At 51.8% G+C, this 42,815-nt stretch carries 38 protein-coding genes, 5 tRNA genes and 1 pseudogene; 6 read left to right on the top strand and 38 right to left on the bottom strand.

The genetic code is table 11. The annotated features are described in order from the left end of the window. Positions 1-468, top strand: a pseudogene (locus ACKC9G_RS02990) (hypothetical protein); the annotation flags it as partial. 211 nt (positions 469-679) lie between these two features. Here the strand turns inward: ACKC9G_RS02990 and tuf are convergent. The 22 genes from tuf to pomA all read right to left on the bottom strand — a co-directional run bounded on the left by tuf (position 680) and on the right by pomA (position 22,019). Next, on the bottom strand, positions 680-1,873 hold the full coding sequence (tuf, locus tag ACKC9G_RS02985; protein WP_411403450.1) for an elongation factor Tu: 1,194 nt from the start codon (positions 1,871-1,873) through the stop codon (positions 680-682). A 29-nt stretch (positions 1,874-1,902) separates the two neighbouring features. Next, positions 1,903-3,993: an elongation factor G gene (fusA, locus tag ACKC9G_RS02980; protein ID WP_411403449.1), complete on the bottom strand. Its 2,091-nt coding sequence runs from the start codon at positions 3,991-3,993 to the stop codon at positions 1,903-1,905. A gap of 15 nt (positions 3,994-4,008) precedes the next feature. After that, positions 4,009-4,479, bottom strand: coding sequence for a 30S ribosomal protein S7 (gene rpsG / locus ACKC9G_RS02975; protein WP_411403448.1), 471 nt, complete (start codon positions 4,477-4,479; stop codon positions 4,009-4,011). A 136-nt stretch (positions 4,480-4,615) separates the two neighbouring features. Next, a complete protein-coding gene (gene rpsL, locus ACKC9G_RS02970) occupies positions 4,616-4,990 on the bottom strand; it encodes a 30S ribosomal protein S12 (RefSeq protein ID WP_411403447.1) in 375 nt (124 codons plus the stop codon). 164 nt (positions 4,991-5,154) lie between these two features. Further along, the gene (gene rpoC / locus ACKC9G_RS02965; RefSeq protein ID WP_411403446.1) at positions 5,155-9,399 is read right to left on the bottom strand and encodes a DNA-directed RNA polymerase subunit beta'; all 4,245 of its coding nucleotides are present in this window, start codon (positions 9,397-9,399) and stop codon (positions 5,155-5,157) included. Between the two features lie 79 nt (positions 9,400-9,478). Beyond that, positions 9,479-13,597 carry a DNA-directed RNA polymerase subunit beta gene (gene rpoB, locus ACKC9G_RS02960; RefSeq protein ID WP_411403445.1) on the bottom strand — a complete coding sequence of 1,373 codons (4,119 nt, stop codon included), beginning with the start codon at positions 13,595-13,597 and terminating at the stop codon, positions 9,479-9,481. Between the two features lie 215 nt (positions 13,598-13,812). After that, a complete protein-coding gene (rplL, locus tag ACKC9G_RS02955; protein ID WP_411403444.1) occupies positions 13,813-14,184 on the bottom strand; it encodes a 50S ribosomal protein L7/L12 in 372 nt (123 codons plus the stop codon). Between the two features lie 86 nt (positions 14,185-14,270). Then, entirely contained in the window at positions 14,271-14,771 is a 501-nt protein-coding gene (gene rplJ / locus ACKC9G_RS02950) for a 50S ribosomal protein L10 (RefSeq protein WP_411403443.1), read from the bottom strand. A 197-nt stretch (positions 14,772-14,968) separates the two neighbouring features. Then, positions 14,969-15,664 carry a 50S ribosomal protein L1 gene (rplA, locus tag ACKC9G_RS02945; protein WP_411403442.1) on the bottom strand — a complete coding sequence of 232 codons (696 nt, stop codon included), beginning with the start codon at positions 15,662-15,664 and terminating at the stop codon, positions 14,969-14,971. Then, the gene (gene rplK / locus ACKC9G_RS02940; protein ID WP_411403441.1) at positions 15,664-16,095 is read right to left on the bottom strand and encodes a 50S ribosomal protein L11; all 432 of its coding nucleotides are present in this window, start codon (positions 16,093-16,095) and stop codon (positions 15,664-15,666) included. The genes rplA and rplK overlap by 1 nt, the downstream gene beginning before the upstream one ends. 97 nt (positions 16,096-16,192) lie before the next feature. Further along, positions 16,193-16,726: a transcription termination/antitermination protein NusG gene (nusG, locus tag ACKC9G_RS02935; RefSeq protein ID WP_411403440.1), complete on the bottom strand. Its 534-nt coding sequence runs from the start codon at positions 16,724-16,726 to the stop codon at positions 16,193-16,195. A gap of 10 nt (positions 16,727-16,736) precedes the next feature. Next, positions 16,737-17,105: a preprotein translocase subunit SecE gene (secE, locus tag ACKC9G_RS02930; RefSeq protein ID WP_411403439.1), complete on the bottom strand. Its 369-nt coding sequence runs from the start codon at positions 17,103-17,105 to the stop codon at positions 16,737-16,739. Positions 17,106-17,173: 68 nt separating this feature from the next. After that, positions 17,174-17,249 (bottom strand) — tRNA-Trp (locus ACKC9G_RS02925). A gap of 91 nt (positions 17,250-17,340) precedes the next feature. Next, positions 17,341-17,416: transfer RNA gene (locus ACKC9G_RS02920), tRNA-Thr, on the bottom strand. A 3-nt stretch (positions 17,417-17,419) separates the two neighbouring features. Then, positions 17,420-17,494: transfer RNA gene (locus ACKC9G_RS02915), tRNA-Gly, on the bottom strand. 1 nt (position 17,495) lies between these two features. Then, a tRNA-Tyr gene (locus ACKC9G_RS02910) sits at positions 17,496-17,579 on the bottom strand. Positions 17,580-17,599: 20 nt separating this feature from the next. Continuing rightward, positions 17,600-17,675, bottom strand: a tRNA-Thr gene (locus ACKC9G_RS02905). 65 nt (positions 17,676-17,740) lie between these two features. After that, positions 17,741-18,346: a hypothetical protein gene (locus ACKC9G_RS02900; RefSeq protein ID WP_411403438.1), complete on the bottom strand. Its 606-nt coding sequence runs from the start codon at positions 18,344-18,346 to the stop codon at positions 17,741-17,743. 57 nt (positions 18,347-18,403) lie between these two features. Next, on the bottom strand, positions 18,404-19,153 hold the full coding sequence (locus tag ACKC9G_RS02895; RefSeq protein WP_411403437.1) for a type III pantothenate kinase: 750 nt from the start codon (positions 19,151-19,153) through the stop codon (positions 18,404-18,406). Further along, complete coding sequence (birA, locus tag ACKC9G_RS02890; protein WP_411403436.1) at positions 19,134-20,129, bottom strand: bifunctional biotin--[acetyl-CoA-carboxylase] ligase/biotin operon repressor BirA; 996 nt, start codon at positions 20,127-20,129, stop codon at positions 19,134-19,136. The genes ACKC9G_RS02895 and birA overlap by 20 nt, the downstream gene beginning before the upstream one ends. A 142-nt stretch (positions 20,130-20,271) precedes the next feature. Beyond that, entirely contained in the window at positions 20,272-21,252 is a 981-nt protein-coding gene (locus ACKC9G_RS02885; RefSeq protein WP_411403435.1) for a flagellar motor protein MotB, read from the bottom strand. Positions 21,253-21,260: 8 nt separating this feature from the next. Beyond that, on the bottom strand, positions 21,261-22,019 hold the full coding sequence (gene pomA / locus ACKC9G_RS02880) for a flagellar motor protein PomA (RefSeq protein WP_411403434.1): 759 nt from the start codon (positions 22,017-22,019) through the stop codon (positions 21,261-21,263). A 163-nt stretch (positions 22,020-22,182) separates the two neighbouring features. Between pomA and ACKC9G_RS02875 the strand changes: the two genes are divergently transcribed. From ACKC9G_RS02875 to ACKC9G_RS02865, 3 genes are read left to right on the top strand one after another with little or no spacing between them, the layout of a single operon-like run. Next, positions 22,183-22,416 (top strand): exodeoxyribonuclease VII small subunit, encoded by a 234-nt coding sequence (locus ACKC9G_RS02875; protein ID WP_411403451.1) that lies wholly within the window; start codon positions 22,183-22,185, stop codon positions 22,414-22,416. Between the two features lies 1 nt (position 22,417). After that, the gene (gene ispA, locus ACKC9G_RS02870; RefSeq protein WP_411403433.1) at positions 22,418-23,299 is read left to right on the top strand and encodes a (2E,6E)-farnesyl diphosphate synthase; all 882 of its coding nucleotides are present in this window, start codon (positions 22,418-22,420) and stop codon (positions 23,297-23,299) included. 13 nt (positions 23,300-23,312) lie between these two features. Continuing rightward, positions 23,313-25,067, top strand: coding sequence for a 1-deoxy-D-xylulose-5-phosphate synthase (locus tag ACKC9G_RS02865; protein WP_411403432.1), 1,755 nt, complete (start codon positions 23,313-23,315; stop codon positions 25,065-25,067). A 39-nt stretch (positions 25,068-25,106) separates the two neighbouring features. Here the strand turns inward: ACKC9G_RS02865 and ribA are convergent, their stop codons facing one another. From ribA to glyA, 9 genes are all read right to left on the bottom strand, one after another. Further along, positions 25,107-25,718 carry a GTP cyclohydrolase II gene (gene ribA / locus ACKC9G_RS02860; RefSeq protein WP_411403431.1) on the bottom strand — a complete coding sequence of 204 codons (612 nt, stop codon included), beginning with the start codon at positions 25,716-25,718 and terminating at the stop codon, positions 25,107-25,109. A gap of 60 nt (positions 25,719-25,778) precedes the next feature. Beyond that, positions 25,779-26,264: a phosphatidylglycerophosphatase A gene (locus tag ACKC9G_RS02855; protein ID WP_411403430.1), complete on the bottom strand. Its 486-nt coding sequence runs from the start codon at positions 26,262-26,264 to the stop codon at positions 25,779-25,781. 31 nt (positions 26,265-26,295) lie between these two features. Further along, positions 26,296-27,264, bottom strand: a complete 969-nt coding sequence (gene thiL, locus ACKC9G_RS02850) for a thiamine-phosphate kinase (RefSeq protein ID WP_411403429.1) — start codon at positions 27,262-27,264, stop codon at positions 26,296-26,298. Between the two features lie 5 nt (positions 27,265-27,269). Continuing rightward, on the bottom strand, positions 27,270-27,734 hold the full coding sequence (nusB, locus tag ACKC9G_RS02845; protein ID WP_411403428.1) for a transcription antitermination factor NusB: 465 nt from the start codon (positions 27,732-27,734) through the stop codon (positions 27,270-27,272). Further along, positions 27,731-28,210 carry a 6,7-dimethyl-8-ribityllumazine synthase gene (gene ribE / locus ACKC9G_RS02840; RefSeq protein WP_411403427.1) on the bottom strand — a complete coding sequence of 160 codons (480 nt, stop codon included), beginning with the start codon at positions 28,208-28,210 and terminating at the stop codon, positions 27,731-27,733. Before ribE ends, nusB begins: the two co-directional genes overlap by 4 nt. A 17-nt stretch (positions 28,211-28,227) precedes the next feature. Continuing rightward, complete coding sequence (gene ribBA, locus ACKC9G_RS02835; protein WP_411403426.1) at positions 28,228-29,340, bottom strand: bifunctional 3,4-dihydroxy-2-butanone-4-phosphate synthase/GTP cyclohydrolase II; 1,113 nt, start codon at positions 29,338-29,340, stop codon at positions 28,228-28,230. Between the two features lie 8 nt (positions 29,341-29,348). After that, positions 29,349-30,500 (bottom strand): bifunctional diaminohydroxyphosphoribosylaminopyrimidine deaminase/5-amino-6-(5-phosphoribosylamino)uracil reductase RibD, encoded by a 1,152-nt coding sequence (gene ribD, locus ACKC9G_RS02830; protein WP_411403425.1) that lies wholly within the window; start codon positions 30,498-30,500, stop codon positions 29,349-29,351. Next, complete coding sequence (gene nrdR / locus ACKC9G_RS02825; protein ID WP_411403424.1) at positions 30,481-30,957, bottom strand: transcriptional regulator NrdR; 477 nt, start codon at positions 30,955-30,957, stop codon at positions 30,481-30,483. The genes ribD and nrdR overlap by 20 nt, the downstream gene beginning before the upstream one ends. A 150-nt stretch (positions 30,958-31,107) precedes the next feature. Next, on the bottom strand, positions 31,108-32,361 hold the full coding sequence (gene glyA / locus ACKC9G_RS02820; protein WP_411403423.1) for a serine hydroxymethyltransferase: 1,254 nt from the start codon (positions 32,359-32,361) through the stop codon (positions 31,108-31,110). A gap of 320 nt (positions 32,362-32,681) precedes the next feature. Here glyA and ettA point away from each other — a divergent pair, with 320 nt between their 5' ends. Together ettA and ACKC9G_RS02810 are read left to right on the top strand one after the other, a co-directional pair. Next, positions 32,682-34,340 carry an energy-dependent translational throttle protein EttA gene (ettA, locus tag ACKC9G_RS02815; protein WP_411403422.1) on the top strand — a complete coding sequence of 553 codons (1,659 nt, stop codon included), beginning with the start codon at positions 32,682-32,684 and terminating at the stop codon, positions 34,338-34,340. Between the two features lie 115 nt (positions 34,341-34,455). Further along, positions 34,456-34,824: a PilZ domain-containing protein gene (locus tag ACKC9G_RS02810; RefSeq protein ID WP_411403421.1), complete on the top strand. Its 369-nt coding sequence runs from the start codon at positions 34,456-34,458 to the stop codon at positions 34,822-34,824. A gap of 79 nt (positions 34,825-34,903) precedes the next feature. Here ACKC9G_RS02810 and radA read toward each other — a convergent pair whose 3' ends face one another. The 7 genes from radA to ACKC9G_RS02775 form a co-directional block, all read right to left on the bottom strand. Next, entirely contained in the window at positions 34,904-36,271 is a 1,368-nt protein-coding gene (radA, locus tag ACKC9G_RS02805; protein ID WP_411403420.1) for a DNA repair protein RadA, read from the bottom strand. Positions 36,272-36,364: 93 nt separating this feature from the next. Then, positions 36,365-37,144, bottom strand: a complete 780-nt coding sequence (locus ACKC9G_RS02800) for an SDR family oxidoreductase (protein WP_411403419.1) — start codon at positions 37,142-37,144, stop codon at positions 36,365-36,367. Positions 37,145-37,176: 32 nt separating this feature from the next. After that, positions 37,177-38,241, bottom strand: coding sequence for a uroporphyrinogen decarboxylase (gene hemE / locus ACKC9G_RS02795; RefSeq protein ID WP_411403418.1), 1,065 nt, complete (start codon positions 38,239-38,241; stop codon positions 37,177-37,179). Between the two features lie 159 nt (positions 38,242-38,400). Beyond that, positions 38,401-38,613: a hypothetical protein gene (locus tag ACKC9G_RS02790; RefSeq protein ID WP_411403417.1), complete on the bottom strand. Its 213-nt coding sequence runs from the start codon at positions 38,611-38,613 to the stop codon at positions 38,401-38,403. 116 nt (positions 38,614-38,729) lie between these two features. Further along, positions 38,730-41,297 (bottom strand): TRAP transporter permease, encoded by a 2,568-nt coding sequence (locus ACKC9G_RS02785; RefSeq protein ID WP_411403416.1) that lies wholly within the window; start codon positions 41,295-41,297, stop codon positions 38,730-38,732. A gap of 92 nt (positions 41,298-41,389) precedes the next feature. Then, positions 41,390-42,358 carry a TAXI family TRAP transporter solute-binding subunit gene (locus tag ACKC9G_RS02780; protein WP_411403415.1) on the bottom strand — a complete coding sequence of 323 codons (969 nt, stop codon included), beginning with the start codon at positions 42,356-42,358 and terminating at the stop codon, positions 41,390-41,392. A gap of 277 nt (positions 42,359-42,635) precedes the next feature. After that, on the bottom strand, positions 42,636-42,815 hold a 180-nt coding region (locus ACKC9G_RS02775; protein WP_411403414.1), incomplete at its 5' end, for a hypothetical protein.

Below are 42,815 nucleotides of genomic sequence, written 5' to 3'. Positions count from 1 at the left end.
GAACAATTTTTAGCAGACGCCCCACGCAGTCAAGCTACGACTACTAAGGATCCAGAGCATGCATCATTAGCAGGCTCATCCCTGGCAGCCATGATCGCGGCTATGCGTGCAGAGCAAAACGCACCAAAACGTCGCGGCAAAAAAGCAGCGGTAAGCAAAGCCGCCCCAGCGGAAGAGCTGAACCTCAATGACGGCTTTAGCAGCTCCTTAGTCAAAGCCTTGGGCTCCACATCGACTGGCAAAACTCAGGAGGAGAAAGCAGTCAAACTGGCGACAGGGCGCTCAAGCTCTTCAACCAAGGAAAAGCGCATTCGCGAGGCACTTGCCAAGCAAAAAGAAGAACGTGATGCGCAAAAGCAAGAACAGATTAAGCGAGAAAAAGCGGAGATGGACGCCATACTGGCCAATATCAACTCACGCGAAAAAGAGAGCCGTCAATTACTAAGAAAACGCCGCAATTCACGTTGAGCCGAGCATCTTATTGACATATTCAGGGCATGGAAGCCCTGACCCCCCCCTTACCGACTACTTTTATTCCCACTCTCTTCCCTCTCTTTTATTTATGCTGCCAAAAGCTACTGGCAAGTGAACTCTTCTCCTATACCAATCCAAATCATTCCTGATAAAAATTAGGCATAAAAAAAGGCTCCCAAGGGAGCCTTTTTTATACAATCAACGATTACTCGATGATTTTAGCAACAACACCAGCACCTACGGTACGGCCGCCTTCACGAATTGCGAAACGCAGACCTTCGTCCATAGCGATTGGGTTGATCAGGGTAACGCTCAGGCTGACGTTGTCGCCAGGCATAACCATTTCAACGCCTTCTGGCAGTTCGCAAGAACCGGTTACGTCAGTAGTACGGAAGTAGAACTGAGGACGGTATCCTTTGAAGAAAGGAGTGTGGCGACCACCTTCGTCTTTGCTCAGTACGTATACTTCGGACTCGAACTTGGTGTGAGGCTTGATAGTACCTGGCTTAGCCAGAACCTGACCACGCTCAACGTCATCACGCTTGGTACCACGCAGCAGTGCACCAACGTTCTCACCTGCACGACCTTCGTCAAGCAGTTTACGGAACATTTCAACACCAGTAACGGTAGTTTTGGTGGTTGGGTGGATACCAACGATCTCAACTTCTTCACCAACTTTAACGATACCGCGCTCAACACGACCGGTAACAACGGTACCACGACCGGAGATGGAGAATACGTCTTCGATAGGCATCAGGAATGCCTGGTCGATTGCACGCTCTGGCTCAGGGATGTATTCATCCAGAGTTTCAACCAGTTTACGTACAGCAGAAACGCCCATTTCTTTGTCGTCTTGGCCGTTCAGAGCCATCAGAGCAGAACCGATGATGATAGGAGTGTCATCACCTGGGAAGTCGTAAGTGCTCAGCAGATCACGAACTTCCATTTCAACCAGTTCCAGCAGCTCTTCGTCATCAACCATGTCCGCTTTGTTCAGGAACACGACGATGTAAGGAACACCAACCTGACGAGACAGCAGGATGTGCTCACGAGTCTGAGGCATTGGGCCGTCAGCTGCAGAACAAACCAGGATAGCGCCGTCCATCTGAGCAGCACCAGTGATCATGTTCTTAACGTAGTCAGCGTGTCCAGGGCAATCTACGTGAGCGTAGTGACGAACTGGAGACTGGTATTCTACGTGAGCAGTAGAGATGGTGATACCACGAGCACGCTCTTCAGGTGCAGCATCGATCTGGTCGAATGCTTTCAGTTCACCGCCCCAAGTTTCAGCACAAACACGGGTCAGAGCTGCGGTCAGAGTAGTTTTACCATGGTCAACGTGGCCGATAGTACCAACGTTAACGTGTGGTTTACTCCGTTCAAATTTTTCTTTAGCCATTCTTACACCTACTTACGTGAACGAGGTCATTAAGACAGTTTAGTGACTGCTTCAGCAATATTGTTTGGCGCTTCAGCGTAACGCGCAAATTCCATGGAATAAGTCGCGCGACCCTGAGTCGCAGAGCGCAGGTCGGTAGCGTAACCGAACATTTCGCCCAATGGTACTTCTGCACGGATGATTTTTCCAGAAGTGGTGTCATCCATACCCTGGATCAAACCACGACGACGGTTCAGGTCACCCATTACGTCGCCCATGTAATCCTCAGGGGTTACAACCTCAACCTGCATCATTGGCTCGAGCAGGCAAGGATCAGCTTTCTTCGCATACTCTTTAAGAGCCTGAGAAGCAGCAACCTTAAAGGCCATTTCGTTGGAGTCAACTTCGTGGAAAGAACCATCGAACAGACGGGCTTTCAGACCGATCAGAGGATAACCGGCAATAACGCCGTTCTTCATCTGCTCTTCGATACCCTTCTGAACTGCAGGGATGTATTCCTTAGGAATAGCACCACCTACGACCTCGTTGACGAACTCCAGACCTTCTTCATCAGAGGGTTTGAACTCGATAACAACGTGGCCATACTGACCGCGACCACCAGACTGACGAACAAACTTGTGGTTCGCAGTAATAGCGGAACGGATCTTCTCGCGGTAAGCAACCTGTGGTTTACCGATGTTAGCTTCAACCTTGAACTCGCGACGCATACGGTCAACGATGATGTCCAGGTGCAGCTCACCCATACCGGAGATGATGGTCTGGCCAGACTCTTCATCCGTTTCAACGCGGAATGAAGGATCTTCCTGAGCCAGCTTGCCAAGGGCAATACCCATTTTCTCCTGGTCGGCCTTGGATTTAGGCTCAACCGCTACGGAGATAACAGGATCCGGGAATTCCATGCGCTCAAGGATGATGACGTTATTCATGTCACACAGAGTGTCACCTGTAGTCACGTCTTTCATACCGATCAGAGCAGCGATGTCGCCCGCCAGTACTTCTTTGATTTCTTCACGCGTGTTTGCATGCATCTGAACCATACGGCCCACACGCTCACGCTTGATTTTGACCGAGTTCAGTACCTGATCACCGGAGTTGATCTTACCAGAGTAAACACGAACGAAAGTCAAAGTACCAACGAAGGGATCGGTTGCGATCTTGAATGCCAGAGCGGAGAACGGAGCATCGTCTTCAGGAGAACGAGTCGCTTTGGTTTCACCATCTTCCAGCAGGCCTTCAACCGGTGGAATATCCACAGGAGCAGGCATGTACTCAATAACGCAGTCCAGCATCGCCTGAACACCTTTGTTCTTAAACGCAGAACCACAGATGGTCAGAACGATTTCGTTCGCCAGAGTACGGGTACGCAGACCAAGCTTAATTTCTTCCTCGGTCAGCTCACCTTCTTCCAGGTACTTGTTCATCAACTCTTCGGAAGCTTCCGCTGCTGCTTCAATCATCTGCTCACGCAGCTCTTCAGCCTTGTCTTGCAGTTCAGCAGGGATATCTTCCAGGTCGTAGGTCATACCCTGGTCAGCTTCGTTCCACATGATTGCTTTCATGCGGATCAGATCGACTACGCCTTTGAAGTTATCTTCAGCGCCAATTGGGATCTGAATTGGTACAGGCAGAGTACCCAGACGAGCTTTCATCTGAGAAACAACTTTGTAGAAGTCTGCGCCAGCACGGTCCATTTTGTTAACGAAAACCATACGAGGAACTTCATACTTGTTTGCCTGACGCCATACGGTTTCAGTCTGAGGCTGAACACCAGAGGACGCACACAGAACAACTACAGCACCGTCGAGTACACGCAGTGAACGCTCAACTTCGATAGTGAAGTCAACGTGTCCTGGGGTATCGATGATGTTGATACGGTGCTCATCAAACTGCTTGTTCATACCCTGCCAGAAGCAGGTAGTAGCAGCAGAAGTGATGGTGATACCACGTTCCTGTTCCTGTTCCATCCAGTCCATGGTAGCAGCGCCATCATGAACTTCACCGATCTTGTGAGAAACACCAGTGTAGAACAGTACACGTTCTGTGGTCGTAGTTTTACCCGCGTCAACGTGGGCGCAGATACCGATATTACGGTACCGCTTGATAGGAGTCTTACGTGCCACGGCTTATTCCTCTGTTTAGAAGCGGTAGTGAGAGAATGCTTTGTTGGCTTCAGCCATACGGTGCACGTCTTCACGCTTCTTAACAGCGGCGCCTTTACCATCCGCAGCATCTAAGATTTCGTTAGCGAGACGCATAGCCATAGACTTATCGCTACGGTTACGGGCAGCATCAACCAACCAACGCATGGCCAGTGCAGTACGACGGTTAGGACGCACTTCAACCGGAACCTGATAAGTCGCACCACCTACACGGCGTGATTTAACTTCGACCAGAGGCTGAATGCTTTCCAGCGCTTTGGTGAACATTTCCAGAGAATCGTTGCCGCTACGCTCACCGATACGGTCCAGAGCGCCATAAACAATACGCTCGGCAACAGATTTTTTACCACTAATCATCAGGTGATTAATGAACTTGGCCAGTGTCAGGCTTCCGAACTTAGGATCGGGTAGCGCTTCACGTTTGGCCGCAATACGTCTTCTTGGCATGATAAGTCCTTCTTCAGGGCAACTCAGGATCTATCTGAGACCTGACCTTACTCTTATCTAATTCAAACCCTTAGCCTTAACGGCTGAGGAATATAAGGGTGCTTCGTTACAGCGATATGTCAGCAGACTAGCCCAATCAGGACTTAGGACGCTTGGTACCGTACTTGGAACGGCCCTGCTTACGGTTGTTAACACCAGAAGTATCCAGTGCACCGCGAACAGTGTGGTAACGAACACCAGGCAAGTCTTTTACACGACCGCCACGGATCAGAACAACGGAGTGCTCCTGCAGGTTGTGGCCTTCACCACCGATGTAGGAAGTCACTTCGAAACCGTTGGTCAAGCGTACACGACATACTTTACGCAGAGCCGAGTTAGGCTTCTTCGGAGTAGTAGTGTAAACGCGGGTGCAAACGCCACGACGCTGTGGGCAGCCTTGCAGAGCAGGTACATCGCTCTTGGCTACAACACGCTTACGGGGCTTACGCACCAATTGGTTAATAGTTGCCATTCAGCAAACTCCACGTTTAGCGTAAACAGTCCGGTCTAAAGGCTGACCGAACACTCAATAAAACGACAGGCAAAAGCCTGTCGTCGAGGGGGCGAAATTTTAATCACCCTTGCAAAAAAGGTCAAGACACCAGAAAACCTTCCGGTGCTTGACCTTATCTTCTATCAGGGTTCGAGCTGGTGCTGTTTCAGCGCCTCGCTCAGTGCCTGAGAGACTTCTTCTGCAGTTGGACCAGCCGCAGATTCCGCTGCGCCAGTGGCTTTAACACGCTTACGCTTCCGCTCGCTGTGATATGCCAAGCCCGTACCCGCTGGGATCAGACGACCAACAACCACGTTCTCTTTCAAGCCACGCAGATGATCGCTCTTACCAGTCACTGCAGCCTCTGTCAGTACTCGTGTGGTCTCCTGGAAGGATGCCGCAGAGATGAAGGATTCAGTTGCCAGAGATGCCTTGGTAATACCCAAGAGAATACGCTCGTAACGTGCTGGGAACTTACCAGAAGACAGCGCTTTCTCGTTCTCTTCCAATACCTGAGTGTACTCAACCTGATCGCCTTTGATCAGAGAGGTATCCCCTGCATCCATGATGTCAACTTTACGCAGCATCTGACGCACGATGACTTCGATGTGCTTGTCGTTGATCACAACACCCTGTAAGCGGTAAACGTCCTGGATTTCGTTAACGATATATTTCGCCAGCTCACCAACGCCCAACACGCGCAGAATATCATGTGGGTTAGCAGGACCGTCGGCGATAACTTCACCACGCTCCACGCGCTCACCTTCAAACACGTTTAGCTGACGCCACTTGGGAATCAACAACTCGAATGGCTCACCTTCACTCGGGGTGATAACCAAACGTTTTTTGCCCTTGGTCTCTTTCCCGAAAGTCACAACACCCGACAGCTCAGCCAGAATAGCGGGCTCTTTCGGACGACGTGCTTCGAACAGGTCAGCAACGCGTGGCAGACCACCGGTGATATCTTTGTTACCCGAAGATTCCTGAGGAATACGAGCCAGAACATCACCCGCTTTCACAGGCGCACCGTTACTGATATTCAGTAGCGCGCCCGCAGGCAGCAGGTACTGAGCAGGGGCACCAGAAGGCAGAAGCACTTCGTTACCCTGAGCATCAACCAGGCGAACCATTGGACGAATGTCCTTGCCAGCGGCTGGACGATCCTTAGGCTCAAGAACCTCGATGTTAGACAGACCTGTCAGCTCATCAGTCTGGCGCTTGACAGTAATACCGTCGTCCAGCCCTGCAAACTCGATCTGACCTTCAACTTCAGCGACAACAGGGTGAGTGTGCGGATCCCAGTTGGCAACTACAGCACCAGACTCAACACGCTGAGCATCTTTAACCTGAACCAAAGCACCGTATGGCAGCTTGTAGCGCTCACGCTCACGACCATGCTCATCAGTAACACCCAGCTCAGAGGAACGGGAAACCACTACCTGAACACCATCTTCTCGCACTACTGCTTTCATGTTATGAAGGCGAATTTCACCACCATTCTTAACCTGAATACTGTCGACTGCCGCTGCTCGGGATGCCGCACCACCGATGTGGAAAGTACGCATGGTCAACTGGGTACCTGGTTCACCGATCGACTGAGCAGCGATAACGCCCACAGACTCACCAATGTTAACCTGATGCCCACGACCCAGATCACGACCGTAACAAGCAGAACACACACCATAACGAGTGTCACAGCTGATTGGGGTGCGTACAACGATCTCGTCAATAGAAGAGAGCATTTCGTCTTTCTCAAGACGCTCAACCCAAGCTTCATCAATCAGAGTACCTTTAGGAATAAGAACTTCCTGAGTACCGTGATCAATAACATCACGTGCAACAACACGACCCAGTACGCGAGCACCCAGAGGCACAACGATATCACCACCCTCGATAACGGGGGTCATGATCAGGCCTTCTTCAGTGCCGCAGTCATGCTCAACAACTACCAGATCCTGAGCAACATCAACAAGACGACGAGTCAGGTAACCAGAGTTAGCTGTTTTAAGTGCAGTATCCGCCAGACCCTTACGAGCACCGTGAGTAGAAATAAAGTACTGGAGTACGCTTAGACCTTCACGGAAGTTGGCAGTAATCGGCGTCTCAATGATGGAACCATCAGGTTTAGCCATCAGACCACGCATACCACCAAGCTGACGCATCTGTGCTGCACTACCACGAGCACCGGAGTCGGCCATCATGTAGACAGAGTTAAAGGACTCCTGATCCACTTCCTGACCATCACGGTTAACAACCTTTTCTTTACCCAAGGTCGCCATCATCGCTTTAGCGATTTCATCGTTCGCCTTGGACCAAAGGTCGATAACCTTGTTGTACTTCTCACCAGCCGTTACCAGACCATCGCGGAACTGCTGCTCGATCTCTTTAACTTCTTCTTCAGCGCGATCAATAATCGCAGCCTTAGCATCAGGGATAACGAAATCGTTAACACCCACGGATGAACCTGAGCGAGCGGCGAAACTGAAGCCCATATACATGAGCTGGTCAGCAAAAATGACGGTCTCTTTCAGGCCTACACGACGATATGATTCGTTAAGCAGGCGTGAAATGGACTTCTTCTTCATGGCCTGGTTTACCAGATCAAAAGGAAGACCATCAGGCACGATGTCAAACAACAGAGCACGACCCACGGTGGTCTCGGCGATACGTGTCGCTTCTTCAACGTTACCGTGAATATCACGAATAACTTCGTGAATACGCACTTTGATTTTTGCCTGCAAGTGAATAGCACGCTCACCATCTTCCGCGAAGGTGTTGTACGCCTTATGTACTTCTTTCAGGTCAGCAAAAGCAGAACCTTCACCGCGGGCGTTAACACGCTCACGGGTCATGTAATACAGACCCAGTACAACGTCCTGCGATGGAACAATGATTGGCTCACCGTTCGCTGGCGACAGAATGTTGTTGGTAGACATCATCAGCGCACGCGCTTCCAGCTGAGCTTCAAGCGTCAGAGGGACGTGAACTGCCATTTGGTCACCGTCAAAGTCAGCGTTATACGCCGCACACACCAAGGGGTGCAACTGAATAGCTTTACCTTCGATCAGTACGGGCTCAAATGCCTGAATACCAAGTCGGTGGAGCGTTGGCGCACGGTTTAGGAGTACCGGATGCTCACGAATAACTTCTTCCAGGATATCCCAGACGAAGCCTTCTTCGCGCTCTACCATTTTCTTGGCAGCCTTGATGGTGGTCGCCAAACCGCGAGCTTCCAATTTCTGGAAGATAAAAGGCTTGAACAGCTCAAGGGCCATTTTTTTCGGCAGACCGCACTGGTGCAGACGCAGAGTAGGACCTACGGTGATAACGGAACGACCAGAGTAGTCGACACGCTTACCCAACAAGTTCTGACGGAAACGACCCTGCTTACCTTTGATCATATCAGCCAAAGATTTCAGAGGACGCTTATTAGAACCGGTAATCGCACGGCCACGACGACCATTATCCAGCAGTGCATCAACAGATTCCTGCAACATACGCTTTTCGTTACGTACGATGATGTCAGGAGCCGCCAGCTCAAGCAGACGCTTGAGACGGTTATTACGGTTGATAACACGACGGTACAGATCATTCAGGTCAGACGTCGCGAAACGACCACCATCCAGAGGCACCAAGGGACGCAGATCCGGCGGAAGTACTGGCAGTACAGTCAGAATCATCCACTCAGGCTTATTACCAGAGGCAACAAAAGCCTCCATAAGCTTCAGGCGCTTGGACAGTTTTTTGATCTTGGTCTCAGAGTTGGTCTGAGGAATTTCTTCGCGCAGCTGCTGGATTTCAAGCTCAAGATCCAGATCACGCAACAAACACTGAACAGCTTCAGCGCCCATTTTGGCGTCGAATTCATCACCATGCTCTTCGAGCATTTCGTAGTATTCTTCATCGCTCAGCAGCTGCCCTTTTTCAAGGTCAGTCATACCTGGATCGATTACCACGAAGGACTCAAAATACAGCACACGCTCGATATCACGCAGGGTCATATCCAGCAACAAGCCAATACGGCTTGGCAGTGATTTCAAAAACCAGATATGAGCAGTCGGCGATGCAAGCTCGATGTGCCCCATGCGCTCACGACGCACTTTGGCCAGAGCTACCTCAACGCCACACTTCTCACAAATCACACCACGATGCTTCAGGCGCTTGTACTTGCCACACAAGCACTCATAGTCCTTGATAGGACCGAAAATTTTCGCGCAGAAAAGACCATCACGCTCAGGCTTGAACGTACGATAGTTGATCGTTTCCGGCTTTTTCACCTCACCAAACGACCAAGAGCGAATCATATCCGGCGACGCTAGGCCGATGCGGATAGAATCAAACTCCTGGTGTTGGGCTTGGTTTTTTAACAGATTCAGCAAATCTTTCATTGGCCGTACCCCTGGGGAACTTCGTCGAAGAGAGCCCCATTTCGGGGCTCTCCGCTAATGCTGTCACCTAGTCAGTGTGTCACTCGGTTTCGAGCTCAATGTCGATACCCAACGAACGGATTTCCTTGACCAGAACGTTGAAGGACTCAGGCATGCCCGCCTCCATACGATGGTCGCCATCCACGATGTTTTTGTACATCTTGGTACGGCCGTTAACGTCGTCAGATTTGACAGTAAGCATTTCCTGAAGGGTATAGGCAGCACCGTATGCTTCCAGTGCCCACACCTCCATCTCACCGAAGCGCTGTCCACCGAACTGTGCCTTACCACCCAGCGGCTGCTGAGTGACGAGGCTGTAAGAACCGGTTGAACGCGCATGCATCTTGTCATCAACCAAGTGGTTCAGCTTCAGCATGTACATGTAGCCGACAGTAACCGGGCGATCAAAACGCTCGCCGGTACGACCGTCGAACAGGTTAATCTGACCACTGTCGTTCATGTCTGCCAGACGCAGCATATGCTTGATTTCAGCTTCACGAGCACCATCGAAGACTGGTGTTGCCATAGGAACACCGCCACGAAGATTCTGTGCCAGCTCAAGAACCGCCTCATCATTCAATGAGTCCAGATCTTCCTGGGTTGCAGAAACCATATTACCGATAGGAGCGTTGTACACTTCCTGCAGGAAGCCTCGCAGATCCTTCACCTTCTCAGCTTTCTCACGCTCAGCCACGATCATTTTATTGATCTTATGACCAAGACCTTTAGCAGCTGCACCAAGGTGAGTCTCAAGCACCTGTCCTACGTTCATACGTGACGGAACACCCAGCGGGTTAAGTACCACATCAACAGGGTTACCTTCGGCGTCATAAGGCATATCTTCCACCGGCATAATGATGGAGATAACACCCTTGTTACCATGACGACCAGCCATCTTGTCACCAGGCTGAACACGACGTTTGGTAGCAACGTAGACTTTGACAATTTTAAGAACTCCGGGAGCAAGATCATCACCCTGCTGAAGTTTCTTCTTCTTGTCTTCGAACTTGTCTTCCTGCTTCTGACGGAACTCTTTCAGGTACTGCTGTGCTTTTTCAAGCAGCTCAATAGCATCTTCATCCGCAACGCGAATTTTGAACCATTCGGCATGAGGAAGCGCTTTCAGGAAGTCATCAGTGATTTCCTGTCCTTTGCTCAGACCAGCACCACCATCTGCTGTTTTACCCACCAGAACCTGCGCCAGACGCTCAAAAGTCGCACCTTCAACAATTCGGAACTCTTCATTCAGATCCTTACGGATCTCGTCCAGCTGCATCTCTTCAATTTCAAGTGCACGCTGATCTTTCTGAACGCCATCGCGAGTAAATACCTGGACATCGATAACCTTACCGTAGGTACCAGTCTTAACGCGAAGTGAGGTGTCTTTAACATCAGACGCTTTCTCACCGAAAATCGCACGCAACAGCTTCTCTTCAGGGGTCAGCTGGGTCTCACCTTTCGGCGTAACCTTACCTACCAGAATGTCGCCTGGACCGACTTCAGCACCGATGTAAACAACACCAGCTTCATCCAGCTTCGCCAATGCAGACTCACCAACGTTAGGAATATCAGAGGTGATTTCCTCTGGCCCCAGTTTGGTATCACGAGCCACACAGGTAAGTTCCTGAATGTGGATTGTAGTGAAACGGTCTTCCTGAACAACGCGCTCTGAAATCAGAATCGAGTCTTCATAGTTGTACCCATTCCAGGGCATGAAGGCGATACGCATATTCTGGCCAAGCGCCAGCTCGCCCAGGTCAACGGAAGGACCATCAGCCAGAATATCCTTACGCTCAACAACATCACCCTCATTGACAATTGGGCGCTGGTTAATGCACGTATTCTGGTTGGAACGGACATACTTGGTCAGGGTGTAGATATCTACGCCCGCCTCACCAGGTACGATCTCATCTTCGTTAACACGGACAACGATACGCTGCGCATCGACACGCTCGATTACGCCACCACGACGGGCAACGATACATACACCCGAGTCACGGGCTACATAACGCTCCATACCCGTACCAACCAGCGGCTTGTCAGCGCGCAACGTAGGGACGGCCTGACGCTGCATGTTCGAGCCCATCAGAGCTCGGTTAGCGTCATCGTGCTCAAGGAATGGAATAAGTGACGCGGCAACAGATACAACCTGGCGCGGCGAAACATCCATATAATCAACGCTGTCTGGCGGGGTAACCGTGAATTCATGCATGTGACGAACCTGAACTAGTTCATCAACAAGCGCGCCTTCATCGTTAACCTTTGCGGATGCCTGAGCGATGACGTACTGACTCTCTTCAATCGCAGAAAGGTACGCAATCTCTTCAGTAACAACACCATCGACAACTTTACGATACGGGCTCTCAAGGAATCCATAACGGTTAGTACGTGCATAGGTTGCCAGTGAGTTGATCAGACCGATGTTCGGACCTTCAGGAGTTTCGATTGGACAGACACGACCATAATGCGTGGCATGAACGTCACGAACCTCAAAGCCTGCACGCTCACGTGTCAGACCACCTGGGCCAAGAGCAGAAACGCGACGCTTGTGCGTAACCTCAGACAGCGGGTTGTTCTGGTCCATAAACTGTGACAGCTGACTGGAACCAAAGAACTCCTTAATCGCCGCAGCAACTGGCTTCGCATTAATCAGATCTTGTGGCATCAGACCATCAGATTCTGCCAATGACAGACGCTCACGAACCGCTCGCTCAACACGCACCAAACCTACACGGAACTGATTTTCAGCCATCTCACCGACGGAACGGATACGACGGTTACCCAAGTGGTCGATATCGTCCACGGTGCCTTTACCGTTACGAATGTCGATCAGGGTTTTCAACACATCGATGATATCTTCTTTACTGAGGATACCAGGACCAGTCTCAATGGCCTCACCGTTCTCGTCCAGTCGATTGATACGACGGTTAAACTTCATTCGACCTACAGCCGAGAAGTCATAACGCTCAGGAGCAAAGAACAGGTTATTGAACAGCGTCTCAGCAGCTTCACGCGTGGGCGGCTCACCAGGACGCATCATGCGATAGATTTCAACCAACGCTTCCAGCTGGTTGCGCGTAGGGTCAATCGCAAGAGTATCGGAAACGAAAGGACCACAGTCGATATCGTTAGTATAGAGAGTCTCCACACGGTCGATACCTGCTGAAAGCATTTTCTCCAGCAACTCAAGAGTAACTTCGCTGTTGCACTCGGCAATCAGTTCACCGGTAGCCGGATCGAAAATATCACGAGCAGAAATCTTGCCCAGCAGATATTCGATAGGGACTTCCAGCTCACTTAGGTTTGCTTTTTCAAGCTGACGCACATGACGAGCAGTGATACGACGCCCTTGCTCAACAACAACGTTGCCTGCTGCATCTTTGATATCAAAGCTCAGCGTTTCGCCGCGCAAACGGTTGGCGACCAGCTCCATTGCAATACCATCTGCACTCAAACGGAATGCAGTAGTATCGAAGAACATTTCCAGAATTTCTTCGGAGCTAAACTCCAGCGCACGCATAAGAATAGTGGCAGGCAGCTTACGACGACGGTCGATACGAACAAACATGCAGTCTTTCGGATCGAACTCGAAGTCGAGCCATGAGCCACGGTAAGGAATAATACGTGCTGAATAGAGCAACTTACCGGATGAATGTGTTTTACCACGATCATGGTCAAAGAACACACCAGGTGAACGGTGCAACTGGGACACAATTACACGCTCGGTACCATTAACCACAAAGGTACCGTTATCAGTCATGAGAGGAATTTCTCCCATGTACACTTCTTGCTCTTTGATGTCTTTAACAGCCTTGTTTGGAGATTCTTTATCAAAAATCACCAAACGTACTTTGACACGCAAAGGCGCTGCATAGGTCAAACCACGCAGCTGACATTCTTTCACATCGAATACAGGTTCACCCAGACGATAGCTCACATATTCCAGTGAGGCATTGCCAGAATAGGACTGTATCGGAAAAACGGACTTGAAGGCCGCATGTAGGCCAATGTCCTTGCGATGAGCCAGTGACACACCGGTCTGCAGGAACTTCCGATATGAATCGATTTGGATTGCCAACAGATATGGCACATCCATAACGGGGGGCAATTTCCCGAAATCCTTACGGATACGTTTTCTTTCAGTATACGAGTAAGCCATCAGCGTTCCCCAGCTTGTGCACCTGACTCAACAGACAATAATCAGGCCGGTACCATAGAAATGACAGTGGACGACGAAGAATTGCCTGATAAATGAGCTTGGATAGCCGCTCTACATGGGCTGCATTATTTATAAGCGAGAAAAGGCCGGTGGCAAACCACCAGCCCATCCAGTAATAATATCTTCAGGCAGAAAAAAATGCCATACAAATAAAATTACTTGATCTCTACGGAAGCACCAGCTTCTTCAAGTTCTTTCTTCAGAGCTTCTGCTTCGTCTTTGTTGATGCCTTCTTTCAGAGTAGAAGGTGCACCATCAACCAGTTCTTTGGCTTCTTTCAGGCCAAGACCGGTAGCGCCACGAACAACCTTGATAACGTTAACTTTCTTCTCGCCAGCAGCGGTCAGAACAACGTCAAATTCGGTTTTTTCTTCAGCAGCTTCAGCAGCGGCAGCAGGGCCAGCAGCAACAGCAGCAGCAGCAGTTACACCGAACTTCTCTTCCATCATGGAGATCAGCTCAACAACGTCCATTACAGACATTTCAGCAACAGCGTTAAGGATATCTTCTTTAGAAATAGCAGACATTTTCAATGTTCCTAAACGTATAGCGACTTCCCCAACGGGAAGACGAATAAATCGATACTTTCAAGCAGCTAATCGGATAACTCCAATTAAGCAGCTGCGGCCTCTTTCTGGTCGCGAACAGCGGCCAGAGTGCGAGCCAACTTGCTGGTAGCGCCTTGAATAACGCTCATCAGCTTGGCTACAGCTTCGTCGTAAGTCGGCAGAGTTGCCAGCACGTCAATTTGAGAGGCTTCCATGAAGTTACCTTCATAAGCGAGACCTTTAACCTCAAATTTGTCGTTGCCTTTAGCAAACTCTTTGAACAGACGAGCGCCAGCGCCGGGGTGCTCATTAGAGAAAGCAATCAGGGTAGGACCCTTGAATACCTCAGACAGGCATTCAAAGCTGGTACCTTCCATTGCACGACGAGCCAGTGTGTTACGCACAACACGCAAATACACACCATTCTCGCGAGCTTGCTTACGCAGGCCAGTCATGTGACTTACAGTCACACCACGAGCATCAGCAACCACAGCAGAAAGCGCTCCCTTAGCCGCTTCGTTGACTTCAGCGACGATGGCCTTCTTGTCTTCAAGTCTTAAAGCCACGGGCTTTCTCCTGGATCATTCCAAACCACACTCCTCCGAAAAGGAGCTCTTCTGGTGGTCGAACCTGCAAAAGCAGGCCGGGACACCATCTGCGCAGGACATTAAGCGCACACCCTATAACAGGGCTGTACTCACCTGCGGTCTTTGACGGCCCCGGGAATTACTCCAGGGACCCCAAAGTTCGATTGCAACATGAATTATACGTTCAGGCTGCTCATATCCACTACCAGACCAGGTCCCATAGTGGTAGACAGAGTTACCTTCTTCAGGTAAGTACCTTTAGAAGTAGAAGGCTTAGCCTTCTTCAGGTCGCCAACCAGAGCTTCCAGGTTTTCTTTGATTGCATTCGCTTCAAAGCCCAGCTTGCCCAGTCCGCAATGGATGATACCGTTCTTATCAGTACGGTAACGCACCTGACCCGCTTTAGCATTGTTTACAGCAGTTGCGACATCTGGAGTCACGGTGCCAACCTTAGGGTTTGGCATCAGGCCGCGCGGGCCAAGAATCTGACCCAACTGACCAACAACACGCATTGCATCAGGACTTGCAATAACAACGTCAAAGTCCATGTTGCCAGCTTTGATGGAATCAGCCAGATCTTCAAAACCTACTACATCAGCACCGGCTGCTTTTGCAGCTTCTGCATTCGCACCCTGAGCAAATACTGCCACACGAACAGTTTTGCCAGTACCGTTAGGCAGAACGGTAGAGCCGCGAACCACCTGATCAGATTTACGAGGATCAACGCCCAGATTTACTGCAACGTCCAGTGACTCGGTAAATTTGACTTTGGAAATTTCACCCAGCAGAGCTACAGCTTCTTCAACGCTGTACAACTTACCTGGCTGAACTTTCTCAGCAATCAGCTTTGCACGCTTAGTCAACTTAGCCATTATACGCCCTCCACTTCCAGGCCCATTGAACGAGCACTGCCAGCGATGGTGCGCACCGCAGCATCCATATCGGCTGCTGTCAGGTCAGGCATCTTGGCGGTAGCGATATCTTCCAACTGAGCACGGGTCACAGTACCCACTTTCTGGGTATTAGGACGCGGAGAACCGCTCTTAAGACCAGCCGCCTTCTTCAACAGGATTGAAGCAGGAGGAGTCTTGGTGATGAAAGTAAAGCTACGATCAGCGTATACAGTGATAACAACTGGAGTTGGCAGACCTGGCTCCAGACCTTGGGTCGAAGCATTGAATGCTTTACAGAATTCCATGATGTTAACACCGTGTTGACCCAGAGCAGGACCAACGGGCGGACTTGGGTTAGCCTGACCGGCTTTAACCTGCAGCTTAATATAAGCTGTAATTTTCTTTGCCATTTTTCACTCCAATTGGGTCTAGCGCCTTCCGGCTCCCCAGTTCAGGTAAGCAAAAACCCCGAATCACTTCGAGGCTCTAGCTTCCGTCTGTTTGCCATCAAGCCTTTTCAACTTGACCAAACTCCAGCTCCACCGGGGTGGAACGTCCAAAAATCAGAACCGCAACATGCAAACGATTTTTTTCGTAGTTAACTTCTTCAACCACGCCGCTAAAGTCCGCAAAGGGACCCTCAGTAACACGAACCGCTTCGCCGGGCTCAAATACAGTTTTTGGCTTGGGCTTATCAACCACTGACTCAACGCGCTGAAGAATCGCATCAGCCTCACGATCACTGATCGGGGCCGGCTTATCAGCTGTACCGCCAATAAAGCCCATCACTCGCGGAGTTTCTTTCACTAGGTGCCATGAAGCCTCACTCATCTCCATGTTCACCAGAACGTAACCCGGGTAAAACTTGCGCTCACTTTTGCGCTTTACACCGTTACGAATCTCTACCACTTCCTCTGTTGGAACCAATATATCGCCAAACAGGTCTTCCATCTCATTGAGCTTGATACGATCTTTCAACGTCCGCATGACGTTTTTCTCGTATCCAGAATAGGCATGAACCACGTACCAACGCTTAGCCATGACTCTCTCCTTAACCGATGACCTGGGACACCAAAAGCCCCAACAGAGAATCCAGAGCCCACAACAGTAGCGACATCAACAAAACAACAGCTACTACTATCAGCGTAGTCTGGGTGGTTTCCTGCCGAGTCGGCCAAACGACTTTACGAACTTCAGTCTTGGCATCCTTCAGCAAAGAAAAGAAAGCTTTCCCTTTGGCTGTCTGCAGTGCAATAGCACCTGCAAAAATAGCCAACACCAGCAAAGCAACAACGCGATATAACAGGGACTCATCTTTGAACATCACATTGCCGACAACACCGGCCGCAACGATCGCAACAACGACAACCCACTTCAAGCCATCAAGCTTGGATTCCTGAATTTCCGCTTTGCCACTCATCCAGGCGCCTCTATCAAAAATCAGCTATTTCGGGAAAAGGCGATTACGCCAGAACCGTATCAGTAAATTGGCAGGGCAGGAGGGATTCGAACCCCCAACATTCGGTTTTGGAGACCGACGTTCTACCGTTGGAACTACTGCCCTGTCACATCACCACCAAACAGGAGCGCGTATCTTATACACCACTCTCGCGTGATGCAAGCCTATCGCTCAGTGGGAATTTACCAATACTTTATGGAGCTCATGAGCAGACTTGAACTGCCGACCTCACCCTTACCAAGGGTGTGCTCTACCAACTGAGCTACATGAGCATTTGGAGCGGGCAGTGGGAATCGAACCCACATCATCAGCTTGGAAGGCTGAGGTAATAGCCATTATACGATGCCCGCGTGGTGGTGGGGGGTGGATTCGAACCACCGAAGCTTACGCGTCAGATTTACAGTCTGATCCCTTTGGCCGCTCGGGAACCCCACCGCGCATGTGTTTTTTTGTGTTGGTGCCGGCACCAGGAGTCGAACCCGGGACCTACTGATTACAAGTCAGTTGCTCTACCTACTGAGCTATACCGGCTTTATTTGCAACACTTGCCGTAGCGGGTGCGAATATTATCCAAAGGCTTTTGGACATGCAAGCCCTTATTTACAAAGAATTTTATTAATTCGCAGTTCAGACTGTTCAGGAATTGTCAGCGAGCTAATTTGCTGGCGCCATTGCTTTGCAGTTGTTGATGGCAGCAGGATTTGCCAGCGCCTGACTGTCGTCACCAAGGGATAAGATTTTACTCTTACACCTGCAGATTTAGCCTGTTGAACCATCTCTTCTGCTAAAGCTCGAATGGTATAGCGACCAAGAGAGACATAGCCCTGATAACGACCACTTACAATGATCTGGGCAGGCAATTTTTTTGCCTTAAGCTTCGCACTGACGCTCTCTGAAGACTCTTCGCCGGGCTGATAATAGACCCAGTACTCTGTAGTAGCACTTTCACTCTGCATGGACTCAGCAGGAATTTTTTGACTACTCAGCCAGCCCAACCACTTCTCCATCTGGATCCGGGAAGCAAATTCAAGAGCATTACACAACTTCATACCATCTTGCTTGGCGGTCTCCACCTCACTGGCCAGCGACAGGCGATTACTGCTTTTTCGCTGCAACAGCTCACCACCTTTATTTGTAACACTCTCTTCCCGCTGATATCCCCATACCGCCAGACCAACATTAAGAACAAGAAAAATCGCCAACCAGCTCCAGCGCACTTCCACACCCCATTAAACACATATCAGCAGATCTGTTGAACGTTAACAATCGCTCATTGCCGCAGCAACACCATCCAGGATGACACTTTCATTAACAACAACCGTAGCGTTTCTTACTTCTGGAGAAGCCCTTATATGCCCAGCAACGACTTCTGCATCCCCCCCCCCAATGACGCACACATCCACCTTGCCGATATGACGCAAAGATTCATTAATAAAGCCCTGAACCATTATATGGTGCGCATTGAGAACACACGTCTCGGTAGAATACCCAAGACTTCCTTCACCCTGGACATCTTCACGCATATAGATTCGCTTAGTGTTCCCAACCAGGCTTTGATAGAGCATGGCCAGCCCCGGCGCGATTAATCCGCCTAAATGCTGACCCGAGGAATCCACTACATCCAACACCAGGGCACTACCTGCACTGACAACCAGTAATTTTCCGTTATGCGCACGTCTCGCGCCCAGCATTGCCATCCACCGATCCACCCCCATCCGGGCAGGATCCTGATAGGCATTAACGACACCTGCCTGTACAGCCGCACTCTTCAGCTCAACCAAGTCAAAGCCCTGAAGTGCTGATAGCTGTTTTATTGGCTCAATAAGCAGCTCATCACCCACAGAAGCGATCGCCACCTTTCGCGGCTGAACGAGTCTTAGCTCACTCAGTAGCAACTGGACATCAGCCGTCATACAGAACTGTATGGGCGACGCCTCTCCCGGCGACTGCCTTACTCGCCACTTCGTGCGCGTATTACCTATATCAATTTCAACTTGCGGATACTGCACGCACGCTTACCTCGCCCCCATAAAACACTTCAACGCCTTTAGCGGTTCGAACCTCAAGCCCTCCAGTATCAGTCAGCCCCACCATAACCCCCTCCGTAATCATGGTTCCGCTGCTCAACCGCAGCGCCTGACCCATGTGAGCGCTATAGGTAAGCCATTCATCACGAAGACCCGCAAATCCGACGTCGACGAACTGCTCCAACACACCTACAAGATCCACCATGACGGTTTGCAGCAAAGCATTGCGACCAACATCAGCAGGCAGATATGGCCTCAGGCTACACCATGGCTGTGTAATTAAATCATCTGTGGCATTTTGCATCTCGACATTGAGTCCGATACCAATCACCACATGGCATTCGCCTTCTGTTTCACCACTGACCTCAATCAGGATGCCCGAGACTTTTTTGTTATCGATCAGCACATCATTCGGCCATTTGAGTTCAACCCCCTCAACGCCCAGTCGATGAAGACCTTTCGCCAAGCCTAATCCTATCGCAAGGCTTAAGCCCTCAAGCCCCGCCAATCCACCCTGAAACGACCAGATCAATGACAGATAAATATTTTCACCGAATGGACTGTGCCAGCTTTTACCCCGACGCCCTCGCCCTGCAGCCTGATGCTCCGCTACAACGAGTTGGCCGTGAGTTTTACCCTCAGCCACCATGTTCATTGCTGTCAGATTGGTCGAATCCAGGCTGTGACTGTAATGCACCTGCATAAAGCAGGTTGCCGACTCATCCTGCAGCCGCTGCCTTAACGCTTGCGGATCAATCAACTCCAGCGGCCGCGACAACCGGTAGCCACGCCCTTTAACCGCAAAGATCTCCAGCTGCATAGCCTGCAGTTTCTTGAGCTGCTTCCATACTGCAGCACGACTGACACCCAGCATCTCACCAAGCTCATCACCGGTATGCCACTGACCGTCGGCCAGCGCCATCAACAGCGCCCGACCAGAGGTATTTAACTCTTTCACATGACTCCCCCGCTACGATTACACCTTTAACACCGGCAGCGTTAGCACCACCTTGGCGCGACAAGGCGAAATATAATACACCTAGCGTGCACATAAGTATCGGTAAGTCCATTTACTCAAAAGGGGCCACAGGCCCCTTATATTAGAAGATCTCTTGAGGTGACAATTGCTCTGTCTCCAGAGGCGAAGGCTCAGCCGGTATCAATGGCTCATCACTGGGAGCATCCTCATCCTGATGGATGACAATTTCTACACGCCGGTTAGCTGAACGGTTTAGAGCAGTATTGTTTGGCGCCAATGGTTTTGTATCCGCATAACCTGTGACACTAAAACGCTTCTGATCCAGCCGCCCATCAGTGAACAACTCCTCAGCAACAGAAAGTGCACGAGCAGTAGATAACGCCCAGTTTGATTGAAAACTCGGTGTTTTGATGGGCACATTGTCCGTATGCCCCTCAATCGAAATACGGCCACGCACCCCCAGTAGAACATCGCGAATTTTAGCCAGAACCGGAATAAAGGCGTACTTAACCTCTGCCGACCCCGAATCGAAGACGCCGTTCTCTTTGACCCGGATAATAATTTTCTTCCCCTGGGTTTCGACCTCTATCGAGCCTTGTGAGACTTCAGCATTCAAGGCAGAAGCGATACTGATTGCCGTCGCTTCAACCTGTCGATCATCAGCGTCAGAATCACTATTACTGGAAGACTCGCTCTGGGAATCCTGTTGCTGTTGCGACTGTTCCTGACCTTGTTCCGTAGGTTGCTCTTGCGGCTCCTGAACGACACGACCGGGAGTACATTGCACATCGAGAGTGCTTTGCGTTTGCTCAGTAGTGAACTGCCGAACTTCGTTTAACGGAGTCGGTTCAGGGCGCCCAGGACTGAACTCCTGCGCGATAATAGATGTGCCTTTAGGAATATCCTTGGCTTTGATCTGATTTTGCACACCGAAGGCATCACGCATCGAGCCGGCAATCTGCTTGTACTTCAGCACATCCATTTCGGAAAAGGACAGCAGAAGCACGAAGAAGCACATCATCAACGACATCAGGTCAGCGAAAGTTGCCAACCACGCTGGCAGCCCCGGTTTACACTTTACCTCTTCTTCTTCGTCGCTCATCGACCGCCCTATGCTTCAGCCGAACCGCGCTTGGATTCCGGCAGGTAATTTTTCAGTACCTGCTCAATGACACGCGGGTTTTGTCCCGCCTGAATTGCTAGCAGGCCATCAATGACGATAGCGCCTGTTTGTGCCTCTTCTTCGTTTCGGTTCTTCAGTTTATCCGCAATAGGGATACAGATGACGGAAGCCAGAAGCGCACCGTAAAGCGTCGTCAACAGGGCGACTGCCATTGCCGGACCGATGGCTTTAGGATCACTCATATTCGCTAGCATCTGCACCAAACCGATGAGCGTTCCAATCATTCCCATCGCAGGTGAAACATCCCCGAGAGCTTCAAAAATTTTGATACTGTCCTCGTGACGTGTCTTAGCAAGGCGCATTTCTTTATTAAGCAGGGTTTTCACGACTTCGGGATCGTGACCATCCACCAGTAGCTGCATACCTCGCTGCATAAAGGGACTCGATACTTCTTTATCTTCCAATGACAGCAAGCCACCCTTTCGAGCAGCATCGGCAACCTCAACGATTTCCTGAATAAGCTGATTGGGATCCACGGACTTGAACATGAATGCTTTGGCTGCGGTTTTTCCTGCACCAAGAAACTGCCCCAGCGTGAACTTGATCAGTGCTACCAGCAAGGCTCCACCAAAGACAATCAATATGGAGGGAACGTCAATAAACACCCCGAGACTGCCGCCCATCACCATTGCGGCGACGATGAGACCCATTGCGCCTACTAGCCCGACCAGCGTTGCTATATCCACTTGATACCCTCTAGTCCTTTCTAACCCTTGAAGCTTTCAGGAATGCCAGATCTTGACTCTGCGGCAGTAGCAGCGTGCCTGTTATTATAGAGTAGATTGTCGTTACAATGGCACGAGACATAGATTGCCTGCGAATCCTTCTGTTGCCAAGGGAGACCCGACATTGGCCCGAAAGAAGAAAATCGAATTTGAACCGGCTCTTCAGGAGCTGGAATCCCTCGTACAGCGTCTTGAACAAGGCGACCTGAGCCTGGAAGCCTCTTTGACCTCCTTTGAACAGGGCGTCACGCTCATCAAAGAGTGTCAGGCGACGCTTAACGAGGCGGAGCAGCGTGTCCAGCAGGTACTTGAACAACACCAGCAGCCGGTGAAAACCCCGTTCCACGAAGAGGAATAACGTGGCTACTCTCCCACCACTCTTTAGTCACTGGCAAGGCCGTGCCGACCAATGCCTGAGACAGCATGTAACAAGCACAGCGGGCGCCGAATCCCTTAAAGAGGCCATTGAGTACAGCCTTTTTAATGGCGGCAAGCGCGTTCGACCTGCCCTGGCCTACGCAACAGCCCACGCACTTGGCTTGCCAGAAGAACATATCGACCGCTATGCGGCAGCACTTGAGTGCATCCATGCCTATTCATTGGTACACGATGACTTACCGGCGATGGATGACGACGACCTGCGCCGTGGCAAGCCTACCTGCCATATTGCTTTTGACGAGGCCACCGCCATTCTTGCAGGCGATGCACTCAACACTCTGGCATTTGGTCTGATTGCTGATGACCACAGTCTTTCCGCCGATGTTCGGATAAAGCTTATCAGTCATTTAAGCCTGGCTGCGGGTATGAACGGCATGGTGGCAGGACAAGTGATGGACATGGCGGCAACGGGGAAGAAAATTTCTCTTGAAGCATTGGAGCGACTGCATAGGCATAAAACCGGTGCGTTACTCAAAGCTGCTGTGATCGGAAGCGCCATTGCTGCAGAAGCGTCCAAGGAACAATTGAAGGCCTTAACGGTTTATGCCGAAGCCATTGGGCTCGCCTTTCAGGTTCAGGATGACATCCTCGATATCGAAAGCTCCACCGAAGTACTCGGCAAACAGCAAGGCGCCGATCTCGCGCAGGATAAGTCAACCTACCCTGCGCTACTGGGCCTGTCCGAAGCCAAAAACTATGCCCGCCAGCTTACTGATGAGGCGTTGGAGGCTTTAACACTCTTCGGTGCAGAATCGGAGCCTCTTGCTGCACTCGCCCGCTATATTACTGCCCGCGTTAATTAAGGCATCCAACTCAATGACTGTTACTGACTCTGCTCTGCGACCACTCACCCCATTACTGGATTCGATCGAAGGCCCAGCAGAAATCAAAGCGCTGAAGACCAATCAACGGATTCAACTGGCTGCCGAGCTTCGTCACTACCTGCTCTGGAGTGTTCAACAAAGCGGTGGGCATTTTGGTGCAGGGCTTGGCGTTATTGAGCTGACTATCGCACTGCACAGCATTCTTAATCTGCCTGAAGACAGGCTGGTCTGGGATGTGGGCCATCAGGCCTATCCTCATAAAGTACTGACAGGTCGGCGCGACGCGCTGACCTCCATTCGTACTTCTCAGGGGCTGACTCCCTTTCCGACCCGTGAAGAAAGCCTTTTTGATGCCTTTGGCGTTGGTCACTCCAGTACGTCTATCAGCGCCGCACTCGGGATGGCCATCGCCAGCCAGCGACAGGGGAAAGCGCATCAGCACGTCGCCGTGATTGGTGATGGCGCATTGACAGCAGGAATGGCTTTCGAGGCTTTGAACCATGCGGCGCAGACCGGGGCGTCCATGACGGTCATTCTCAATGATAACGACATGTCGATCTCGCCAAATGTGGGCAGCCTGGCCACCTATCTTGATTCATCCCAAGCTGGCGACCTGTTTACCTCACTGGGCTTCAGCTATCACGGCCCTCTGGATGGTCATGATTTGCAGACACTGCCAGATACTCTGGCAGACATCATTCAGCGACCCGGAATGAAGCTGGTTCATGTGCAAACCATCAAAGGCAAAGGATATCCCCCCGCAGAAGCGGATCCCGTGGGATTCCATGCGCTGGCCAAAGTCGAGCCGAAAGAAGCCAAGCAGAACACCCCACAAGGAAAAAAGTTCAGCCGTATCTTCAGTGACTGGATCTGCGATACTGCCGCCAACGATGATCGCCTGCTGGCGATTACGCCAGCGATGCGCGAAGGCTCCGATCTGGTTCGCTTTTCCGAGCGCTATCCAGAGCGCTACTTTGACGTAGGAATCGCCGAACAGCACGCAGTGACTTTAGCCGCAGGAATGGCATGTGAAGGCGCCAAGCCTGTTGTAGCGATTTACTCCACCTTCCTGCAACGCGGCTATGACCAGCTGGTGCACGATGTGGCATTACAGAATCTGGACGTGCTACTTGCCGTCGACAGAGCAGGGCTGGTGGGTGAGGATGGGCCAACACACAGCGGCGTCTTCGATATCAGTTTCAGCCGCTGCCTTCCCAACCTGGCCATTCTATGCCCCAGCGACGAGCAGGAAACCTACCTCGCTCTAAACGCCGGCTATCAGCATAAAGGGCCGGCCATTGTGCGCTATCCGCGGGGAGCCGGAAGAGGCGCCAAGGTGGATGCCACCGCAGCAAGCTGGGAGTTTGGAAAAGCCTGCATCGGACACCTGGGACAGCGGAGCCAAGCAGTTCTCGCCTTTGGACCCGTTGTACATACGTTGTTGCCACTCTGTGAAGATCTGGATATCACGCTGGTGGACATGCGCTTTGTGGCACCACTGGATGAAAGTCTGCTGGATAGTCTGCACACTCGCATTACCCACTTTATTACTGTCGAAGAACACCAGATTGCAGGCGGAGCGGGCTCAGCTGTCGCCGAGTACCTTGCCCGTCAGAGTTATGAAGGCAAGGTTGAGCATTGGGGAATTGAACATCGCTACATTCCCCACGGCAGCCAGGAAGAGCAACGCCAGTGGTGCGCACTGGATAGCGAGAGCCTTAAACACAAACTAAAAGCGCTACCCTAGGGCAGCGCTTATCGTAAACACGGAATTTTTCTTCAGGACTTAATCCTGATGGTGCTCCAGATGTCGCTCAAACATATGTCCGAGTTTACCCGCCTTGGTGGCCAGATACTGCGCGTTATAAATGTTTTTGCCGACTTCCAGCGGAACGCGAGTAAATACTGAGATCCCCGCATCTTGCATCGCTTTTACCTTACGCGGATTGTTGGTCATCAGTTTTAGAGAGTGAATTCCCAGATGATCCAGCATCGGCAGGCAGATAGTGTAATCCCGCATATCAGCAGCAAAGCCTAATCGTTCGTTGGCTTCAACGGTGTCAGCACCCTGATCTTGCAGATTATAGGCGCGGATCTTGTTCATCAGACCAATACCACGGCCTTCCTGACGAACATACAGCAGCGCCCCACGCCCCTCTTCAGCAATCGCCTGCAGTGCCGCTTCCAGTTGAAAACCACAGTCGCAGCGCAGACTGAAGAGCGCATCCCCTGTCAGACATTCGGAATGGATACGACCTAATACAGGCTCACCATCAGCGACATCGCCCAGCGTCAGCACCACATGCTCTTTGCCGGTCCCCTCTTCTAAAAAGCCATGCATGGAGAACACTGCCCAAGGAGTCGGCAGTCGGGAAGTCGCGACATAACGTACTGTCACTGTGTAATCCTCTTGGTACTCATCATCCCCGCAGCGCCTGCCGGGATACCCATCGAAATATCAAAGAAAGCTGTAGGTCGCATGTAATGCGGCGCAGGCAAGCACACCCGCAGCAATGTCATCAGCCATGATGCCAATACCTCCGTGTACGTGCCGATCAAGCAATCGGATTGGCCAGGGCTTGGCAATATCAAAAATTCGAAACCAGATAAAACCGATCAGCAGGGACCAGGTCATATCCGGCGCAGCAATCAGGGTAATGCCATAACCAACAAACTCATCCCAGACGATACCGGGATGATCATGAACCCCCATATCGTCTGCCGCTTTGCCACAGATATAGAATCCAGCCACCATGGCCACCAGCAAAACCACAAGATAGCTCGTCAGTGATAAATGCAGTGCCAGCCAGACAAACGGTACCGCCGCCAGCGTACCCATGGTACCCGGGCCTTTACGGCAAAGACCGCTACCAAATCCGAATGCCAGAATATGCACGGGATCTCGCCAGATACCTCTGGGGAGCAGCGGATAGGTTTTTGCCATAATCAGTACATCCAGTTGCCAGAAGATGGGGTCAGAAGTGACGGAATCCTAGCCTTTCAGGGCCTTCAACTTCAGCGTTATTACGCAATAGTCTGATTCCGGTGCGGTGGGTAATCGTGCCGATACATGTCAATGGGACATGCAATCTCTCGAGTTCACGCAACATTTGCTCTTCATCGGCGGGATTCACGGTAAAGCAAAGCTCAAAGTCTTCTCCGCCACTCAGCGCCAGCGATTCGACATACGCTCGATCACCACTGGCCAGAAGAGCCTCAGACATGGGCAGCAGGTCAAGATCGAGCTCTGCGCCCATATGACTGCGCTTACAAATATGCCCAAGATCCGCCAGCAAACCATCGGAAATATCGACAGCAGCTGAAGCATAAGGACGTAACAGCCTGCCATGTTCGACGCGAGGAGAGGGACGATAAAAACGCGAGAGCAGATAACGCTGATAATCCGTCGTCAGTTCGGGGGGAGAGAGTGCGAGAGGCAGGCCTGCTGCTGCATCGCCAAGCGTACCGCTGACATAGATTTTATCCCCAGCCAGCGCACCATCTCGGCGAAGTGCCTGCCCTAGAGGAATACGGCCATGCACCTGGACAGTTAGCGTCAGCGGACCTTTGGTGGTATCACCACCGACCAGGGCCAGGTGATGCTCCTGAGCCAGAATCGAAAGCCCACTGACAAAGCCTTCCAACCAGTGCTCTTTGACTTCTGGCAGGGTCATGGCCAGTGTAAACCAGACCGGCTCAGCGCCCATGGCGGCCAGGTCGCTGAGATTGGATGCCAGAAGACGGTAACCAATATCCTCCGCATCGGCATCCACAGGAAAGTGCACACCGCTGACCATGGTGTCCATGGACACCGCCAGCTGCTCACCGTGGCGAAGATTGAGCAAAGCACAATCATCCCCAATCCCCAAAATCACACCCTGCCCGCGCTGAAAAACCTCGCGATTAAAAAATCGGTCAATCAACTCAAATTCGGACAGGGCCATGACTCTTATTTACCGCGTGAAGCTTCAGCAGAGCGCAGATCACGAGCAATCTTGTCCAGCACACCGTTCACATACTTGTGACTATCCGTAGCGCCAAAGGTTTTTGCCAGCTCAACGTATTCGTTGATAACAACGCGATAAGGCACTTCCAGACGGAATGCCATTTCATAGGCACCCATACGCAGAATGCTTTTCTCGACCGGATCAAGATCAGCAATCTCACGATCCAGACGCGGCGCCAGATGCTGATCCAGCTCGCCAGCTTTGCTGGGGATGCCGTGCAGTAACTCGCGGAACAGAGAAAGATCCGTGTCTTTCATATCGTAATCGGTACGGAACTGCAGCTCGATATCCGTCAGACCGCCTTGCGCCAGCAGCCACTGATAGAGCGCCTGCATCGCAAACTGACGTGCATTACGACGTTTGTTACTCAGGCCATTACGCTTGGCTGGCTGTTTCTGCTCACTCATTTATCTGCTCCCAGGTTCTTGAGCAGACTGACCATTTCAATGGCACCCAATGCCGCTTCTGCGCCTTTGTTACCGGCTTTGGTGCCGGAGCGCTCAATGGCCTGCTCGATGCTGTTAACGGTCAGAATACCGTTCATGACAGGGATGCCGAAGTCCAGGCTGACTTTGGTCAGGCCCTTGGCAGACTCTGCACATACATAATCAAAGTGTGGGGTACCACCACGAATGACCGCACCCAGAGCAATGATCGCATCATCCTTTTTCTGCTCTGCCGCTTTCTGGGCAGCCAATGCCACTTCAAAAGCACCAGGCACATAGATCACGCGAATGTTCTCTTCGGCAATACCATGGCGCTTCAGGGTATCCACAGCGCCTTCCATCAGGCTTTCCACCACAAAGCTGTTAAAACGCGCTACCACGATGGTGTAATGACCAGACACGTTGGCAAAATCCCCTTCGATTTTCTTAACACTCATTTTTCGCTTTCCGAGACTTAGTCTTCTGCTTCGAGATATTCGACGATCTCAAGGTCAAACCCCGAAATCGCAGTAAATTTAACCGGGGAGGATAGCAGACGCATTTTGCCTACACCCAATGCCCGTAGAATCTGTGAACCGGTACCGACGGTCTGATAGACGCCTGACGTACCGCCTTCGCGGCTGGCGACACGGCGCTTGCCGGGATTAACCAGCTCACCCAACGCCACGCCAAGATCTTCGCATTGCTGACCAGCGAGCAATACCGCAACGCCGCTTCCCGCCTCACTGATGCTTTTCAGCGCCTGGCGCATGGTCCACTTACCTTGCTTACCGACGCCCAGCACATCACGCATTACATCTGCCATGTGCACTCGCACCATCACTGGCTCATCGGCCTTGATGTCGCCTTTCACCAGTGCCAGATGAGTTTTGCCGGAAATACGGTCAACAAAACTAACCACACGAAACTGACCAAACTCGGTGTCCAGCTCATGCTCTTCAGTCTGCTCGACAGTGCGCTCATGAAGCGTCCGGTAGTGGATCAAATCGGCGATAGTGCCAATCTTGATACCATGAGCCTCAGCAAAGGCTTCCAGATCCGGACGACGCGCCATGCTGCCATCGTCGTTCATAACCTCGACAATGACCGAGGTTGGAGAGAAACCTGCCAGTCTGGCCAGATCACAACCTGCTTCTGTGTGACCTGCACGCGACAACACACCACCGGGGCGAGCCATCAAAGGGAAAATATGCCCAGGCTGCACGACATCTTCCGGCTTCGCATCCACAGCCACTGCAGCCTCAATCGTACGCGCCCGATCCGCGGAAGAAATCCCGGTAGTCACACCAGATGCGGCTTCAATCGACACCGTAAAGTTAGTGGAATAAGGCGTACCGTTTGCGCTCACCATTAAGGGTAGCTTGAGTTTCTCGCAACGCTCACGAGTCAGCGTCAAACAAATCAGTCCTCGCGCATGTGTGGCCATGAAGTTGATCGCTTCAGGCGTCACTTTGTCAGCAGCGAGGATAATATCGCCTTCGTTCTCGCGATCTTCATCATCCATCAGGATGACCATCTTGCCTAAGCGAATATCTTCAATAATTTCTTCGATCGTGTTCAGACTCATGCTCAACCTCAAATCACCGAAGCGCTCTTTACAGCAGGCACAGCGGTAATACGCCAATCTGCACCTACAGGTGAAATATCCTTGATCGACAACGGGTGCCGCTCAGCCATCGTATTCAGTGGCAAGTCCAGTAATGGACGAGCAAGGCTGCCCATCAGAGTAGGCGCCATATAAATCACCAGCTCATTCACCAGACCGGCAGCAACAAAAGCCCCTGCAAGACGAGCACCCGCTTCTACCAACACTTCATTGCACTGCCGCTCGGCCAACTGCCTTAACAGGCTCTCAAGTCCACCCACATCGTGAGTGTTGAAGCACCAGGGCTCGACTTTTCCCTCAAGTACTGAGGCTGACACCTGCTCGTTATGTACATGAATGATGTCGCCGGCACTCTGCAGCAAACGGCAGTCTGGCACAGCAGCCAGGCGCTGGCGGGAATCCAGTATCACGCGAAGGGGCTGCACTTTGGCAAAGTAGGCACATTCCCGTTCAGTGAAATGTCCCGATGATGGGCGAACGGTAAGCGCGGCCTCATCCATTAACACGGTATCAATTCCTGAGATGACAGCGGAACTTTGCGCCCGCAGACGCTGCACATCAGCGCGCGCCTCTGGGCCTGTGATCCACTGACTCTCTCCCGAGGCCATCGCTGTTCGACCATCCAGACTCATGGCCAGCTTGACCCGCACCCAAGGCATTCCGGTTTGCATACGTTGAATAAAACCGGGGTTGAGCGCCCGCGATCGCTCCTCCAACAAACCAAAACTGACCTGAATACCGGCATCACGCAGTATCTGATGACCTTTACCCGCAACCAGTGGGTTAGGATCTTCCATCGCGCTGACGACACGTTCTAGACCGGCATTTACTAACGCCAGTGCACAAGGCGGCGTCTTGCCAAAGTGAGCACAGGGCTCCAGCGTCACGTAAGCCGTTGCCCCCTGGGCTGCATCACCAGCCGCTTGCAAGGCATGAACCTCAGCATGCGGCCCACCGGCTTGCTGGTGATAACCTTCACCAATGATCTTTCCATCTTTAACGATGACGCAACCCACACGCGGATTAGGGTGCGTGGTGAAGCGTCCCTGAGCCGCCAGCTCAATAGCACGGCTCATAAAATACTGATCGTCAGCGCTCCAGTCAGCCATTCTGCGGCTCACTTTCACGCTCCTGACTCAGGCGCTCAATTTCCTGCTGGAACTCTGATACGTCCTGAAAGTCACGATACACCGAGGCAAAACGCACATAAGCCACCTGATCAAGCTTGGTCAGCTCATGCATAACCGCAGAGCCTAACTGACGACTGCCCACCTCTCGCTCACCGGTGGAGCGTAACTTTTGCTTGATTCGGGTCAGTGCCGCTTCAATGGCTTCCGTGGATACGGGGCGCTTTTCCAGCGCGCGCTGCATACCGGCACGAAGCTTGTTTTCATCAAAGGGCTGTCGGCTACCGTCCTGCTTGACGATATGGGGCATCACCAGTTCGGCGATTTCGTAAGTAGTAAAGCGCTCACCACACTGCAGGCATTCGCGACGCCGGCGAACCTGCTCACCTTCTGCAACCAGACGCGAATCTGTGACCTTGGTCTCCTGAGCGCGACAAAATGGACAGTGCACGGGGCAAACACCTTAACTAAAGAGCGAGAGTGGGGAATTGTACCTGAGAAGCGGTTACTCCCCAACAAAAACGGCCGGATAAACCGACCGTTCTTGTCAGACAAGGGTATCGCGCAGTGACACCCTTACCGCGCTGTCATCGCGACTGAATTAGCCGTAGACAGGGAAGCGTTTGCACAGTTCGGAGACTTTGCCACGAACTTCAGCGATAACGGCTTCATTGCTGATGTCAGCCAGAATGTCGCAGATCCAGCCTGCCAGATCTTTACACTCCTGAACACCAAAACCACGAGTGGTCACGGCTGGAGAGCCGATACGCAGACCGGATGTCACGAAAGGAGACTGCGGATCATTAGGTACGGAGTTCTTGTTGACGGTGATATGCGCCGCGCCCAGAGCTGCGTCTGCATCTTTACCAGTCACGCCCTGTTTGATCAGGCTCAGCAGGAACAGGTGATCATCAGTACCACCGCTAACTACATCGTAGCCACGCTCGAGGAAGACACCAGCCATTGCCTGAGCATTCTCTACCACTTTCTTCTGGTAGGACTTGAACTCATCGCTCATCGCTTCCTTGAAGCAGATCGCTTTGGCAGCGATAACGTGCATCAGAGGACCACCCTGACCGCCTGGGAATACGGCAGAGTTCAGTTTTTTCTCGATCTCTGGGTTGGAGCGAGCCAGGATCAGACCGCCACGAGGTCCACGCAGAGTTTTGTGAGTCGTGGTGGTAACCACATCAGCGTACTGCATTGGGCTTGGGTACAGGCCAGTAGCAACCAGACCGGCAACATGAGCCATGTCGACCAGCAGGTAAGCACCTACTTTGTCCGCGATTTCACGGAAACGAGCCCAATCAACCACACGAGAGTATGCCGAGAAGCCAGCAACGATCATTTTTGGCTTGTGTTCAAGCGCCAGCGCTTCAACCTGATCGTAATCAATCTCGCCGGTTTCAGGGTTCAGTCCGTACAGGACAGAATTGTAAACCTTGCCGGAGAAGTTAGGCTTGGCACCGTGAGTCAGGTGACCGCCGTCAGACAGCGCCATACCCAGAACGGTATCACCGGCGTTACACAGCGCCAGATAAACCGCAGAGTTGGCCTGAGAGCCTGAATGAGGCTGAACGTTGGCATAGTCAGCGCCGAACAGCTCTTTAGCACGGTCAATCGCCAGTTGCTCAACCACGTCAACGTGCTCGCAACCACCGTAGTAACGCTTGCCTGGATAACCTTCCGCGTATTTGTTGGTCAGTTTGGTACCCTGAGCCTGCATGACGCGGGGACTGGTATAGTTTTCAGATGCGATCAGCTCGATATGATCTTCCTGACGCTGTTCTTCAGCCTGCATGGCTGCCCACAGCTCGGAGTCAAAATCGGCAATAGTCTGGTCTTTGCTAAACATAATGGTCCCCTCAGGCAAGCAAAGGATGAGTTCTGGTTAGAAGGCGCAAGAGTATACCGGAAAACTCAGATTCCAGCAGGTGAATATTCTGCGATGCCTTCGTCGATTTGTCTCAAGGGAAAACGCCTCCTGCATTACCCAAAGCGCCATCTGCGACGAAAAGCGGATGCATAGCCAAATGCCTGCCAAATCCTTACCATAGGCGCATCTGTAGAACAGAGGCTCTGTATCGCCTGAGGTCTATCCCCAGCGCGGCAGGAGCGACAGCAGCAAGGGCGGCAGCGATGCCCGCCTTGCTCATGACCAAGACAGGATCTCTCATGGCTCAATACGTTTTTACCATGCACAAGCTGGGCAAGGTCGTACCGCCCAAGCGTGAAATTCTGAAGGACATTTCCCTGTCCTTCTTCCCTGGCGCGAAGATCGGTGTTCTCGGTCTGAACGGCTCAGGCAAATCCACTCTGCTGCGCATCATGGCCGGTGTGGATCAGGACTATATCGGTGAAGCCCGCCCGATGCCTGGCATCAACGTGGGCTACCTGCCGCAGGAACCACAACTCGACGAAACCAAAACGGTTCGCGAAATCGTCGAAGAGTCCGTTGCTGATGTGAAAGGCGCACTGGCAGAACTGGACCAGGTCTATGCCGCTTACGCTGACCCTGATGCTGACTTCGATGCTCTGGCTGCCAAGCAGGCCAAGCTGGAAAACCTGATTCAGGCCAAAGATGGCCATAACCTTGAGCGTACGCTGGAAGTAGCGGCGGAAGCCCTGCGTCTTCCGCCCTGGGAAACCGAAGTCAAGGTACTTTCCGGTGGTGAGCGTCGCCGTGTCGCTCTTTGCCGTTTGCTGCTCGACCGCCCGGACATGCTGCTACTCGATGAGCCAACCAACCATTTGGATGCTGAATCCATTGCTTGGCTGGAGCGTTTCCTGCACGAATACCCCGGTACTGTGGTGGCAATCACCCACGACCGTTACTTCCTCGACAATGTTGCGGGCTGGATTCTCGAGCTCGACCGTGGTCATGGCATTCCTCATGAAGGCAACTACACCGGCTGGCTGGAAGCCAAAGAGAAGCGCCTGGAAATTGAATCCAAACAGCAGGCAGCACATGACCGCGCGGTTAAGTCCGAGCTTGAGTGGGTTCGCGCCGGTTCTAAAGGTCGTCAGTCCAAACAAAAAGCCCGTCTGCAGCGCTTTGATGAACTGAGCTCCAAAGAATTCCAGAATCGTAACGAGACTCAGGAAATCTACATTCCACCTGGCCCACGTCTAGGCGACAAGGTGGTGGAAGTTAACAACATCACCAAGTCCTTTGGCGATCGCGTGCTGTTTGAGAACCTGAGCTTTGCTATTCCACCCGGCGCCATTGTCGGCGTCATCGGTGGTAACGGTGCGGGTAAATCGACCCTGTTCCGCATGATCGCAGGTCAGGAAACCCCTGATAGTGGTTCGATTGAGCTGGGCACCACCGTGCAACTGGCTTACGTCGACCAGATGCGCCAGCTGGAAGATAAGAAAACTGTCTGGGAAGATCTCTCTGGCGGCTCTGACATTATCACCGTGGGCAACTATCAGACGCCTTCTCGCGCCTACCTTGGCCGCTTCAACTTCAAAGGTTCAGACCAGCAGAAGTTTGTAGGCGATCTCTCTGGTGGTGAGCGCAACCGTCTTCACCTTGCCAAGCTGCTGAAAGAAGGCGGCAACCTGGTAATGCTCGACGAACCGACCAACGATCTGGACGTTGAAACCTTGCGCGCTCTCGAAGAAGCCCTGTTGGTCTTCCCAGGCAGCGCGGTCGTTATTTCCCACGATCGCTGGTTCCTTGATCGTATCTGTACCCACATGCTGGCGTACGAAGGCAACTCCAACGTGGTCTTCTTCGAAGGCAACTACACCGAGTACGCAGAAGACTTCAAAAAACGTCACGGCAAAGATCATCAGCCCGAGCGTATCAAGTACAAGCGACTGGCCTGAGCCGGTTAAGACAAGCCAGCCTTCGGGCTGGCTTTTTTATTGACGAAACCTCTACACTAAAAACAAAAGTCGACCCGCAGCCAGGTGATCTCTGGCGATGGCAAAGAGAGGCATCATGGAACACCACAATCGACGACGCTTCACCCGCCTGCCGATGGATGTCATGGCAGAACTCACCACATCAGCAGACCGCTTCCAGGCGCTGATTCTCGATATTTCCCTGCATGGCGTGCTATTGCAGCAACCCGAGGAAATGACCCCTCTTCTCGGAGAAGCGGCCAATATTGTTTTACCCCTGTCATCGGACGTAAAAATCCGTCTTCCTGTCTCAGTGGTTCACGCTGAAGAAGGCTTGCTGGGTTGCCAGATTAGGAATATCGAAGTGGAAAGCCTTGCCCATCTGCGCCGTTTGCTGGAGTTGAATCTTGGAGAACCCTTGCTGGTAGAGCGAGAGCTTGCTCAGTTACTGGAAACCAATAAGTAGACTCATGAGCGCATAAAGCAAAAAGGCACCGCAGCTCAAACCTGCGATGCCTCTCACTGACCCTGATCGCTCCCCGCCACTACAGCGCCGCCAATGCCTCACTCAGGAAGCGAACCGGCACCAGTTCCATGCCTTCAATACCGCCTTTAGGGACATTAGCTGCAGGAACGATGGCTCTTTTAAAGCCATGCTTTCCCGCCTCACGAATACGCTCTTGTCCACTCGGAACAGGACGAATCTCCCCCGACAAGCCTACTTCGCCAAAGACGACCAAATCCTGTGGTAGAGCCTGATCCCTGAAAGAAGAAACAATCGCCAACAGCAATGCCAGATCCGCACTGGTTTCAGTGACACGCACCCCGCCAACCACATTGGCGAAGACATCCTGATCCCCACAGTGCAAGCCACCGTGACGGTGTAATACTGCCAGCAGCATCGCCAGACGATTCTGTTCAAGACCAACAGCAACACGCTTGGGGGCAGAAAGATGGCTCTCATCAACCAAGGCCTGAATCTCAACCAGCAAAGGCCGCGTCCCCTCCCAGACCACCATAACCAGCGAACCCGGCGACGCTTGTTCTGTGCGTTGCAGGAAAATAGAGCTCGGGTTTTTCACCTCTTTGAGCCCCTGCTCCATCATGGCAAACACACCCAGTTCATTGACTGCGCCAAAGCGGTTCTTGATGCCTCGAAGCGTACGAAAACGGCTGTCGTGATCCCCTTCCAGCAGCAGCGAAGCATCAATCATGTGCTCCAGTACCTTCGGTCCGGCCAGCGTTCCGTCTTTGGTGACATGGCCGACCAACAACAAAACAGTGCCCGTTTGTTTGGCAAAACGTGTGAGCATAGCGGCACATTCACGCACCTGACTAACACCACCCGGAGCAGACTCAATGAGCTCGGTATGCACAACCTGAATCGAGTCAACGACGAGAATCTTCGGCTTCAGCTCGCGTGCGAAATCCATGATCCGCTCGACACTGGTCTCTGCCAGCATTTTAAGCCCCTGAGCAGGCAATCCCAGACGCTTGGCCCGCATCGCAACTTGCTGCAGCGACTCTTCGCCGGTGACGTATAAGGCAGGCATTTGCTGGGCGAGCTGACACAGCGTCTGCAATAACAGCGTACTTTTCCCCGCCCCCGGATGCCCGCCAATCAGGATGGCCGAGCCCGGTACCATACCGCCACCAAGCACCCGATCAAACTCACCAATGCCTGCACTAAAGCGGGGCGTCTCTGCCAGAGAAACTTCTGCCAAATCAATAACTTTGGCTTGCTCTCCTGCCGCGCCAGCATAGCCACCGCTGGTCGCTGTGCGTTTATTGACAGCACCAAGCCGTACTTCACTCAGGGTATTCCACTGACCACAATTACTGCATTGGCCTTGCCACTTGCTGAAATCTTCTCCGCACTCACTGCAGACGTAAGCGACTTTCTGCTTGGCCATGCTTGTTACCCTACTCTCGGTCAGAAAATGAAGAAAAGGCAGCTAGGCTGCCTTTCGGGGATGAGTGATAATCCAAACTCAGCGCACCAGGCGTCAGAATGTACCCGGATAGGCTCCACCATCGAGCAGCAGATTCTGGCCGGTAATAAAACCGGAATGCGCACTGCACAAAAACACGCAGGCAGAGCCAAACTCTTCTGGCTGGCCAAAGCGCTTCGCCGGATGATTATTACGGCGCTGTTCACGCGCCTCTTCAGGCGAAATATTTCGACGCTTGGCCTCGCCCTTGAATACCTGCTCCAGACGATCTGTCTCGAAAGGCCCCGGCAGCAGATTATTAATCGTCACGTTATGTGCGACCGTCTCCCGCGCCAGACCTGCAACAAAGCCAGTCAATCCTGAACGTGCGCCATTAGACAGCCCCAATACCGCAATAGGAGCTTTAACAGCACCGGAAGTGATATTCACGATACGGCCAAAGCCACGCTCAATCATCCCATCCACAGCACGTTTCATTAGCTCAATAGGTGTGAGCATGTTGGCATCGACCGCCTTGTGCCAGGCTTCACGATCCCAGTCACGAAAATCACCAGGCGGAGGACCGCCGGCATTGGTTACCAGAATATCAATGGCAGGAAAGGCACTGATTGCAGCATCAACACCTTCCGGCGTTGTGATATCAATAGCAACCTCACGGACCTCAACACCATAACGCTCGCGAATTTCTTGCGCTGTTTCGCTTAGCGGGCCAGGAGTGCGCGCCACCAGAGTGAGGTTCACCCCTTCTGCCGCCAACGCTTGTGCGCAGGCCTTTCCTAGCCCCTTACTGGCAGCACAAACGAGTGCCTGCTTGCCTTGTAATCCGGTATCCACTGCCGTCTCCTTATTATCGCTATCACCAATGGTTAACGGTGATAGGGTACACTCAATTCATGAACGGCATCCACGAACACCTTGGCCTTTTCAGGCTCAACAAACTGATGTATTCCGTGGCCCAAATTAAAAACTTGTCCCGGATGAGCACCAAAGGACTCAAGAATAGTCGCCACCTCCGCACGAATTCGGTCTGCTCCGGCATACAGTACACACGGGTCCATATTTCCCTGAAGCGCTACCTGATGGCCAACACGACCTCTGGCTTGTCCAATATCCGTGGTCCAGTCCAGCCCCAGCGCATCGCACCCGGTTTCGGCCATTGACTCAAGCCACTGTCCACCATTTTTGGTGAAGAGAATAACCGGAACTTTACGGCCTTCATTTTCACGAATCAGCCCTGCTACGATCTTGTTCATGTAGGCCAGAGAGAACTCCTGATAGGCCCGATCACTCAGGCTGCCACCCCAGGTATCAAAAATCTGTACTGCCTGCGCCCCACAGCGAATCTGCTCATTCAGATAATCCGTCACTGACAACGCCAGCTTCTCCAACAGGGCATGCATTACCTCAGGGGTGTCATACATCATCGCCTTGATATGGCGGAAATCTTTGCTGGAGCCGCCCTCAACCATATAGGTTGCCAGCGTCCATGGGCTGCCAGAAAAACCAATGAGCGGCACTCGACCATTAAGAGCACCGCGAATAGTACTGACGCACTTCATGACGTAGCCAAGATCACTGGCAGCTTTAGGCACAGGCAACGCTGCCACATCCTGCTCGGTACGGAGCACTTTTCGAAACTTGGGACCTTCACCTGCCTCAAAGTAGAGACCCAGCCCCATGGCGTCAGGAATCGTCAGAATATCGGAGAATAAAATCGCGGCATCCAGATCAAACCGCTCCAGTGGCTGCAAGGTTACCTCGCAGGCAAAATCGGCATTTTTACAAAGACTCAGAAAGTCACCAGCCTGAGCACGAGTCGCCCGGTATTCGGGCAGGTAGCGCCCTGCCTGACGCATCATCCATACGGGAGTGCAATCAACGGGCTGACGAGCCAGCGCGCGCAAGAAACGATCGTTTTTCAGTTCTGCCATAACCTGAGCCTGGTTGCAGTGAAGCGACAAGCACTTCTCTCAAAATGGAAAACGGAATTGTACCTTCCCCGCTCACCAACGTCTTTGTTTGCGGACAATTGACCAGGCCAAAAAATAAAAAAGCCAGCATAAAGCTGGCTTTTTAGCGATCCCCGGGGATCAGACGGAAACGTCAACATTCAGGCCGAGACGACTGTCAGGATCAGGCTTGGCTTGCTGAGGGCCGCTACCGACGGTGCTTTCCTCAATAAGCTTCAGCGCCTGAGCGCCATTAGCCTTTTGTTGGTCCTGTGCCATCGCGGCAACTTTGACACCCAAAGTGTCATTGTAACTGAGGTTGCCAAGGGAACCGGAAACTGAACCAAGATCCATAAGCGTCCTCCTCAAAGTTAATGAATGATGATCGCAGTATGCGCGCATTTATTGGCAGGTGCCAGTCACGGGAAATATCCCGTGACAAAATGGCGGCATCAGAGCAATCGCCTGACTCAGGACTCCCGGCGACGACGTCTGATCTGGTACATGCCCAGAAGAACCATCAGCAGGGTTGCAGGCAGGAATACCCACTCTTTAGCCGGACGATCCAGAGTCATTTCAATCCCCTTCACTTCCCAGTCAAAGTCGATACCCTGTTCCTGAGCCACACTACCAAAATCGACCATATCGACTAAAACTTTACCGTCGTTCTGTGTCAATGTGAGACCAGCGGCAGCCAAACGTCCATCAGCATCAGGCTGCGACTGATCCATCGGCAGTTTGACGATTTTGGAGACATGGTCACCTTCGAGAGTATCCCCTTCTACCAGCAGGTGCAGATCCTCGCCCTGCGGGAGGCCCATAATGGTCTGATTAAGTTCAGCCACCGGTAGCTCAGCCGTAGGCGGATACACACGATCCCACCAGAAGCCTGGACGGAAGAAGGTAAAGGTAAGCAGTAACAGTGCCAGCGTTTCCCACCAGCGGTTACGTACGAACCAGAAGCCCTGCGTAGCAGCAGCAAATAGCAGCATGGCCGCAAGAGCACTCACCACCGTCAGCGCCAGGTGATACCAAGTATCAACACCGATCAGCAACAATTGGGTATTGAAGATAAACATGAAGGGCAGAATCGCCGTACGAATATCGTAGGTAAAACCCTGAATACCCGTTTTAATCGGGTCTGACTTGGCAATAGCCGCTGCGGCAAACGCCGCAAGACCTACTGGCGGCGTATCATCCGCAAGAATACCGAAGTAGAACACGAAGAGGTGCACCGCGATCAGCGGCACTACCAGACCGGACTGCGCCCCCAGTGAAACAATCACTGGCGCCATCAGTGTCGATACCACAATGTAGTTTGCTGTGGTAGGCAGCCCCATACCGAGAATCAAACTGATGATGGCAGTAAAGCCCAACATCAGCAGAATATTCCCGCCTGAAATGAACTCGACAAAGTCGGTCATCACCAGGCCAATACCGGTGAGCGTTACCGTACCAACCACGATCCCGGCAGCAGCAGTGGCCACTCCGATACCGATCATGTTGCGCGCACCGATCACCATACCATCCAGACCTTCATTCAGGCCCTGACGAACCGCTCCCGCGATGTTGCCTTCCTTGCGGAAATGAGCCATCAGTGGACGATGCGTCAGAACGATGAAGATCATGAAAAGCGTTGCCCAGAATGCACTCAGACCGGGCGAGAAACGCTCAACAGTCAAACACCAGACCAGCACAAAGATGGGGATCAAAAAGTACAGGCCCGCTTTTACCGTCGGGCCAGGCTCTGGCAACTCAAGTACCTCAGGATCATCCATGGTTACGTCAGGGAAGCGTGCGGAATAAGCCAGCAGCGCGATATAGGTCACCAGACAGAGGAGTGCAATGATCCAGGAAGCCGCGGCACCAAAGACCACTTTGACCCAACCGACTCCGTAATAAACCGCGGCAGAGAAAAGCACAAAGCCGACGATAACCGTCGCCCAGGTGAACAGTGTTTGCAGGAAGCCTGAACGCTTGCGGCGGGGCAGACCTTCCATACCGGCCTTCACCGCTTCAAGGTGAACAATGTAAAGCAGTGCGATATAGGAAATCAGTGCTGGCAGGATTGCCGCCTTAATAACCTCAATGTAGGGGACACCGACATACTCGACCATTAGAAACGCGGCAGCTCCCATAATGGGGGGAGTCAGCTGTCCGTTAGTCGAGGCAGCAACCTCAATGGCTCCAGCTTTCGTTCCTGGAAAGCCCACCCGCTTCATTAGGGGAATAGTAAAAGTTCCTGTCGTCACCACATTGGCGATAGAGGAGCCGGATACCAGACCGGAAAGGCCCGAGGAAACAACTGCAGCTTTGGCAGGGCCGCCACGCATGTGTCCCAAAAGAGAAAAGGCGACCTTAATGAAATATGCACCGGCTCCTGCTCTCTCCAGAAATGATCCAAATAACACAAACAGGAACACAAAGGATGTCGATACCCCAAGCGCTACACCAAAAACCCCCTCAGTGGTTAACCACTGGTGCGACATGGTTTTCGCAAGACTTGCACCTTTATGCGCAATAACATCAGGCATATAAGGGCCAGCAAAGGTGTAGATCAGAAATACCAGGGCAACCACCATCAAAGGCGGTCCAAGTGCACGTCGCGTGGCTTCCAGTAGCAAGATCATGCCGACAACAGCCGCGACCAGATCAAAATCAGTTGGCGCGCCAGCACGATTCGCCAGCTGATCATAGAAGAGGAACAGGTAGCTGGCAGAAAATGCACCGAGTAATGCCATGCCCCAGTCCTGCAAAGGGACATGATGGCGAGGAGAGGACTTAAAGGCCGGATAAGCCATAAAGGCCAAGAAGATAGCAAAAGCCAGATGAATAGCTCGCGCCTCAGTGTCATTCAGAACACCGAAGTGAAACATGAAGGGCAAAGGTGAGGCATACCACAGCTGAAACGCAGACCATAGAAAAGGAATGATTATCAGTAGTTTGGCAGCTAATCCCTGAGGCACACGGCCTCCGGTATCCGCTTGGGCAACCATGTCCTGAGCATCCACTGGGGCTGCATTGGAAGAGTGACTCATATCGAACTCCAAAAAAGACACGAAACGCAAAAAGCCGCTCAGCAGCGGCTTTGCGAGGCCTGAATGCTTCCAGGCCTACCTGAGACAAGAAATTATTTGATCAGGCCAGCTTCTTTGTAGTACTTCGCCGCACCATCATGCAGAGGCGCTGACAGACCACTCTTAACCATGTCTTCTTTAGTCAGAGTTTCGAAGGCAGGGTGTAAACGCTTAAAGTCTTTGAAGTTTTCAAAAACGGCTTTGGTCAGCGCATACACAACGTCATCAGAAGTATTGGTAGAACTTACCAGAGTAGCAGCGACACCAAAGGTGTGGATGTCTTTTTCAGAACCACGGTACATAGAGGCAGGAATCACGGCCTGACGGTAGTAGGAGTGATCAGCTACCAGTTTTTCTACGACAGGACCGGAGATTTGCACCAGATTGGTATCACAAGCAGTAGTTGCTTCCTTGATAGAGCCGTTAGGGTGACCCACGACATAAACGATGGCATCGACCTTGTTGTCACAAAGCGCTTTTGCCTGCTCCGCTGGTTTCAGTTCAGAAGCCAGAGACAGATCCTCCATGGTCATACCAGATGCTTTAAGCAGCACTTCAAAGGTATTGCGAGAGCCTGAGCCTGGATTACCAACATTAACGCGCTTGCCTTTAATATCATCAAAGTTTTTGATATTGGCATCAGCACGAGCAACCATAGTCAGTGCTTCAGGGTGGAGAGAGAAGACCGAACGCAGCTCTTTGAAAGCCCCCTGATCAACAAACTGATCCTTACCTTCATAGGCGTTGTACTGTACATCAGATTGAGCCACACCAAAGTCCAGTTCGCCTGCACGAATGGTGTTGATGTTGTAAGCAGAGCCACCAGTACTTTCCACAGAACAACGGATACCGTGCTCTTTACGGTCCTTATTTACCAGCTTACAAATCGCACCGCCCGTAGGGTAGTAGACACCAGTGACACCACCAGTACCGATGGTAATAAATTCTTGGGCCTGAACGGATGCAGCGACACTAAGGCTGGCTGCGGCGAGAGCAGTAACAACGGTCTTTTTTAAAGACATGTTCTTCTCCATCTTTTTATATGTTGATTGTAGGGCATGGTTTGCAGTCTTAATTCCTGCAAAGTCAGCCCAACATTATTCACATATCCATTCTCGCCTAAAGTAAAAAATGAATTTTCTTACCAATTTCTTGCTAAAAAATAGATAACTACAGAGTTTTATTCCAGGAAGTCAAAATAATACTCTGAATTAATAAACCAACTGCACTAAAAAGACCTTTCCAATGTCAGGTTTCTAGGCTGTCGTAGTGTCTAAACACAAGTAGAGAACGAAATAACTAGCTCAGAAAGTACGGAATAAGGGGCGTTTGACTGGCCTTGGCCAAGCCTTTTTTCACGCATAAAAAAACACCCTGACCATTTCTGATCAGGGTGTCGGTGTTGGATGCCTGGCAATGACCTACTCTCACATGGGGAAACCCCACACTACCATCGGCGCAGACGCGTTTCACTGCTGA

Origin of the sequence: Pokkaliibacter sp. CJK22405, from assembly GCF_046614695.1 — a bacterium.
Taxonomy (GTDB): Bacteria; Pseudomonadota; Gammaproteobacteria; order Pseudomonadales; family Balneatricaceae; genus Pokkaliibacter.
The sequence above is the reverse complement of the archived record's forward strand: the minus strand, read 5'-3'. Positions and strand labels throughout refer to the sequence as shown.

Excerpts from the sequence above, each read along its gene's own strand:
- tuf (WP_411403450.1), bottom strand. The coding sequence starts at position 1,873 with ATGGCTAAAGAAAAATTTGAACGGAGTAAACCACACGTTAACGTTGGT.
- rpsG (WP_411403448.1), bottom strand. The coding sequence starts at position 4,479 with ATGCCAAGAAGACGTATTGCGGCCAAACGTGAAGCGCTACCCGATCCT.
- rpsL (WP_411403447.1), bottom strand. The coding sequence starts at position 4,990 with ATGGCAACTATTAACCAATTGGTGCGTAAGCCCCGTAAGCGTGTTGTA.
- rpoC (WP_411403446.1), bottom strand. The coding sequence starts at position 9,399 with ATGAAAGATTTGCTGAATCTGTTAAAAAACCAAGCCCAACACCAGGAG.
- rpoB (WP_411403445.1), bottom strand. The coding sequence starts at position 13,597 with ATGGCTTACTCGTATACTGAAAGAAAACGTATCCGTAAGGATTTCGGG.
- rplL (WP_411403444.1), bottom strand. The coding sequence starts at position 14,184 with ATGTCTGCTATTTCTAAAGAAGATATCCTTAACGCTGTTGCTGAAATG.
- rplA (WP_411403442.1), bottom strand. The coding sequence starts at position 15,664 with ATGGCTAAGTTGACTAAGCGTGCAAAGCTGATTGCTGAGAAAGTTCAG.
- rplK (WP_411403441.1), bottom strand. The coding sequence starts at position 16,095 with ATGGCAAAGAAAATTACAGCTTATATTAAGCTGCAGGTTAAAGCCGGT.
- nusG (WP_411403440.1), bottom strand. The coding sequence starts at position 16,726 with ATGGCTAAGCGTTGGTACGTGGTTCATGCCTATTCTGGATACGAGAAA.
- secE (WP_411403439.1), bottom strand. The coding sequence starts at position 17,105 with ATGAGTGGCAAAGCGGAAATTCAGGAATCCAAGCTTGATGGCTTGAAG.
- ACKC9G_RS02885 (WP_411403435.1), bottom strand. The coding sequence starts at position 21,252 with ATGAGCGACGAAGAAGAAGAGGTAAAGTGTAAACCGGGGCTGCCAGCG.
- ACKC9G_RS02865 (WP_411403432.1), top strand. The coding sequence starts at position 23,313 with ATGACTGTTACTGACTCTGCTCTGCGACCACTCACCCCATTACTGGAT.
- ACKC9G_RS02855 (WP_411403430.1), bottom strand. The coding sequence starts at position 26,264 with ATGGCAAAAACCTATCCGCTGCTCCCCAGAGGTATCTGGCGAGATCCC.
- thiL (WP_411403429.1), bottom strand. The coding sequence starts at position 27,264 with ATGGCCCTGTCCGAATTTGAGTTGATTGACCGATTTTTTAATCGCGAG.
- nusB (WP_411403428.1), bottom strand. The coding sequence starts at position 27,734 with ATGAGTGAGCAGAAACAGCCAGCCAAGCGTAATGGCCTGAGTAACAAA.
- ribE (WP_411403427.1), bottom strand. The coding sequence starts at position 28,210 with ATGAGTGTTAAGAAAATCGAAGGGGATTTTGCCAACGTGTCTGGTCAT.
- ribBA (WP_411403426.1), bottom strand. The coding sequence starts at position 29,340 with ATGAGTCTGAACACGATCGAAGAAATTATTGAAGATATTCGCTTAGGC.
- glyA (WP_411403423.1), bottom strand. The coding sequence starts at position 32,361 with ATGTTTAGCAAAGACCAGACTATTGCCGATTTTGACTCCGAGCTGTGG.
- ettA (WP_411403422.1), top strand. The coding sequence starts at position 32,682 with ATGGCTCAATACGTTTTTACCATGCACAAGCTGGGCAAGGTCGTACCG.
- ACKC9G_RS02810 (WP_411403421.1), top strand. The coding sequence starts at position 34,456 with ATGGAACACCACAATCGACGACGCTTCACCCGCCTGCCGATGGATGTC.
- radA (WP_411403420.1), bottom strand. The coding sequence starts at position 36,271 with ATGGCCAAGCAGAAAGTCGCTTACGTCTGCAGTGAGTGCGGAGAAGAT.
- hemE (WP_411403418.1), bottom strand. The coding sequence starts at position 38,241 with ATGGCAGAACTGAAAAACGATCGTTTCTTGCGCGCGCTGGCTCGTCAG.
- ACKC9G_RS02790 (WP_411403417.1), bottom strand. The coding sequence starts at position 38,613 with ATGGATCTTGGTTCAGTTTCCGGTTCCCTTGGCAACCTCAGTTACAAT.
- ACKC9G_RS02785 (WP_411403416.1), bottom strand. The coding sequence starts at position 41,297 with ATGAGTCACTCTTCCAATGCAGCCCCAGTGGATGCTCAGGACATGGTT.
- ACKC9G_RS02780 (WP_411403415.1), bottom strand. The coding sequence starts at position 42,358 with ATGTCTTTAAAAAAGACCGTTGTTACTGCTCTCGCCGCAGCCAGCCTT.